We start from the raw sequence: 57,671 nt of genomic DNA, 5'->3' as shown, positions 1-57,671 counted from the left end.
GTGGGAGACATCTATACCCACACGAGCCTTGATTTCCTCAACGTGTCGGTCAAAGAGGGCCAACAAGGTCATTTGTGTCTCCTTGCTGCCTTGGAACACATCCTTAACTGCGGTTGCATCGAAGTCGGTCTTACGCTCCATGAGAGTATTGAAGGCAGAGTTTACTGCCAACAGTAGTTTCTCGATTTTCGCATTGACCTCCACCGCCTCCCTGCTTTTTCCATTCAACCGACTTTCGCGAGCATTCCACAGTTCGGGAGTGCAGGAAAGTTTGCAACTGAACTGCGCCATCGTGCGGTTCACGGTAATCCGGCCCATTATCGGGGCCTTGCCCGATTTGTCCAGTCCGCTCCTTTTAAGGTAGAGCAACACCTTGAATTTTTCTACTTTCATACGCTTATATTTTTAGATGCAAAGTTACTTGCCATATAAGCGTTCCTTGATATGCAAAATACTGTGGATGAACGCAAACAAAACGGTGAGGATTTCTTTTCATTGCTTCCCGTTACCTATCCTTGTTTGGTAACTGCCCGGCAAACGATGTGGTAACTGAACAACCTCAATATTCCGCTTTCATTTGCTTTTTCCACATTTGGCAAAACACTGAAACTATGCTCATTTCAAACGACTTACGTTTTATCTTCACCTGTTCGCTTTTCCTTGCTTAACCATTCACATCCCATACTTCTAGGCACACATTCGCAAGTACCGTTACTTTAGCTAATAACATATCTCTGGAAGTCGTTTCTAAGATGTTGGGACATACCAATACACGAATGACTGCCCACTATGCAAAGCTAATAGACAAGTGCATAGGTGAACAAATGGATAAACTTATGGATACGTTCACAGGAGATTCTGATTACTAAGGCATATCCTATCCACAAATTCCTCACTTGCAGCAAATGCAGGTGAGGATTATTTTTTAACTTTGCCTTAAACTAATGATTATGGAGAAGCTAAAGGAAGATTATATAAACATTGACACCCGTTTGGAATACATGGAAGCCATAGCCGTTAAATATGTTCCAGACGTAGATATAGACCCAGCCACAGGAGAAAGATACGTCTGTGGCACTACCGCCTTACCTCTATTCATAAGAAGATACAATCAGAATAAACTATATGGCAACTTCACATACGGAGATTATATAGCCAATGAGGACATACAAAATACTTTAAAAGGTTTGGGAGTTGATATAGACAAGTTCTGGTTTCTACTTCTGTTCATCTTTGATTATACATGTGGCACGTGCTTGGATGGAATGAAAGCTACAGGCATTGGAATAGAACAGCTCACCAAATTCACCAAAGCCATAGCTGACAACCATAAGGAGATTAACCAATTTGGAGTAAGTTTTAAGAAACCTATCACTATATCTGTAAAGGTAGAGGGTAAGCATCAGATAGTAATTGATAATGCCAATGCAATAGGTTACTTAGCTACTACCATCGCCAATAACCTAAAAGAGATAGAGGAACACCCTTGGATGCAGAGCCAACAAGTCAGCATAAGCACCCATGCAGAAGAAAAGGAGTCCGTTCAGATATGGCTGTTCTATAAGATGTTCAATGACTTCTTCAATCTATCTCCATATAACAAGCAGTTTAATGTCAGACAGAAGAAAGGAAGCACCATATCACTTAGTAAGACATTGCTCATATCAAAGCTTATCTACTTCACCAAACTATCCAAACATAGTAAATTCTCAGATGATGAAGATGTTTTAAAAGGCTACATCAAGCAATATAAAGACAAGAGAATTGATACTGCGAACAGCATATATTTCTAATAAACATCTGATAATTAATACAGTCCTGCTTCATACCATTAAGAGGGTACATGAAAGCAGGACTTTTTTTCTCTCTTTTAATCCTGCCATTATATCCCATCTTTGCACCGTCAAAACGATAGCGGACGAGCTACCAATTAAGAGGGAAAGTAAAACCACTCATTAATTTCTCTCTTTTAATCAGCCCAGAAGCAAGTAGTTTTGCAACGTAATCAGATAACCAAGTGTACATAGGTTTGAGGGTTACACTAAATGAATAACAACAACTTAAAAGATTAAAACTATGAACGAATTAGTAAATGTAAAAGCTGAGAAAATTAATAATGAAATTGAATCTTTAAATCAGAATGAAATCATGGAAGAAGTAAAAATGACAACCGCAGAGACTAAGTTACAAGCAGTAGAAGAAGCCCGTCAGAATTTGATGAAAGCCAAGAGCGTGCTTGAAGCCAATAAGGATGCAGAAGCCAATATTAAGAAATCTGCACTGGTTAATGTAGGCAAGGCTGAAACTGCATATCTTGAAGCACTTAAAAAGGTAGAACTACCAACTGCTAAAGTAGAATTGTGGAATGAAAGCAAGAACACAAACAAACAGGTAGTCTTTACTAAAGAGGAAAAGGAAATCATCATCGCTACATCTGTTTACAGCATGGCAGTAAGTAAGGTAAACCTTGAATGTGGTAAGGATTTGATAACCAATGAACATTTTGATAAAGTTCCTCTCTACATTACAGAAGCCGCCCTGTTTTACAATGCAGACATTGAGCTGAAAGACCTTAACGGAAACATTGTACCTAAAGGCACTCCCAATGTTTACGTACCTGTTGATACAGCAAACGGATATTGGCAATGGGCAAGCTACCATGAACACAACCTTAATGCCATAGTCAAGGACGACACCAAACTGACCATAGAGAATGTAAGAATTAAAAAGTTTGATTCTTTACAGGAGTTTGGCAAGTACAGAGGAGTGAACAATGTGTTGAGCAGAGGTTTCAATGGATTGGAGAAGGCTGGTAATGCAGCATTAGCCACTCAACAGGAGTTCTTTAACAGAGTGTTCCAAAAGGCATTGGAATTGAAAGCAAACATCAGCGTAATCACCAAATACTATAATTTTGGTAAGACACTAAGTTTGAAAGTCTGGAATAGTGCCATGCAGGGAGTTTGTGAAGCCAAACTTGAAGAATATGACTTGACAATAGGAGATACAATTATCAAGACTTTAAGCGACATGAAGATTTCTAAGGACACTATAAGACATCGCTACATGATTGATGCAATTACCCAGCTTGCCAATTACGCACCGAACGGTGAAAACAAGAAGATTGGGTTGGATGAAACTTTAAGTACCATAAAGACATTGAATGAGAGCAGCATTAAAATTATAAATGAAGTAAAGTCAGACCATGTGAATACCATTTATTCTGAGATGCTTACCCAATATCTAAAGAATCATGGAGTGATTAAAGAAGAACAGGCTGCATAAGCCACTAACAGCAAAGCCCATGTGACAGGTGGGCTTAATTCTTAACCAACTAAATAATAAAACAATGAATCCATATATCATACAATCCAGTTCATATTTAAGCACTATCTACGAAGCAATAATTGCTAAGCAAGAAATACTAAGAGCTAAAATGCAGCAATACAATGATGTCAAGCTCTACTTGTTCAGTTTCATTCTTCCAGAATATAGTTCTAATGAATATATTGCAAATAGCCTCAAACTTTATAATGCGAATGAACTGTTCCCCATTATTATAACTTCCATTACATATAAGGAAGTTGATAATCCAAGAATAGCTTTCAAGAATGAGAATGGAATTATACACTTAGTCCTATGTTTTGAACATAACAAGGGAGATTGACAAGAAGCAGGGAAATGTGAGAGGTTTCCCTGCCTACTCAATACTTCTGAATTGTGGTCTTATCATTAGTTTCCCACTCATGGAATTACTATCTTTACAGTACTACAAGCAGATAATCCCACCACACAGATTGACGGACTTACAAACTATTCAGAATATCTAAAATGGAAGAATTTACTTATGAGCAGATAAGGGCTAAGGCTCTTAAACAGGGAGTAAAAGATAACAAGGTTCACATTGGATTGTGGGCTAATCTTAATAACTATCTAAAGACAAGGAGAAAGAAGAATGGAAAGGTTGCTACCTATTATATCTCATTGCAGAAGTTGGCTTATTAATTCACTGATATTTAAACTGATATGATAATTCATCTGCCAACAGGAAAGAAGTTTCACAACAGAAAGGAAGCCAAGATATACTTTGGAACTGCCTACTATTACAGGATGGAACGAGAGAAGAAAGATTTAATGTTTACCAATAATATTCAATCAGCTACTAATGAATATGAAGATACAATTAAAACACCTGCAAAACAGGACAAGTAACATTAGGCAGAATTATGCTACCATTAACAAGTCTATTGTAGATAAACTCAATCCACCCAATTTGTACAGGTTCTTCTGTCTGTCCTTATATAGAAACGACTATTATAAGGTCAGATGGAGAATCAAAGACTTAGCCAAACGAACTGGAGAGAAAGAGGACGCATTAAAGAACTTCAATAAGGATATAGAGGCAGTGCTGATTAGAAAGAGATATAGGGAAGCTATCAACCATCCTCTTATAGAATTTGTAATGAGGAGCATTTACTGCATTCCACCCATTGAACATCCCAACTTCATAACACTGTCCTACCTCTTTATGACAGTGGATTTGAATATTAAAGTGAAAGGATATTATATCAAGCTCCTATTAATAGCAGAGAACAACAAGATACTGCTTACTCCTAATAAGTTGGCTGACAAATTGGGAATGGGTAAGAAGAATGTAGAGAGTTACAATCTGGAATTATATAGTGCAGGTCTGTTAAGATATATACCCAAAGGGATAGAGCTTACTCCCAATGAACTATTATTAGACAACAACATAGCCAAACAGCGCAAGGAGTGGAATCCAACCAACTCAAAAAACGTGGTTAAGATAGCTTTCAAGTCCAAATAACAGGCAAGTAGGATTTTTCGTACTGTTTATTAATATATTAAGAGATAGTACGAATAATCCCCACTCTGTCTTATTCTGACTTTAGAAGCATCTAAAGTTGAATTTCTACGATAAGGGTAAGCAGCCCTTATGAATGCTACTTCGTAATGACAATTTTAAACCATCAGAGTAATGCACAAGACACCCCTACCCACATAAACACCCCCTCATAGCTCTTAAATAAAAAGAATGCTTTAGAAATGCAGTCTGATAGTTGGTAGGAATAAGCATTCTTATTAATCCAAGAGCAGGCACGATGCACTATTGCCATAGCTAACCAATAATTTACTAATGCTCCTCATTTCCTTTGAAAGAATCTTTAGGGAAAGACATAGGACAGCCTAAGATACAAGCGAAGAAATTCACTTGTGTTTTAGGTTTGTTCCTATTAAATCCATTCAATCAATAACCATTTAATTCAATTTCATTATGAGAGATTTAGTAATTATGCCAGCTATGGCACAGCGTAGAGAATCATTAAACATGGGTGAGTTTGCAGAAGAAGCAATCATTGTGGAAGAAGTAACAGCACCCAAGAGAGTAAACCATTTCATTGAAGCCAACACGCAGGAAGTAACCTTACAGCACTTACAGCAAGACTGCATCATTCCAAGTTTTGCATCAATGGAGGAAACCATAAGCCACCAATCCTTTATAGGTGCAGTAGTGGATGCAGCTAAGGATTACTTTCATGGAGAACAGTTTGATATGCCAGAGATTAGAATCTCACACCCTATCAATGGCAGAATACCAAGTGCATTAGGTAAGAAAGCATCTGAACTGACAGATGAAGAGAAGACTTTGTTCTATCAGAGAATGTGTTTCTGTTTTGAAATTCCATCCATTGTACATGATGAATACGGTAATCGTTTAGCGTTATCCATTGGTGGAGTGAGAGCATATAACGAGATTAACCTATACAGTAAGAAATCTGTTGAGAAGTTTAAAATCTTCATAGGATTTCGTAATCGTGTGTGCTCAAATTTAATGCTTACTACTGACGGCTTGCAGGATAAGATAGAAGTCCTAAGCGTACAGGAACTATATGCAGCAGCATTGAATCTGTTCCATGCTTACAACCCATCCAAAGACCTGCATCTGTTAAGGACACTTGGGCAGATGTCAATCTCAACGAGTGAGTTCTGCCAGATAATAGGCAGGATGAGATTATATCAAGCTCTTACACCCAACCAACAGAAACGCTTACCTCGTCTATTGTTGGGAGACAGTCAAATTAATGCGGCTTGCAGAGCATTCGTTTCTGATGTGAATTTCAAGAGTACAGGGGACAGCATTACAGGCTGGCAGCTCTTAAACCTGCTCAATGGTTCTGTAAAGTCAAGTTACATAGATAACTTCTTGGAGAGGAATCTTAACTGCACAGAGTTCGTACAAGGCATCCAACGTGCCAAATTAGGAGATAGTGAATACGCTTGGTTCTTGGGCTGAGTGGATTGTTGATTGACAGAGGAAAGGGCAGCTATTCAGTTAGTTGTCCTTTCTTTATTTTATGAACTATTTAAAACTACATAAATTATGGAATTACAAAATTCTCGTGAATACAAAGCTGCACAAGAATTAGAACGTGCGCTTAATGATATGAGTTGGAATCCAAAAAGATTTGCTGAAGGTGTAAGTCACTATCACCGCACCCTACAACAAGAGTTGATGAGAACCATTGTTGCAATCATTAAAATGGTAGGCGATGATAATTATGGCACAGACCTCAGAAATCAAGCATCACATGAATTATGCAAAAATATTATTGACAGTGGTGCATTGGATGATACATATCTGCCTTTTATCTAAGAGGACAGACGGTAATATTCAAAAGGACAGCTATTTTGTTAGGTGTCCTTTTCTATTTATACACTTTACAAATTCTATGACATTATGGATAAATCTAAAATTGAAAATGCTATCAATCATATCACTTCTTTACAAGAGAAATTATGCTACTGTGAGAACAATCTGCAATACATCAAACACTTGCAAGCACTTAAATATTGGCTGCACAAGTTTGATTCATTTTTGGATAGGAACAGTAGGCAGCATGGAGAGTATGCAGCAGTTTATGAGAGCTATTTTCATACTTGCTGTGGATTCTCATTCTACGATAGAGTATGCAATTCAATTCTTGTTTATGAATATGGCGATAAACCATTTTAATACTTGATATTATGGATATAGATTATACTGTTGGAGAAGTGGAACTGTCCTACAAACCAAAATTCAAGAATATATATAAGGTAGGCAGTTCTGAGGACGCATATAAATATTTACTTCCTACATATAAGGAGGGAACTATCTGTTACAAAGAATACTTCAAAGTTCTGTTCCTAAACCAAGCCAGCCAAGTTTTAGGCTACACTCTCATATCAGAGGGAGGAATTACTGAAACTTGTGCTGATGTAAGAGTTATTCTGCAAGCCGCATTGCTCACCAATTCAGTAGCTATCATTCTTGCACATAATCACCCAAGCGGTAATCTGAAACCAAGCAGGCAGGATATGGAGATTACTAAGCAGGTCAAAGAAGCTGCAAGACTAATGAGAATTACAGTTTTAGACCACCTCATATTAACAGATACAGGATATTACAGTTTTGCTGACAAGGGAGAATTATAATAAGGTAGAGGGCACTCAATTTTTAAGTTGGGTGTCCTTATCATATTCACTTCTGCTATTAGTGAATGTTCCTTTAGTAATCAGTGAGTTAGTAAATCCAACTCAGAATTAATATTCACTTCTATTCGTTTTATTATAAAACAGAACATTATGTCACTTAAATATTCAAGCACAACGGCAGACTATCTTATATGGTCTGATGCTATGAACCTCATTAGAAAGTTAGCCAAAGACGAGAATTATAAAATCTCACTTCTTATAGCTTTGGGATGCTTCACAGGATTAAGAATATCTGATATTCTATCTCTAAGGTGGAAGCAGATATTAGGTACTGACGAGTTTACAGTAATTGAGCAAAAGACAGGCAAGGTAAGGACTATCAGACTAAACCCACAATTACAACATCATATTAAAGAGTGCTACGAGCATATAAATCCAGTTGGAATCAATGCGCCAATCCTTATCAGTCAGAAAGGCACTATCTTCACGATTCAGAGAATCAATATCATTCTTAAAGAGGTGAAGAAGAAGTACAGGCTAAAGATTAAGAACTTTAGCTGCCATTCTCTTAGAAAGACTTTTGGTAGACAGGTCTATAATATGAACAGCGATAATGCTGAACTTGCTTTAGTAAAGCTGATGGAACTGTTCAACCATAGTTCTGTTGCCATTACTAAAAGATACTTGGGGTTAAGGCAGGAAGAAATCTTACAGACTTATGACTGTTTGAGCTTCTAATAATTGGGACAGGATTATTAAGATACATCTTTATAGTGGTCTGAATGGTTCTGTCCCAAATCTATAAAATATTGAGCTTAGATACATTTAAAGTCCAATCTTGGCAGTTTGGCATTTCAGTCTTATAGAAGTAAGTCAATTCCATAAGTTTACAGAGTTTATAACTATCTCAACTCTTATTAAATATCCCATTCAGACTATGTTTGAGAGCATAGAATTTACTATTAATCCACACTTCATACCTATTAATTTAGAACCTTTCATTATCTTTGCACCAATTCCAATGAACTAATGAGATAGGGAGTTGGAAGGACATATTTAACGAAAGGTGTTATTGAAATTATCTTCTGTTTCTTAGATTCTCGCAAAATTTAAAAACGGTACGAAGATGATAGCAATAGCACCCACACATTTGATATATATTCATCGCTTAGGTGAACTATATACCTTTTGGTGTGGGGCTATTGTTTTATCCGTACCAAAAGGCAATGCGAGAAGCCCAAGAAACAGGATAAGACAAATATAGCTTCCACACCTTTTTTATTTATAATTCATCATAGGAAGCAGGTGAGCGTAAATATCCTAATTATGACTAAAATGCAATATAATGGGGAAGACCCTAAATTATCAGAGTTTTTTGTTATCCTTATAGTTCTGGTAGTAATTGGAATAGCTGCATGGCTATTCTCCTAACAATTAAAAGACATACTATGAATATGTTTACCAGATTATTCTGTTCCAAGAATCATTCAACAGATGATGAAGCATACAATGTTGTTGAGAGCATAGCTAAAGCAAAACAGCTATATAAAGAGCTTATCAAACAAGCTCACCCAGATAAGCATCCCAACAATAAAGATGTAGCAGAGGAGCTAACAGCTATGATTAACAACAACAGATTCAATTACAGAGAACTCTTAAAGATTAAGGATATAGTAAATGATAAATTAGCTTAATATGAACATTGTCGATTTCTTTAAAAACTTACTCAATTCTTTAGTAGGTACTTCATTGGAACGGATGAAGTTAATAAATACCATGAATCAGAATTTTAAAGATAGCTATTGTTGTGGTGAATTAGATAGATTCTGCAAGGTATCTGTAACAATTGGAGATGTAAACTATGCACATGAAATGAGTGCATTCTTTTTAAGAAGTGGATTTAGAATATCAATAGAGAACGATAATAATTTAAAAGATTCTGAAATTAGAGAAATTTCTCAATATATATTATCAAACAAGCCTTTTATTAGGCAGCTAATGACTTTGGGATTTGACACTCTTTTGGTAGGTGGGAAGCACTCTAAAAAAGAGACTCAATATAGTTTAAAGAGTTATACACAATTGGGAGGTTTTTCATTAGAATAATTTATCATGTGGGACATTATAGACATATACTCAATACATATCAGTAGATTGTTCAACAGTTTGCACAATAAAGAACTTATTCAAGGATTAATTGCACAGACATTTACTATTGGTAGAAAAGAAATTAGTAAATGGTACTCTTCTAATAAAGCAATGGAGGAAACAAGAACCATAAAGCTTGAGCATAAGCTTCTTCTTTCTAATGGGAGAATGATAAAGTGCGATACTATATCTTACTATGGGAACAACTTATCTAAACTATTAGTCAGAGAGTTCGATTCTACATATGCCCACATTAAAGAATACAGAAATCAAGTAGAGTTTAGCGGTTCTGCAACGAAGAATGTCGCTCCTTATATTGAACCAGAAGAAAATAAAGGGCAATTAGCTGGAAGAACGATAATTTCTAATTGGGAGGACGATAAGGGCATAAAGAAACAGACTATCATTAAATATAATGATTTAGAGCATATAGTCTTATGCGATGCTTGGTGGAACGGAAAGAGAATAAAGAAAGAGTTTGAATACCAATATGACAGTCATAACAATTGGATAGAATGTAAAGAATACCATGATGGTAACTATGTGAATTTACATTTGTGTCAATATAAGTACAAGTAAACCGCAAATAGATTAATTCAAATGATACGGATAAGCATATTATTAAGTTGCATGATTACAATGATAGCTTGTAACTCTACAAAGCAAAAGGACACTCAAACTTCTACCACCATAGACAGTACTTTACAAGTCAAAGCTACTTCTATCTTAGAAAATAAACTAACTGAACTTAATGCCTTATCTGGGCAAGTTATCATTATGAAAGTTCAGACAGGACATATAAAGGCTATGGTTGGACTTGAAAGGAAAGATGATGCTAACTACCTACCTTGTGAGAACTTCTCCCAAGCACACGAATCAGCACTGATGCACCCTATATCCATATTGGCAGCATTGGAAACAAGAAAGGTGAAACTATCTGATATGGTAGATGTAGGCAATGGAATCTATTCTATACAAGACAGAGAACTGAAAGACCATAATTGGCATAGAGGTGGATATGGTGAAATCTCTATCAAGCAAGGTTTAGCTTCAAGTTCAAACATTGCTGTTTATAAAACAATGGAGAAAGCATTTAGAGATGATGCACAAGCATACTTCAATCTGATAGATAGAATGAGTTATGGTAAACCAGACTGCATCGCAGGAATAGCTAATCTGAAACCTGCATACTTTGTTACTCCTAAAGATAGCGGTTGGAGTGATACAGCTTTTGCATGGTTCTGCATCGGATATAATCAGACTATTACCCCCATACAAACACTAACCTTTTATAATGCTATTGCTAATAGTGGAAAGATGGTACAACCTCAACTTTACAAAGACAGTACAACAGTTATCAATCCACAGATAGCAAGTCAAGCCAACATTGACAGTCTGAAACAGGCATTGGAATATGTGGTAACTGATGGATTGGGACAACCTGCCAAGTCTGATAAGGTACAAATTGCAGGTGAAACAGGGACAATACAGCTTGAAGATGGAAGTTATATTGTAGAGTTCTGTGGTTACTTTCCTGCCAATGCTCCTCAATATTCTATCATTGTTTCCATCCATAAAGAGAGACTACCTGCAAGTGGTGGATTGATGGCAGGTGATGTGTTTAGGCAAATTACAGAATATATTTCTACTTACAATAAATATTTTAATTCAAAATGAGAACATTTAGATTAATTGGAATGACCTTGTTAATGGTCATGTTGGCTGTAAACTTTACAGCTTGTAGTGATGATGAAGATGAACAGACAATCATTGAACAAGCCAACCTTATAGGTAAATGGCAGTCCACTTGGGAGAAGATTCACAAAGTGGAGAATGGCAAAGAAGTGGTTACCTCTGATGAAGCATATACCAATGCCCTATTAGAGTTCAAAGCTGATGGTACTTGCATAGAGAGCCGCGTTGAAGGTGGATATACAGAAACAAGTCGCTGGTCTTTGAAAGACAATAAACTAACCCTCTCTTACAGTGATGGCTATTCTGATGTCCTTACTATCAATGAACTTACAGCTACTAAGTTGGTACTTGCCTTTGAGGACTGGGACAATCTGGACGATGGTAGCTTGGAGTTGGACGACATTACAACAACCACTTACAAGAAAATTGACTAATTGCCAAACTAATTTAAGACAGAGCAGCATTTGAGGGAACTCTTATGCTGCTTCTCTTTTATAGAATGTTCCACAACACCCCATTCGCAAGAATATAACAACCAAAGCATTGCTATTAAAAGAGGAATGATTACCTTTGTCTTAAACTCATAATCAAACAAATTATGGAATACATCAACGAATTTCACAAAGAATGGATAGAACGCACTCGTCAATCAATAGCCTCTTGGAGCAAGCGACCTGCATCGCCAGAAGAAGTAAGGAAGCAGCAGGAGAAGCTGAATCAACAGAGGGCTATAAGAGAAGACAAACAGAAGAACTGATAAAGTTTGCCAATGACAATGGTCTATGGATTGACTTATCACACCTCAACATTACTTATATGGATAGAGGTGGTGAGAATGAAGTGTTCCATGATGGTAATGTGTCTGTTGTAAAATTAAACAACTTTGAGTACGCAGGGGATGATTTAGAGAACTTCTTCATCCGCATTGCTGCACACAACAAGTTCTTTGGCAATGTGCCTTATCAAATGATAGGCTTCGCTTATAACAGTCAGCAGGAATTTTGCGCAGTTCTCGTACAACCTTATATATTAGCAGAACGAGAAGCTACGGAAGACGAGATAGCTGCTTATATGCAAGCATTAGGCTTTGAAATGGACTATTACGACGAATACCATAATTCGGATTATGAAGTGTTTGATGCAGTTCCCAATAATGTGCTTTATGGCATAGACGGAGATTTATACTTCATTGACACGCAAATTAGATTACGGTCTTAACTCCATTAGGAGTACTCTCATCTAAAGGGTAACGCATAGGCATTTGCCCATGATGCAGCCCTTTTTGATAATTCGTTCTTTTATTTACTAACAAGGAGTTTACCCATTGCTATTATAGCATTGATTAATAACAGCTTGCAAAGACTTACAGGGATGCTGTGTCGCTGCTTCTTATGGTATGACTGACACTATGGGTCGTATGCACTCAGACGCCCAGTTCGCTGGTTCTTCATCAGTTCCCGCTCACGTGGAAATGATGGGATTCCTGGGTATCGGTAACAACCCGATGGTAGGATGTACAGTGGCTTGTGCGGTTGACGTGGCTCAGGCTTTGAGCAAGTAAGTAGCAAGTAAATAATTACATAGAAAAAGAGGATAGCCAGCCGGCTATCCTCTTTTTCTATCCTATCTACCCACAATCGCCACCTTTATCACCCCCTCCAGCCTATTCTCAAAAATACGGTAGGCTTCGTCAATTTCCTCCAACGAGAAACGATGTGTGATAAGCGGTGTGGTATCTATCTGTCCCGCCGCTATCAGGCACAGTATCTCGGCACAATCGCACCCATCCACCCCATCGGTCTTGAAGACAAGATTCTTGCCATACATCTCCGGCAAGGGCAATAACTGAGGCTGGTCATAAAGCGCCACAATGGTGACGATGGCATTGGGACGGGCACACTCCCATGCCAAGCGGAAAGTATCTTCCGTGCCGGCAACTTCAAGTACGACATCTGCCCCACCATGGTCGCTATGCTTCCTCACAAAGTCTTTGCAGTTTTCCGGCCCAATGACCAGCACCTCCGGATAATGCTCGCGGACAAAACGGATTCTTTCGGCCGACTGCTCGCAGACAATAATGCGACGGGGCTTCTTCAGCATGGAACAAAGCAGGGTACAAATACCCGTCGGCCCGGCACCGATGATGAGCACAGTGTCTTCCTCGGTTATTTCGGAGATACGGGCGGCCCAGAAGCCGGTGGCCAACACATCGCCTACCAAGAGCGCCTGCTCGTCACTTACCGTATCGGGAATGCGGTTCAGTCCCTGGTCGGCATAAGGCACACGTACATATTCCGCCTGGCCGCCATCGATACGGCAACCCAAAGCCCAACCGCCATTGGCGCCGGTACAGTTGTTCACATATCCGTGACGGCAAAAGAAACATTTACCACAAAAAGTCTCCACATTCACAGTCACACGGTCGCCGGGCTTTACCGACTCAACTTCGGCACCTACCTGCTCTACGATGCCCACCATTTCGTGTCCTACCGTAATTCCGGGTACGGCACGCGGTACGCTTCCATGCTTTATATGCAAGTCACTGGTGCATATGCTACCCAGTGTCACCCGCACAATAGCATCACGTGCATCTTCCAATACCGGTATCGGTTTCTCAAGCAATCCGAACTTTCCGTGTTCAATATAAGTATATGCCAACATAATATATGCTTTTTTGAGTTATCACTTTTCAACGCGAAGTTGCCAGAAAGCAACAGCCGCCGCAGCCGCCACGTTCAGCGAATCTACACCGTGCGCCATGGGGATACGAACCACATAGTCGGCTCCCGCAATCGCTTCGTGCGAAAGACCATCTCCCTCAGTACCCATCACAACAGCCAACCGGGGCTCGGCCTTCAAAACGGGATTGTCTATGGAAATGGAATTGTCCGTAAGCGCCATGGCCGCCGTGCGGAAGCCAAACTCGCCGAGCGTATCCAGAGGACCGTCCATCCACGTCCACGGCACAAGAAAAACCGTTCCCATTGAAACCCGGACTGCACGACGGTTCAAGGGGTCGCAGGAATTACGCGTCAACAGCACAGCATCCATGCCAAGAGCTGCCGCCGAACGGAAGATGGCTCCGATATTGGTAGTATCCACCACCCCGTCGATAACCACAATACGCCGGGCTCCCCGGCAGACGTCCTCCATACTCTTGGGAACCGGGCGGCGCATGGCACAAAGAACGCCACGCGTCAAGACGTAGCCGGTCAGCTCGGCAAGCAATTCCCTACCGCTTGTGTAAACGGGTATATCGCCACAACGCTCAATGATTTCAGCAGCATCCCCATAGATGTGCTTGTGCTCACACAAAAGGGCCAAAGGCTCGTAGCCGGCATCCAGAGCCACCTTGATAACCTTAGGACTCTCAGCTATAAACAGCCCTTTGTCCGGCTCAAGGCGGTTGCGCAACTGGGCTTCGGTAAGGGTACTGAAGATCTCCACACCGGATGGGTCAAAGATGATATTTCGATAACAGGCATCGGATGATTTACTATTTGACAATTACTATTTACAATTCATGACGGAAAGCCCTATAACCCCTTTATTGTCTTCATCAGTTGTTCTCCCAGTCCGATGGTATATCCTTGCGATACAAAGACCACCCGATTGAAAGTATCGGCTATGATAAATATCGGCAGGCTCTCTTTATGCTTCAACTTCATGCTTTCTGCAATCTGCGCAGCGATACCGTCCGTATCTATACCATAAATAATGGTAGAGGGCAAATCGGGGAATGACTCGCAGGCGAACTTGCCGGCTTTGGCCTCATCAGGGAACAGCAACACCATCTTACGCCCCCACTTCTCCAAATCGGCCTTGAATGAAGCGATGTCGCGCAACGCATGATTGGTAGGTTCTTGATTGACACCCAGAACACCTACGACAAAGTAACCGCGCCCACAAGCCTGCAGCAGACTCTGCCGGGCTGCGGAGCCGGCGTCCGGCAGCGGAGTGAAGAGAGACTCCGAATTAAAGTTCCCGATAACCTGCACCTCATCCTCGCTCTCGCGCATCACCAATTCAATTTCCGTTGTCTTCTCCGGCAGAATATTGAAAAAGGTGGTTTTAGAAAGTACCGCACCGCTGGCAAGGCGTGTACCGGTCACCAAAACATAATTTCCGGCCTCCAGAGCTGTTCCTTCCTTCAGCAGATTGCTCCATGTAGTACCGCCGCCCATATCTGCATCGCCTTCGTCATAGGAAAGCAATTGCAAACTGCCTGCGGGGTCTGTTTGGAAAGAGTGAAATGAGAATAGTATTTCGGGTTGTCCAACGAACGGATAGGCTTATAAGAAGCCACCAACTTTCCCTTCAAGGCAATGCCTTCCGCCATAAAGACCGGTTCTTCCGGATGATAGTTCAAGTCCACATCCATCGCACCATCATCCCCTATCAACTGTACCTTGCCGGTCACTCCGTTGATACGGGCAGGGATTGCCATGCTGCGTGCCATGGAGACGAAGAAAATGTCACGGCTATGGGCATCAGCCACACGGGCCTTCCAGACCCCTTCCGGAGAAATGGGAGCCCCTCCCAGATTACAGTCATTGTCTACCCGGATATTTTGGGCCACCCATGCTACCAGTTTCATCGGTTCTGCCTTGTATGCCTCAGCATCTTCCTTTGAGACGGCTTTCTTGAAAAAGCCTTTATAGGGGGTCAGCATCTCGTTGCTTACGCGTGGATTGCGCACATATCTGCGGAAATGGTCGGCATTCTTGCACATACGGGATTGCATGTGGTCCATCAGAACTTCCAGCGTAACGTCGCGGAGGTCTTTTGCCGAAATCCGTTGAAGCAGGTCCAGACCTCCTCTTTTGGACTTTTCAGAGCGCAACCGCGCCATGAAGTCGGCAATGACCCGGTGGTTTCCTCTGGAAGCGACCAGTATCCGTGAAACGGCATCTTCGTCGAGCTTGTACTGCCGGACAAAATAACGCGCTGTCTCATCCGTCATGAACATAGACACATAAGCGTTGCGGATGGAATCTTCATGGACCATGCGGCGGTCGTTCGCCGCACGCTGCTCGGGCGTAACCGCCGGCAACTCCGCATTTTCGGGGGGCGGCACAAGTTCTAAATCTACCGTATGGCCGTCGCCGGCAGTCTTATCCATCTTCACAACCAGTTCATGGTCCTTACCGAAAGACAGTTTGGCATAGCCGAATTTTCCGTCTTTGGAAGCCCATACCAGCATGTCACCCTTACCGGTCGTCAAAAAAGCCTTTCCCTCTGCATCGGTCTGCTTCCGGGCTACGGTATAGAACTCCGCATAATTATAGAGTTTGAACTCCACACAAGCATCAGGCACCGGATTTCCATGTCCGTCCATGACCGTAACTGTGGCCTTGGCCGTCGGTGCATAGTTACCGATTACATTGATTTCCGTATAAGTAGGAGTGACGGACATCACTTCCTCCGCTCCTTCATAACGTCCGAAGACCTTGGTATGCATCAGCATACCGCGACTGGCCGGAGCATTGAACCAACCAAGGTTGAGTACCGGTTCGGGTTCGCAGGCTCCAAGAAAATACCATTTCCCGTCCGCCCATGCTTCTACCCATGCATGATTGTCGTCGGTATGCGCCCACCGGGGTGTGTAGACCTGACGGGCAGGGATACCCACCGAACGCAAGGCGGCAACCAGCAAGGTAGATTCCTCACCACAACGCCCGTATGCCGTGCGTACCGTTGCCAAAGGCGAACTGGTACGGGCATCGGAGGGAGTATAGATAGCCTTCTCGTGGCACCAGTGGTTCACCTCCAGAATGGCATCATAGAGGGACAGAGACTTGACACGATTCTTCAGTTCTTCGTAAAACACTACCCGTGCACTGTCCAGATGCTCATTGTTCACCCGCACCGGAAGCACGAAATGACGGAACACCTCCTCGGGCACCGTTTCTCCCCAAGGCATTTCCTCGACCGCCTTCCGGGAGGCCCGCACATTCATCAGATGAAATTCGCCGGGGTAGTCGGTTATGTCTGCCAAAGGCATATAGGCATAGAGAAACTCCAGTGCCTCACGCTCGTACGGCGTCAGGTCCGCATCGAAAATAGCGAACAAATCGCCCTGCGGCAATCTTTCCTTTTTTTGATTGAAGTCCTGCTCCACACGTTGGCGGTAAGAAGCGTCTGTAATGAAAGAACGTCCACCACAAGAGGCCAGCAGACATACCAGTCCGAGAAATCCCAGAAGTCGTGCAACTCGTTTCATAATCTTTATTATTGAGGTTGAGCCACAAAAATAAGGATTATATTTCAATTTTTACTTCAGATGTATCACCAAAGTCGTGTCTCCGGAGAAAGTGAAGCTACATTTGGCGTAGGACGGAGGGCCCATCACGCCTTCGGCATCATTGCTGAAACCAAACTTCTCCGTAGGGATGCCAAAAGCTCCGCTATCCAGCTTCCCGTTTCCATTCTCATCCTGGAAAAGGGAAATGGCATACGTTCCCGCAGGAAGTCCCTGGCAAGGATGGAGAGCGACGTATCTTTTACATCTATCCGGAAAGCGGTCAAGGGTTTCTTCATAAACGTCTCTTCCGAGTTATAGAGGGCGACGTAGAGATGTCCCTCCACCTTTTCAATGTCACGCACTTCGATGGTCAGGTTCTGAGCAAAAAGCAGCTGTGCGGCACTTTGCAATACAAATACTAAAAAAACAATCACAGTTTTCATCTTTATTAATTTTTAAAGGGTTATTATTCAGAAAGTCATTGTTTAAAAATTGGATACATCGTAAGCGGCCTTCCTCCCCAAAGTGACGTACACTCCTACGTAGAAGAAATGGTCACTAGAAGCCATGACAGCCTTGTTGTCCACTTTGCCGAACTCATTCTTGCGACCAAGGATATTGCTGGCGGAAGCATGGATAATCACCTTCTTGCTCGCCAGGAAGGTCACCCCTACATCCAAGCTATTATAAGGCTTCACTTCATCGTTCATCAGCCCCGGCAACGACGGGTTGTGATAAGGGCGCCCCGTGCTGAAACGGTTCGTCAAGCTGATGATGGAGTGAAGACGGGACAAGGAATATTTCACAACCAATGCCGCGTTGTGCCGGGTGGCATACTGGGGAGTGGTCAGCTCGGAACAGCGCTGATATTTACGCTTGGAGATATTATACGTATAGGACAACTGATATTCCAGATTCTTTATCGAAACCCGGTCGCGGAAGAACAAGTCTATACCTCTGCTATATCCGTATCCACCGGAAGTCAGAAGCGCACTCCCCGTTTCGGTATCCGTTTCTTCCAGCACCAGGCGGTTATAGTCTTTATAATAAAGTTCCGCCTTATAGAAACGTCCTTCATAACCGTATTGCATCCCCAGATTATATTGCATGCACGCCTCGGACATCAACTTCCGGCTACGTACCAACCAGTCGTTTTCGGGCAGTTGCGTGTAACGGCCCACTATGCCGGAGAGCATCACATCCCCCCAATAGTAATTCACCGCCAGACGCGGAGAGAAATTTATCTTCCGGTTCGGGGAAGTGTACTCCGTGCGGAAGGACAACTCCGCCTTCAAACGCTCCACCGGATAGTAAGCAGCCGAAAAGAAACCGGCACTGATAGTGGGAGACATCTGGTTGGCATCGTCCATACTGGAGTATAGATAATGATTCCGATAATTGCGTATATAGCTCTCCACCCCCATATCCAGACGGAATACTGACGAGAAACGCTTAGACATCTTAGTTTTCAGATGCAACTCCTGCTGGCGTTCCAGCCAATTATCTCCCGAAACGGCAGCACCGCCGACCTCCCGATTATAATAGGAATAAGCAACTCCTGCAAACCAGTCCCATCTGCCTGCCGCACGATACCGGAAGGTAGCATTGACGTAGATGTTATCTTCGGTCAGAGCGAACAATCTGCGTTCATCCCCCTCATAGGCAGAAAAGTCTGTCCGGTCATATTGCGCGTAGACCTTAAAAACCGTCGCATCGCCGGGAGTATGGCGGAACTGGGTGGCACCGGAAAACATCCGGTAGGGCTGCTCAAAGTCTGTCCGTCCGGAATAAACCTTGTCATAGAGGCCCAGATTCTGGTAATTCAAATCGACGGACAAGGAGCCACGGTCCACAGTCTTGGTACCGCCACCGCCCACACCGACTACGGAAGCATTCACGCCCACCTTATCCACTTTACTATAATCCTTGGTTTCTAAAGGCAGAACAGCCGAAAGCGCCTCTCCGTACTCCTGCGGAGCCCCGCCGGAAGCAAGATTCACCCCACCGAACATGAAGGTGGAGTAACGGCTACGCGAAGGAGTATTTATTCCATTGGAGGTATAGGGATTCAAGACATGCATCCCGTCAATGAAAGTCTGTGTCTCATAGCTGCTCCCACCACGCACCAGTAATTCGCCGGTCTCCCCCTGCACCTGCGTACCGGGCAATGTCTGCAATGCCTTGTACAAATCACCGTTTGCACCGCCCACTGTGACCAGTTCCACCGGATGCATATCGCTCCACCGGCTATTGGCGGCAGGAGTCTTTTTCCCTCTTACCACCACTTCGTCCAGACCTACACTATCGATATTGAATGTCAGACGCACGGTATCCGTCACCGACTTCTGCGCTACGGAAGCTTGTACAAAGAGCAGTCCGCCCGTTATTAAAAAGATTATTTTCCACTTCATATCTTCATGTTCGTTATGTTTTCCTGCCACAAACATAAAGGAAGGACACGGGCAAAAAAAATATCCGGGACAGACGACCCGGATATGTGACGAACAACCAACGACTTGTGACGAATGGCGTATCTCTGTGACGAATAGCTACCGCTTTATCTTGTTTTCTATCAGTGCTTTCACCTCCTTGGCATAGGCACGTGAGACAGGAATCTCCTCTCCACCTCCCTCCAGCCTCAACCGGTATCCTTGAGAGTTTCCGTCCACTTTCACCACCTTGCGGGCATTCACCAGAAAGGCTCTATGACACCGGATAATGAAGGGGCAGGCAGCAACCGCCTCCTCTGCCTGCTTCATCGTGGCGCGCAACATCTTCCGGGTACTCTCTCCCTTCAGTCGATAATCCACCTTCACATAATTTCCTTCAGCCTCCGCATAAAGAAAATCTACGGCCTTCACTTCCAGCATATCTTTGGTACCACCGGAAAACACCAACACTTCCTCCGGAGAAAACTCTTTACTTTCCGCCCCAACCTCCTGAGATGCCCTCTTTGAAAGGTGGCAATTTATCTCCGTGGCCTCTTGCAGATTACGGGTCAGTTGCAAATTGCGGTTCCACAGCAAGAAAAACACGACTGGAAAAGGTGCCAGTACCATTACCCAAGACAAAGCCAGAAAAAACAACCGCTTGTCCAGCCACATACCCATCAACCATGAATGATAGACCCAAATTCCCACCGCTATCAGTAACAGCATCAGCATTGTGCTCAACACATGTTTACCCAACGTCCAGTTCTGCTCTTTATAATAGGTGGGAAACAATGCCGGAAGCAGGTAAGTGAAGATGCTCGAAGCACCCGCCGCTATAAGTGCCGAACCGGCAACCACCCCAAATACACCTTCCTTGATCTGGGAAATGCCGAAAGGTTGGAGTATATATAGTATCAGAAATATAATGACCGAAGGTATCACCACCGCTTTCCAACGTTGATAAAGCATGGGATAGGGGCTCCGCCAAAGTTCTGTCAATTTATTCATAAGTATTGCCTCTCTTCTTTATATAGTAGTACATGCAAAGATATGTAATATATTTGTTATATACGGATTACAAAATACAGTATTTCTAGAGAAAATGAAGAAAGAAATGCAAGTTTTTATGTTATAGAACATATTTTTCGCGAACATTTCGTATCTTTGCAACGTTATAAGATAAAAGAAAGATGTAAAACCCGCTTTCCGAAACGCGGAGAGCACAAAAAGATGAGAATTATGAAAAAGAATGCAAATGAAATTTTTATGTTACAGTACCAAATCAAACGCTATCAAGCAATGGGTAATGGAACAATGTGCCAAACACTGAACGGTAAACTACAAAAACTGCTTGCAAAGCAGCCCCTTGTAACCATGTAAAAAAACACCTTTAAATACAATGAATGAAGGGCGGAGAACTGAAAAGTTCCCCGCCCTTTTTCTTCTCTATCATACTCCAAGCAAACAAAAAATAACTCAAGCCGCAACAATATCCTTCCCGAAAGGAGTCAATGCCAGCCCTGCCAGCTTAAAGTGTTGGATACCGAAAGGAATGCCTATAATGGTGATGCACAGCAATAACCCAAATCCCAAGTGCGAAAGGCAAATCCAAATGCCGCCCAAGAATATCCAAAGAATATTCATCAGCACATAGAGGCAACCGTTGGAACGTTCCCCGCTACGAACCTCTTTGCCGAACGGCCACAAGGCAAGGCTTGCCATTTTCAAGGTCTGCATGCCGAAAGGGATGCCAATAATGGTGAACATCATCAATAAACTTGCAATAAGATACTCCACAGCAGTGATGATACCTCCAAACATCAACCACAAAATATTCATAAAACAGCCCATAGCTTTCCTTTTTTTTAATACTGAACACAAATATAGCATTATTTATTTGAATGTTCCGTCTCCCAGTCACTAAATTCAAAACTCAGCTGTTCCCAGACTCCCTTCTCCTCCCCCTCTTCACGGGGATTGGAAACGGAAAGTCCAATCAAACGGATAGGATGATGTTCATAATCCACTTCCTGCAGCAACTGCTTTGCCAAAGGCAGAATCACGTCAAGGGCAACCAGCTCCTTTGTTTGGGTCATACTGCGGGTAATCTGGCTAAAATCATGAAACTTGATTTTCAGCGTCAGCGTATTCCCGCGGAAATTGGTGTGCTCCAGTCGCCCCACCAGCTCCACTGCCACATGGTACAGCTCTATAATGACGGATGAACGCTTGCTGATGTCCTTCTCCAAAGTATGTTCGCAACCCACAGACTTGCGGATGCGGACAGCCTCTACCGGACGGGTATCGATGCCACGGGCAAAATCGTAATAGACTGTCCCCACTTTGCCAAACTCGCGGGTCAGCATCTCCAAAGACTGCATACGCAGCTGTTTCCCGTTGTGAATCCCCAAGGTGTGCATCTTCTTCGCCGTTACCGGTCCCACTCCCCAAAAACTCTCAATGGGCAGCCGGGCAACAAAGTCCAGTGCCTGGGCAGGATGTATGGTGCAAAGCCCGTCCGGCTTGCGGTAGTCCGAGGCTATCTTGGCAAGAAACTTATTATAGGATATGCCGGCAGAAGCCACCAGATTCAACCTCTCCCGCACCTTCCGCTTTATCTCCTTCGCGATGTCCACAGCCAACGGAATGCCCGGTTTATTCTCCGTCACATCCAAAAAAGCCTCGTCCAGCGAAATGGGCTCGATGACATCCGTATATTCATGAAAGATTTCGTGTATCTGGCGGGAAACGGATTTGTAGACTTCCATCCGTCCCGGGATAAAGATAAGTTGGGGGCACAGCCGCTTTGCCTTCAGTGACGACATGGCAGAACGCACCCCGAAACGCCGTGCCTCGTAACTGGCTGCCGCCACCACTCCCCGCTCCTCCGCATGGCCCACCGCAATGGGCTTGCCTCGCAATGCAGGATTATCACGCTGTTCTACGGAGGCGTAGAATGCGTCCATATCGATGTGTATAATTTTTCGTCCGGTCATTCTTCTTTCAACTCCCCGATACAAAGATACACTAATTTTTCTTCATCCGAAGTATCCGCCGATAGACATAAATAAAGGCTGGTATTAAAAAGGCATCTGCAAAAATCCATGCAGTAGGGTCACCAAAACACACGGCCAGATAGCCGAAAGCCGGAACAGCCAGCAGGCTGACCAGTATCCGGGCAATCATCTCCGAGACACCGGAGAGCATGGCAAGATTGGTATATCCCACCCCCTGGATAGTGTATCGCAGGATGCAGAGCAGTCCCAAAACCGGGAAAAAAGAAACGGAAATGTGCAGGAACAACTCCGTATTCTTTAAAATCTCCAACTCAGAGACATCTACAAAGAGCAGGGCAAAAGTCCTGGCACCGAGCATCAGTACACAGAAAGTGAACGCCCAATAAACAATCATCATCAGGGCGCTTGCCTTGACTCCCATCCAGATACGTTCCGGCTTGCCCGCACCGTAGTTTTGCCCGCTATAGGTGGCCATTGCCATGCCCAGACTCTCGAAAGGACACATGAAAAACATCTTGATACGCATGGCTGCCGTGAATGCAGCCACACAAGCCGTACCCAAAGCATTATTGGCGCTTTGCAGCATAATGCTGCCAATGGCAGTAATGGAAAATTGCAATCCCATGGGTACGCCGATGTACATCAGTGTGCGTGCCAAAGCACCGTCGAATTTCCGCTCGGCAGGCGTTGTCTTCAGAATGTCGAAACGACGCATCATATAGATGTAGCACAATATGGCCGAGACGCCTTGTGAAAATACGGTAGCGATGGCAGCTCCTGCCACTCCCCAGCCCAGTACCAGAATGCAGAACAAATCGAGCAGGATATTCAGTACCGTAGAGAGAAGTAGAAACCAAAACGGCGTCTTGCTGTCACCCAATGCACGGATAATACTGGACAGCAGATTATAGAAGAAAGTAAAGGGAACCCCGATAAACGTGACAAGCAGGTAATAATAGGCTCCCGTGAATATGTTCTCCGGCGTACTCATCATGTGCAGAATGTCTGCACAGTAAATGCTGGTAACCACGGCAATGACAACAGACATCACCGCAGCCAGCTGCAGGCTGACAGCCACATAACGGCGCATCGTGACATAATCCCGCGCACCGAACTTTTGCGCCACGGGAATGCCGAAACCTCCGCAACAGCCATTGCAGAATCCCAGAATAAGAAAAACGACCGAAGTGCTTGCCCCGACTGAAGCCAAGGCATTGATACCCAGAAAGCGCCCCACGATGGCTGCATCCACCAACGAATAGGTCTGTTGCAGCAGATTGCCGAGCAGTAAAGGCAAAGTAAAGTTGAAAATCAACGGAAGAGCCCGTCCTTCCGTCATTTCTCTGGATGTTGCCATAAATCTAATACCTCCGAAATTGGGTGCAAAAATACGAAAAGATAGCGTTTACAGACTTGACGAAGGTCAAATTTAGCAGAATCTCCACTTTGCAACCAAGTTGCATCCCCTTTCCGCTACCTTTGCAGTATAAAATAAAAACAACAAGAGGAAACAATATGAGTTGCAAATGCTGCTGCACACATGGACATACAGCGATACAAGAAAAAAGAAACAGTCTGCTGAAAGATTATTGGAGAATCATCCTCTCCGCCCTATTACTTTTCAGCGGCATCATCCTGAATGCCACCGGCGCCACCTTCTTCAAGGGAGAGTATGTACCTTTTATATGGTACTTGCTTGCCTACCTCCCCGTAGGCCTCCCTGTGATGAAGGAAGCTGGGAAAGCATCCTGCAAAAGGACGTGTTCAGCGAATTCACCCTTATGTCCATCGCCACCCTCGGCGCCTTCTATATAGGCGAATATCCCGAAGGCGTTGCCGTCATGCTCTTCTACTCCTTGGGAGAGCTCTTTCAAGACAAAGCCGTAGACAAAGCCAAGCGTAATATCAGCGCCCTGCTCGACGTACGTCCCGAAACGGCAACGGTCATCAGAAACGGCAGTACGCTTGTCGAAGCTCCCCAACGTGTGCAGGTAGGCGAAACCATCGAAGTAAAAGCCGGAGAGCGCGTCCCCCTGGACGGAACAATGCTGGACGAAGTTGCCGCCTTCAATACCTCCGCACTGACGGGAGAAAGTGTTCCCCGCAACATCCGCCAGGGCGGGGAAGTGCTTGCCGGAATGATTGCGACCGACAAAGTCGTACGCATCCAAGTCACCAAACCCTTCGAGAAAAGTGCTCTTTCCCGTATATTGGAACTGGTGCAGAATGCCTCCGAGCGCAAAGCGCCGGCAGAACTTTTCATCCGTAAGTTTGCCCGTATCTACACACCCGCCGTCACCGGACTGGCGGCATTGATTGTACTGCTCCCCTTCCTCTATTCGCTGGCAGATGCACAATTCTCGTTCATCTTCAATGACTGGCTATACAGGGCATTGGTCTTTCTGGTTATCTCCTGCCCGTGCGCCCTCGTCGTAAGTATTCCGTTAGGCTACTTCGGAGGCATCGGCGCTGCCTCCCGCCTGGGTGTCCTCTTCAAAGGTGGCAACTACCTCGATGCCATCACCCAAGTCAACACGGTGGTATTCGACAAGACGGGTACGCTGACCAAAGGCACCTTCGATGTACAATCCTGCCAGGCACAACCGGGAGTTCCGGAAGAGAAGTTGATACAGCTTGCCGCCTCGGCAGAGCGAAACAGTACGCACCCCATAGCCAAAGCCATCGTAAGCTATGCCAAACAAAAGGATATAGAGCTGATTGCCACAACGAACGTTACGGAGATTGCCGGCCACGGACTGCAAGCCACTATGGATGGAACGCGTGTCCTGGTGGGCAACACCCGCCTGCTGACTAAGTTCGGGATAGAATATCCCGATGAATTGTCATCAATTGTCGATACGATTGTGGTCTGCGCCATCGGAACAAGATATGCCGGTTATCTGTTATTATCAGACACATTAAAGGAAGACGCCGTCAATGCCGTCAAAGAATTAAAAGCTTTAAATATCAATAATATTCAGATATTATCGGGAGACAAACAAGCCATTGTTACTAACTTTGCAGAAAAGCTAGGCATCACCCAGGCATACGGAGACCTGCTGCCGGACGGAAAGGTGAAGCACATCGAGGCACTCCGCAGCAACCCTGCCAACCGGATAGCCTTTGTGGGCGACGGCATCAATGATGCCCCGGTTCTTGCCCTTAGCCATGTGGGCATCGCCATGGGCGGACTTGGCAGCGATGCCGCCATCGAAACCGCCGATGTAGTGATACAGACAGACCAGCCTTCAAGAGTGCCCACCGCCATTCATGCGGGCAGGCAAACCCGCCGGATTGTCTGGCAGAACATCTCGCTGGCCTTCGGAGTGAAGCTGCTTGTCCTCATCCTCGGTGCCGGTGGAATCGCCACACTTTGGGAAGCTGTCTTTGCCGACGTAGGCGTCGCCCTCATTGCGATAGTGAACGCCATACGCATACAGAAACTTATTAAATAGAAAAAATGGAAGAAAAGAAATATTTGGACCTATTGGCCAAAAGGGACATACAGCCCACTGCCATCCGCATCCTGGTATTGCGCACCATGATGCAGGCAGGCCGTTCCGTCTCATTGCTCGACCTTGAAACCATGCTGGATACGGTGGACAAATCCACCATCTTCCGTACCCTTACCCTATTCCTTTCCCATCATCTGATACACAGTATAGATGACGGGACGGGCTCCTTCAAGTATGCCGTGTGCAGCGACAGTTGCTCTTGCGACGTAAGCGACCTGCACACCCATTTCCATTGCGAGAAATGCAACAAAACCTTCTGCTTCACCAACATTCCCACTCCGGTGGTGAAGCTGCCTCAAGGATTTACGCTGAACAGCATCAACTATGTACTGAAAGGCATTTGTCCGGACTGTGCAGCAGAAGCCAACCGGGATGCTTAGTTAAAAAATAAAAATCCATGCAGTCATTCATGTTCTTCTCTATCCTTAAGAAATAACATTGAGACAAACACATGGATACAAAAGCTCTTGTCACTTTATGCCAGAAGGGAAACGGGCAGGCCTTGAGCCTGCTCTACGAGAACTATTCAGAGAAAATGCTGAAAGTATGCCTGCGCTATATTCCCGACCCAACGATAGCCCAAGATCTTCTTCACGACGGTTTTGTCATCATATTCACTTCCATTCATTCGCTACGCAACCCGGAGAAACTGGAATACTGGATGAAAAAGATTATGAAAAACCTGGCACTGCAATACCTCAACCATACCAATGCCACCCCTACCATCCCATTGACAGATATTCCGGAAGAGGAAGAGCCTGCTGAAAATCCTTTTTGTCCGGATTTCATTTCGTACGATAAGATGCTGGATATAGTAGAGAGCCTTCCGGAAGGCTACTGCAAGGTATTTAAACTGGCAGTACTGGAAGGATTGTCCCACAAAGAAATCGGAGATTTACTGGGTATAGCGCCACACTCCTCTTCCTCCCAATTGTTCCGGGCGAAAATTTTACTTAAAAAGATGCTGGCAGGATACCGTGTATTCATTGTTTTGACAGTATTGCTTCTCCTTCCAACGCTGTATGACTATCTGTACAGAGAGAAAAAGAGTATCAGGGAAAACCGCTTGTCCAAAGTTTCTTCCAGGCAAGCCGGGAGTACGCAACAAACAAAGAAAACCGATACTCCCCGAAACGACAAACAATGCCATACCAAAGAAAATCTGAACAAAAGGGAACGAATCATCCCTCCCGTTCCAGTTTCCACAGAATGGCCCCTTGCCATACCCACAATGAAAGATAGTATCCACAAATATCCCATACCTTCTCCATTCACCGGACAGACCATCACCAACCGGCAGATGCTTTCGCCTCCTCCCCTTCCCTGATGCCGCCAACCCGCAAGAAGAAATCCAGAAAATGGAAGTTGATGCTGGCAGGTTCACTCGGACCGCAACTGGCACAGAACTTATATAAGCTGATTGCCACTCCACATACCGACGGCATTTCAAGTGACTTCCCTCAACAAGTCAGCACGTGGGAAGAGTATTATTCTTATCTGCACACCCGCTATCAGCAGGGTACTCTGGGAAAAGATTCCATCGGACTCATGCAGATTGCCCAGAATAACAGCGGCAGGATTGTCGAGAACCAACAACATCATGCTCCCATCGTCGTGGGACTCTCTCTCAGCAAGAAATTGAATGAGCGTTGGAGTCTGGAAACCGGATTGCAATATACGCTTCTCAGGTCGGAGTTCACTACCGGCGAAGCATTCCGCATTCAAGACAACCAGAAGTTGCACTATATCGGCATCCCTCTCCGGCTTTCCTACCGTTTCTGGGATTACAAACGTTTCTCCGGTTATGCCACGGCAGGCATGCAGGTAGACATCCCCATAAAAGGGACACTCCAAAGCTTCCATGTCACGGACAGTATTCCACACAAGCTCGACAGCCAGCCGGTAAGCGCTCCCTGGCAGTGGTCGGTCAACACAAGTATAGGCATACAATATCGCCTCACCCCCCAGGCAGGCATCTATCTGGAGCCGACTATAAACTATTATATCCCCGACGGCAGCCAACTGCGCACCATCCGAAAGGAACACCCGTTCACATTCACCCTCCCGATAGGCCTCCGCATTTCCTGGTAAAAAAACGATGCGCCACGCAGTCTTTTGCCCGACTGATTATCTATGTATATGGATAATCAAACTCAAGAAGGAACAAAGAACATGCAGAAACGACATACCGACCGGGAAAGCTACTTTGATGAACAGTCACAGACCAGCAAGAACTATTATATCCCCTACATAAAGGAAGTCATCGGACATATCCCCGACAAAGTGCTGGAAGTGGGCTGTGGAGAGGGAGGCAATCTGCTCCCCTTTGCCAAAGCCGGTTGCCGGGTGATGGGCGTAGACATTGATGCCATGCGAATAGAGCAAGCCAGGACCTTCTTCGCCCAAAGGCATCAGCAGGGACAGTTCATTGCTACCGACATTTTCCAGTTTGAGGACAAGGCTACGAATTTTCCCCTGATTCTTCTACACGATGTGATAGAGCATATCAGAGACAAAGAACGGTTCCTCTCCGGCCTACAAAAACATTTGTCTGCCGACGGAGCTGTATTTGTAGGGTTTCCCGCCTGGCAAATGCCATTCGGAGGCCACCAGCAGATAGCACACAGCCGCATTGTTTCACATTTCCCTTTTCTCCATCTCCTTCCCCGCACTTTATACAAATGGATATTAAGACTATGCGGTGAGCAGGAACGCGCAATCACGGAGCTACTGGATATAAAGAGCACCGGATGCACCATCGAACAGTTCAATCGCATCGCCCGGCAAGCCAACTATCAAATCATTGACCGGAGACTGTACCTTATAAACCCACATTATAAAATCAAATTCGGCTTGTCTCCACGAAGGCTTAACGAAGTTATTGCTGCTATCCCGTATATAAGAAACTTCTTTTGTACAAGTTGCTTTTACATATTAAAGAAAGGGACTAAAACTGTTAATCACTACTGATTTCCCAGCTTTAGAATTGATTCCGAACCATCAATTTAAGATTATATATTCAGAAGAAACCATTAATTTTTTGAATAGCCCTGATGAAAGAGGGGGAGTAGAAAAGGTAGGGGGAGTAGAAAAAAAGAGAAAGCCCCTGAATTCCTGGAATTCAAGGACTTACAAACTTCTTTTTACTATTTCCGTGGAGCTGGAGGGAATCGAACCCTCGTCCAAACGAGGAAATCATAAGCTTTCTACATGCTTATCTTTGCCTAAATTTTCGTGCAGCGGCAGAACCAAAGCCATCAACCGTTGCCTTATCCTCTAAATTTTCACCCGTGCCACGAGGCTGACACGAACTATCCCCGATTTGACTGCACCACTTTATCGGAATGCTTCGGAGCAACAGCTTCCGAGTGATGTCACGTCCCAGCACCTGGTGCCGGGATTAAGCTTCAATCTACTATACTTCGATTAAGCAGCGAGAGCGTAACGAGTTTCGCCAGATAAAATTTTGAGGACTGAGATTAAAGTGCAAATCAACGACGCACTGCATGCTTACTTACCATTTCTGCCCGCTGTCAAATCCAGTCAACCCCATGACTTTGTAACGGTCTGAAATTTAAAAGATTGCCATACTTATTTCTAAGTCAAGGAATGAAAAAAAATAAATGATATATTGTTTTTCATACCCTATCGCTCTCTTTGGGTACAAAGATACATATTCTTTTGCTACCAACCATCATATATTTGCAAATATTAGCTAATACAAACACACAACATCAAAAAGCCTTTGTCAAATGAAAAGCAGTTTCCCTTCAATAGTATAGACCTTTGCATCGCCAAAGTAGACCTTTAGCAGTGTAAAGCTAAGGTTTATCCCCTTCATTTGTCAAGTACCAGAGTTTGACGGCTCAGAATCCGGAACCTGACAGCTCAGGAACCGGAACCTGACAACTCAGAGTCCTGTGTCTGACAATTCATAACTCATAATTCATAGCTTTCCTTCATCGTTTCATCGTCTTCTACCCTGTTGCAGAATCTGCTTATATGAAAGGAGGGCTGTAAGGCTAAATCTCTGTGTCAATTCATACGCGAATCCCCATCCGCAACCGTATTCGTGCAGATATGAAGGGATGAATCTGAAATGCAACATACAAATATATGTAGCTATTTTAAACCATGAAACAATCCCAAAGCAATGAACGAGCATACAGATTGAGACGCTTTCAGCGTTCCCTTCATACGACTGCACGCAGTATAATCTTACAGCTTCACGATTACTAATCTTACAGTTTATACATTACTAATTCACATTTCGCAAGCTCAATATGCAGCCGGTCCGGAAAATATACTCACCAATCATGGACTATTTTACCCCCTTTTCTGCCAAGAATAACCTACCTTTGCACCAAAAGGAAAATTAAATCACCATGAGAAAACTGATAGTAGCCACTTTATTAGCGGGAAGCGGCGCCTTCCCATCCGCATTGCCGGCACAAAAGCCGATGAAAATACCGACAACCTACAAGCCTGCGAAAAGCGAAATGTACCGCAAAGGTTGGATAGACTTCAACAAAAACGGAGTGAAAGACGTGTACGAAGACCCCTCTGCCCCGCTGGAAGCACGCATCGAAAACCTGCTGCAACAGATGACGCTGGACGAGAAGACCTGCCAAATGGTCACCCTCTACGGCTACAAACGCGTACTGAAAGACGACCTCCCCACCCCCGAATGGAAAGAGCTGCTCTGGAAAGACGGCATCGGCGCCATCGACGAACACCTGAACGGCTTCCAGCAATGGGGACTCCCTCCCTCGGACAACACCTACGTCTGGCCCGCCTCGCGCCACGCCTGGGCACTGAACGAGGTGCAGCGGTTCTTTGTGGAAGATACCCGTCTCGGCATCCCCGTAGACTTTACCAACGAAGGCATACGCGGCGTGGAAAGCTACCGCGCCACCAACTTCCCCACCCAACTGGGACTGGGACATACCTGGAACCGTGAATTGATTCGCCAAATAGGACTCATCACCGGACGCGAAGCCCGCATGCTGGGCTACACCAACGTCTACGCCCCCATCCTCGACGTAGGACGCGACCAACGCTGGGGACGCTACGAGGAGGTTTACGGCGAATCTCCCTACCTCGTAGCCGAACTGGGCATCGAAATGGTGCGCGGCTTGCAGCACAACCACCAAGTAGCTGCCACCGGCAAGCACTTTGCCGCCTACAGCAACAACAAAGGCGCCCGCGAAGGCATGGCACGCGTGGACCCGCAAATGTCGCCGCGCGAAGTGGAGAACATACACATCTACCCCTTCAAGCGCGTCATCCGGGAAGCCGGCATGCTGGGCGTAATGAGTTCGTACAACGATTACGACGGCATCCCCGTGCAGGGCAGCTACTACTGGCTCACCACCCGCCTGCGTGGCGAAATGGGATTCCGTGGCTACGTCGTATCCGACAGTGACGCCGTAGAATACCTCTACACCAAGCACGGCACCGCCAAAGACATGAAAGAAGCCGTCCGCCAAAGCGTGGAAGCCGGGCTGAACGTACGCTGCACCTTCCGCTCGCCCGACTCCTTCGTCCTTCCCCTCCGCGAACTGGTGAAAGAGGGTGGGCTGAGCGAAGACGTCATCAACGACCGTGTGCGCGACATCCTCCGGGTAAAGTTCCTCATCGGCCTGTTCGATGCCCCCTACCAGACAGACCTTGCCGGTGCCGACCATGAAGTGGAAAAAGAAGAGAACGAAGCCATCGCCTTGCAGGCATCCCGCGAGTCCGTCGTTCTGCTGAAGAATGCCGGTGAACTATTGCCCTTAGACATCAACTCCACCAAGAAGATTGCCGTCTGTGGTCCCAATGCCAACGAAGAAGGCTACGCGCTGACCCATTACGGCCCCCTTGCCGTAGAGGTGACCACTGTGCTGGAAGGCATTCAAGAAAAGACAAAAGGCAAGGCAGAGGTGCTCTACACCAAAGGTTGTGACCTGGTGGACGCCCACTGGCCCGAAAGTGAAATCATAGACTATCCGTTGACCGACGACGAACAAGCCGAGATAGACAAAGCCGTAGAAAATGCCCGCCAAGCTGATGTTGCCATCGTAGTATTGGGCGGAGGGCAACGCACCTGCGGCGAAAACAAATCGCGCACCAGCCTCGACCTGCCTGGCCGGCAGTTGCAACTGCTTCAAGCCATACAAGCCACGGGGAAGCCCGTCGTACTGATACTCATCAACGGACGCCCGCTCTCCATCAACTGGGCAGACAAGTTCGTCCCCGCCATCCTCGAAGCCTGGTATCCCGGCTCCAAAGGCGGAACGGCCCTGGCCGACATCCTCTTCGGCGACTACAATCCCGGTGGAAAGCTGACGGTGACCTTCCCCAAGACCGTAGGACAAATCCCCTTCAACTTCCCCTGCAAGCCTTCTTCACAGATAGACGGCGGTAAGAATCCGGGGCCCACGGGCAACATGTCACGTATCAACGGAGCACTCTACCCCTTCGGTTACGGCTTAAGCTACACTACCTTCGAATACTCTGACCTCGACATCACCCCCCGAGTCATCACCCCGAACGAGTCTGCCACCGTCCACCTGAAGGTGACAAACACCGGTAAACGCGCCGGAGATGAAGTAGTGCAGCTCTATATCCGCGACGTACTGAGCAGCATCACCACCTACGAAAAGAACCTTGCAGGCTTCCAGCGCATCCACCTCCAACCGGGCGAAACCCAGGAACTGTCCTTCACCATCGACCGCAAGCACCTGGAGCTTCTGGACGCCGACATGAAATGGATGGTGGAACCCGGCGACTTCGTGCTCATGGCAGGCGCCTCTTCCGAAGACATCCGCCTAAACGGAACGCTGACCGTAGAAGCCTACCAGACCCGTGCCAAAGCCATTGAAGCCCAAAAACCAGCAAAGCGCGTGAGTGCCAGCACCAACCCAGAGGATGCCGAAAACGTGCTCGACGAAAAAATCAATACCGTATGGCAAGGAAATAAGGGAGATATATTACCTTTGCCTTAAAGAACGGAGCCAAGGTAGATAAAGTTGCCATCGCCTTTACACGCGACAACAACCTGCCGGCAACCTTCGAAATCCAGCTCTCGGGCGGTGGTGGACAGTTCCTCACCGTATATTCGGGCACCGTCAGCGAATATGGCAAGCTGATTTCCTATCCGTTCAAAGGTACTACCGCCAGCGACCTCCGCATCGTGCTGAACGATGACCGCGTCGGTATTGCCGAAGTTAAATTTTAATGTGCCAATGAAAACACTTCTTTTCTGTATGCTCGGATTAGGTCTGACAGCCTGCGGCTCTTCTCCAAAGGGCACTAACGGTGGCCAGGACGAACTCGCCATGCTGGTGGGTACTTACACGAATGGTTCAAGCAAGGGTATCTATACCTTCCGCTTTAATCAGGAGACGGGAACAGCCGTTCCGCTCAGTTCGGCGGCATTGCCCAATCCCTCCTACCTCGTCCCCTCGGAAGATGGCGAATTTGTCTATGCCGTCAGTGAAATGAACGACAGCACAGCAGCCCTCAGCTCCCTTGCCTTCGACCGGGAAACGGGAGAACTGCGCCTGCTGAACACCGTTCCCACCTTCGGCGCCGACCCCTGCTACGTGGCCACCAATGGCCGGGAAGTGTTGACTGCCAACTACAGCGGTGGAACCATGTCCGTCTTTCCTTTGCAGAAAGACGGCACTTTGGCTCCTGCAGACACGCTCTTTCAAGGCTCTGCCACCGGTCCCGACGCCATACGGCAAGCCACTCCCCACATCCATTGCACGGTCTTTTCACCGGACGGAAAGTATATCTTCGCCACCGACTTCAGTGCCGACCGCATCCTGCGCTTTGTGATGCACCCCGACGACCCTACCCCTCATGCTTCTCTGGAAGCCGTTGACATTGAGGCGGATTCCGGCCCGCGCCATCTGACATTCAGCCCCAACGGGAAGTTTGCCTATCTCATCACCGAACTGTCCGGCAAAGTCATTGCCTTCAGTTACGACGACGGTCGCCTGGAACAGATACAGACTATCACAGCCGACACCGTAGCTGCCCGTGGAAGTGCAGACATCCACCTCAGTCCGGATGGGAAATACCTCTACGCCAGCAACCGTCTGAAAGAAGACGGCATCGCCATCTTTGCCGTGAATCCTGAAAATGGGACCTTGGCAAAGGTAGGTTATCAGCCCACCGGCATCCATCCCCGCAACTTCAACATCACGCCCAACGGCAAATACTTGCTTGCCGCCTGCCGCGACAGCAATGTCATTCAGGTATACAAACGAAACGAAGTTACCGGACTCTTGGAAGATACTCATCAGGACATTGCAGTCGACATGCCGGTTTGCGTACAGTTTGTCGGCTCTGTTAATAATTTATAAAGCAATATTTAGCAAAGATAACTTCATTAACTTTGTCCCTTAGCTAAATCAGTCTAAACGAATGTACATTATGAAGAAGAATATATTGATGCTCTCAGCTCTGTTCTTGTCTACCACTGCCCTGGCGCAAACAGACGTAACCACCGGCGTGATGCGTGGCAAAGACTACGGGATAACCTATATGTTGCCCAAAACAGAAATAGAAATCGTATTGCAAACCACCAAGCATACCTACACTCCCGGAGAATTCTGTAAATATGCCGACCGTTATCTGCGTCTCAACAACATATCTGCCGAACCGGAAGAGTTCTGGACATTGGACAGGATAGAAACCCGTATAGCCGGTGTGCCGGATAAGGACAACGTCTATTTCGTGAAGATGAAAGACAAGACCGTGGCACCCCTTATGGAGCTTACCGAAGACGGAATTGTCCGCTCCATCAACATTCCGTTCAGCGGCAAACCGGCTGCCAAGATAACCGGAGCCCAAACAAGCGAAAGCGACATCGACCCGCGTAGTTTCTTGACGGAAGAAATACTAATGTCAAGTTCCAATGCCAAGATGGCCGAGCTGGTAGCCAAAGAAATCTACAGCATACGCGATAGTAAAAATGCCCTCCTGCGCGGTGAAGCGGACAATATGCCCAAAGACGGTGCCCAACTCAAGTTGATGCTTGACAACCTGAATCAACAGGAACATGCCATGACAGAAATGTTCTCAGGTAGAATAAAGAAAGAAGCCAAAACGTTTACCATTCGACTGACTCCCAGAGAAATGAAAAATGAAGTCGCTTTCCGTTTCTCTAAAAAATTAGGAGTAGTAGCCCAAAACAATCTTGCGGGTGAGCCCTATTATATCAGTGTCACTGACCTGAAGACTCCGGACTTGCCTACAGCCGAGGAAGGTAAAAAGAAAGTGGAAGGTGTTGCCTACAATCTCCCGGGTAAAGCGCAGGTGACACTGGTGCATAACAACAAGAAGCTGTTTGACGACCAGCTTTCCATTACCCAATTCGGCACCGTAGAATATCTCGCACCAGTACTGTTCAACAAGAATTCAACTATCAAGGTGCTCTTTGATACGGCAACAGGAGGACTGATAAAAGTAGACAGGGAATAACAGAATACTTCTCAATTTCTAATTTTCAATCGGACAAAACCGTCCTTACGCAACTGCATTATGTACATCGTGACACGCGAAGGATATTCCTTCGCGTCTTGGAAGTGTGTGCCAAGAGCATCTATTATCTCTTGCACCGTACGCCGACCGTCTATCATTCGCCACACGGCGGTGCCATGCTCTTCCAGGCTTACATGAATATGGGACGACATCCCCTTGGGCAACAGGAAACGGCGCATCCACGCATGCCTAAAGCGAGGAAAGGAGAGCACTGCGCCCTCCTCTCTCCATTCAGTTGTGACATGCGGGCTGCATACGGGAACCGCATCCAGAATACTTATCTTTCCCTCTACTTCCGTCATCTCTCTTATTCCTTTATATTGGCTTCTTCCAGTCCAAGCCCCTTCTTCTTGTCTACAGCCTTCAACACAAAGCCCAATATCAAGGCTGCCACTCCTAAGCAGGCAAGCATCACAAGCGGTGCAGTATAGTCGTAAGACACGGCTGCCGCTTCGGGAGTAATAACCCCGTTCTTCACATCAGCCACTAATTGAGAGTTGGTCTTGTCAAGCACCTTGCCGATAAGCAGCGGGAACAGCCAAAGACCAATATTCTGAATCCAGAAGATAAGCGCGTATGCACTGCCGATAATCTTAGCATCGACCAACTTAGGCACACTGGGCCACAAAGCGGCAGGTACCAGCGAGAAACTCGCACCAAGCACCAAGATAGTGAGGTAGGCCACAATCACACCGCCCACAGCATTTCCCTTGAATTCCGGCAGAATGAAAGCAAAAGTCAGATGACAAAAGATAAGCAGGATAGAACCTAACACCAGCATGGAAGCGGCCTTACCCTTATGGTCTACATAATTACCCAATATCGGGGTGATACCTACAGCCAACAAAGGGAACACAGCAAACACAGTCTCTGCACTTTGACGCATATATCCCATGTAACAGAACACCACCAATGCGACACCTGCCAATGTGAACAAACCAATCTTCATATTTGCTTTCTTAGAGAAGTTGCTGACAAAAGCGGCAACAGCTACTACCAGCATAATGCAATATTGTATTACAGTCACCGTATTGGTAGCCCAAAACGATTCGGCAGGCACTTCGGTAAACGTCAAGTTGCACTGGAGCATATTCACCGCATACTTCTGGAACGGGAAAATTGCCGAATAGTAGAGCACGCAGAGCAGAGCCACCAACCAAAAACCGCTACTGGAAAGGATGGTCCCCAAATCGCTCAACTTGAAGGGGTCGTCTTTCTCTTCCGCCTCTCCGGTCTGTTCATCCAACCTCTTGTCCATAAAGAAGTAAACAATGAACATGATAAGCGCAATCATCAGCAACACCACACCGAACGCCACCGAACGGGACACGTCAATATCCCCTCCCCATTTGGCAAACATCGGGAGAATATCATACAAGTAGCCACGCCAAGACGTGCCAATGCCATCTCCGAGCCCATGGCAAGTGCCATCTCACGTCCCTTGAACCATTTCACGATACCGCGTGAAACAGTGATGCCTGCCATTTCTACCCCACAGCCGAAAATCATGAAACCCACAGCAGCAAACTTGGCCGAAGCAGGCATACCCAGATAGAAGGGGGAGATGCCTAATTCATCGAAACCGGGAATATAATTCAAGTTGTTGTTGAACCAATTCTCCAATCCACTGCCTTGAAAACTTTCCGTTACCGCATACCAGTTGATAGTTGCTCCCACCAACATCACCGCACCTGAAAGCAGGGCCGTAAAGCGGACTCCCATCTTGTCGAGGATGATACCCGCAAAAATAAGAAAAAACACAAATACGTTGAGGAAAGTTTCAGAACCCTGCATGGTACCGAAAGCAGTAGAATCCCACCCCCGGGTAGACTGCATCAAGTCTTTAATGGGTGAAAGTATGTCCATAAAAATATATGAACAGAACATGGCAAAGGCCAGAAACAATAATACCATCCAGCGTACGCCCGCAGAATCGCGCAGCGTCAAATTAGTTTTGTCTGTAATCATCATTATTATATTAAGAATTAAACATTTCGTCTGTACAGCTTACAAAAATAGACAATTAATCATTTAATCCCGCTTGTTTCAAGAAAAAACAAGCGGGACTGTATACTATTTCAGTATACAATCCCGCTTATCACGGAATATAAATCTTCCCTAACATTAATTTGCCGGAGTTTCCTGAGCAGCCGGAGCAGCTTCAGCCGGAACTTCCGCAGGGGCTTCCGATTGCGGAGCTTCTGTACCTACGGGCATGTTATAAGGATTAGTTTTTTCTTCTTGTTGCGCCTGTTCCAGAATCACATCACCGCCCTTACTTGAAGAAGAAGGAATAGTGTAAGCAGAAACAATACTGAAGACTACCATACAGCTGCCAGAGTCCAGGTTGCTTTTTCCAGAAAATCCGTAGTCTTGCGCACACCCATAATTTGGTTGGATGATGAAAAGCCTGATGCCAGACCGCCTCCTTTAGAATTTTGAATCAATACAATGAAGCACATCAGCACAGATGCAATCAGCATTAAGATAACTAATAATAAATACATTTTGTTATTTTGATTTAGCGTTAATAATCAATTTCTCCAAAAATCTGATTTGGTCTGCAAAGTAAGCATTTTTTTTTGGATAATTCAAACTTAATTTTTTAATAATTTCAAGTGCCTTGTCATATCGGTGCTGTTTTATATAGATTTTGGCTAAAGTTTCCGTAAAACAGCTATCGTCCAACTCTTCCGTTACCGGCGATACGGAGGGCTCTTCCTCTTCTTCAGTCTCTTCCTCCTTCTCTACAAGAAACTCCCTTCTCGTATCCGGGGCATCCGGAGACTCACTCTTTTGAATAAAGTCATCTATCAATTCATGCCCGCGCAGTTTAGGCACTTCCGGCTCGTCTATTGCATCCACACCGGGTTCTTCCTGCATTAAATAGGCCGTATAATCCACCGCATAATCCAGCTCCGTATGTTGTGAATGCTCTTCGGGAACAGTAGCCAGAAATGCGTCAATCAAGGAAAGGGTACGGTCCACACTCGGCTCTTTCTCCAAATCGCCGGAAAAAAGCGACGAAGCCTTCCGGGATTTCAAGGCATAGCGGTCACCCTCTATAAAGTAAAACAGCACACGACGATCTGCCACATACAACACAGCCTTGCGCAACTCCGCGCCAAAGTTGATGTCGTGCAGCAGATAGAGGTTTTTCAGATAGAGCAAACGGAGCGACTGGAAATAAGGATAGCGTGCCACCAATGTGCGAAGCTCGTACAAAGTATCCCTATTCAGCGTCTCGGGATGCTGAATCCATTGTTGCAAATGGGCAGGCGTCATGAGTTTACCAGTTAGCTACAGTTGCATTGAAAATCTGTTCGGCAATGTCCTTCACCATCAAGGTTATCAGCTGGTCCTGCACTTCGGTCAGCAATTTTGAGGAATCATAGGTCTGGAAAGCCGAGAACTGCTGTTCAAAGTCCTCCTCATGGTTCGTGTTGTTGGTGTAGCGCACGTTGACAGTCAGCGTCACCTTCACCTTCGAAGAGTAACCGCTGGCATCCACCGATTCATTATATTGGTTGTAACCGGTTATTTCTCCGTCGATGTCCAGGTCTCCTCCGGAGTTCACCAGTTGCAGGCGAGTCTGCTGAATGAACATATCCTTCATTTTCTGGTTAAACTCTGTTGCCAGCGGTGCATATACATACTCTGCCCGGTTCTGGAAATCGGCAATGGAAATCGTTTTTACCTTTGTATAGTCAATAGAACTTATCGGAGCAAGTCCCAACTTCATACTACATGAATTCACCAGAAATAACAAGCTTACCAACAAGGAAGCAAATGCCGCTTTTTTAATCCAATCCATATTCTTTTATCTTTCTGTATAACGTACGCTCAGAGATATTCAAGTCCTGAGCCGCACTCTTACGCTTGCCGTGATGTTTTTCAAGCGCCTTACGTATCATTTCTTTCTCCACTTCATCCAGGGAGAGTGACTCCTCCACATATTCTTCCGTATCCTGGAAGTCATCGTCCACCGGAGTAACCGGCTTCACCGAAGGATGTATAATAGTGGGGACACTGGATGTTACCGGAGGTACCACCGCCGGAGTAGCCGGCGTATAGTAGGCCGATGTGGCAACCGCCGGATTGGCTACCGTTCCCCTTTCAGCCATAATCTCATGCACCAGCTTTTTCAAGTCCGTTACATCCTGGCGCATATCAAACAGAACCTGGTAGAGAATTTCCCGTTCACTCCCGAAGCTCTTGTCCTCCCTCACTCCAAACAAGGCAGGCAGGCGCTGCATGTTGTTCTGCTCAGGCAGATAGCCCTTTAAGATGGATGCATTGATTTCACGATTGGTCTCAATGATGGATATCTGCTCGGTGATATTCTTCAACTGGCGCACATTACCCGGCCATGAGTAGCCCAGCAACACTTGCTTGCCGTCTTCCGTCAGCTGAATGGCAGGCATACGGTACTTCTCCGCAAAGTCTGAAGCAAACTTGCGGAACAGCAACACCACGTCTTCACCGCGTTCGCGCAATGGAGGGACCTGAATAGGTACTGTGTTCAAACGATAATACAAGTCTTCACGAAAACGTCCGTCGGCGATGGCTTGTGTCAAGTTTACATTGGTAGCGGCAACAATACGCACATCGGTCTTTTCCACCTTAGAAGAACCTACTTTGATGAATTCACCGCTCTCGAGCACACGCAACAAGCGTGCCTGGGTAGGCAAAGGCAATTCGCCGACTTCATCAAGGAAGATTGTTCCGCCATTGGCTTCACCGAAATACCCCTTCCGTTCGCCGATAGCCCCGGTAAACGCGCCCTTCTCATGACCGAACAGTTCCGAGTCAATCGTCCCTTCGGGAATGGCTCCACAGTTCACGGCAATGTACTGTCCATGCTTGCGCCGGCTGTACTGGTGTATTATCTGCGGAAAGCTCTCCTTCCCCACACCACTCTCTCCGGTAATCAGTACAGACAAGTCGGTAGGCGCTACCTGGATAGCGATATCAATGGCACGCATCAGCGCTTCGTTGTTTCCGATGATGCCGAAACGTAATTTTACTTGTTGTATTTCCGCTTTTGTCATTCTACAAATCTTCTTCTACACTATCGAGTTTCAGTTTGTCGCTATCGTCACGTTTCTCGTAATATTGCTTGCGCAGCGGATTTGCATGTGCTTCTTTCTCACGCTGGCGGTTACGGAACACATCTATAGCCACATAGATAGCCTGCCGGAACGAATCTTCAGAGGCAATTCCTTTCCCGGCAATATCGTAGGCCGTGCCATGAGCAGGCGAAGTGCGTATCACCGGCAAGCCGGCAGTATAGTTCACGCCCTCGTCCATAGCCAATGCCTTGAACGGTGCCAGCCCTGGTCGTGATACATGGCCAGGATACCATCAAAATGGGTAAAGTTATCTGAGCCCATAAACCCGTCTGCCGGATAAGGACCATAGCAAAGCATACCCTTAGCAGCCATTTCGTTGATGGCCGGAATGATAATTTCCTGCTCTTCAGTTCCCAGCAATCCACCGTCTCCTGCATGCGGATTCAGCGAAAGCACTGCAATACGCGGTGCGCCGATAGCAAAATCCTGCTTCAAGGAGCGGTTGAATATCTTCAGTTTTTCCTGTATCAGTTCTTTGGTGATGCTTCCGGCTATCTCTTTAACGGGAATATGTCCGGTCACCAATGCTACCCGGAAGTCATCTTTCATCAGAATCATAAGGGCCTTCCCGCCATCTCCCAGTTTCTGCTCTATATACTCCGTATGTCCGGGGAAGGCGAACTCCTCCGACTGGATGGTATGCTTGTTGATGGGAGCTGTGACAATCACGTCTATCATTCCCTCCTTATATTCCTCAATGGCTTTTTCCAGTGCACCAAGTGCAGCTTTACCAGCTTCAACGTCAGGTTTAGAGAACTCAACCTTTACTTCATCATCCGTGCAATTCACTACACTCAAGCGATTGGGAGCCGCTTCGGAGGCGGAGTTGACGATACTGAAATTGGTAGGCAAGTCCAATGATTTACGATGATAAGCTGCCACTTTAGGCGAACCGTAGATAATCGGCGTGCACAATTCCAGCATCACCGGGTCTGCAAACGTCTTTAAAATCACTTCATACCCTACACCATTAATGTCGCCTTGTGTAATGCCGACTCTTATTTTATTGTCTTCCATTTTTCGTTACTTATTATTAGTAGTATCTTTTGCGGTTACGCCTACCGGAATTTCCGCACCTTCCTGCTTGCTGCCAGGCAGTTTCAAGGTATAGAGCGAAGCCTCCATCTGACGTACCAGATTACGTTTCATTTTATCAGGTGAATAAATAAATATTTCAGATACGATAATACGCTGATTGGCTTTGTCCAAACGTACATGCGATACGAACGGACCGCCCATGAAGTCACCCTTTATGCGCCACAAGCCGCGGGCCTCCAGTGCATAGTCTCCCTGCACACTGATGGGGCGGACATCGGTCATCAGAGAATCCGTCGACATATACATGCCTTCACGGGCACCAGGGATGTTAGCCTTCATCACGGAATCGCGTTTATGGACAAAATATTCTTTAGTAAACGTATCCTTATCCGTATAAGGATAAGAGTAGATTACAAAGTTCTGGTCGCCGGTAGCTGCATTCGTACCTGCCAGAAGAAGTTCTCACCCTCCTTGGTAGATGTCAGTTCGCCCGGCACCCATACATCGCAATCGAACTGGCTTTTCACCTTCGTTGCTATATAGTCGCTATGCTTGTCCTTCAATACTGAAATCTGACGATTCATTTCCGCATGGGTAAAGAAATCGATGATTACCTGCCTGTTCTCCTCCACAAATTTCTCGAACGAAGCCTCGTCCGGCGCCTGAATAGTGAGAATAGACTGAGGAGCAGCATATACATTCCTTGCATACTTGAATTTAGGCTGGGTATAGAGGTCCTTGTTCACATCGACAATAATGATATTGCGAATCAGTTTTAAAGTGGCATCATAATTGGAAGGGGCGGTATACATGATTCGGAATGAACGTTCTGACTGGGGAAGTCCCGGAACATCAGAATCAAGCACATCGAAAAGCGCCCTACCGGCGGGACGTTCCCACAAGCCGGGCTCCACCACTACCAGAACTTCATACGCACGACCACTGGAGGTCGGAGTAAACACACTCTTTTTGCCACCACCACAAGCGGAAAAAAGCGTCAGTACGAGAACCATACTTAAATAAAACAAGTGCTTTCTCATATCTCTATCATTTTAGTTTTTCACAAAGCTACGAAGAATGCGTAATATCCTCCCTACCTAAGTTAATAATTTATATTAATTCTTCTTTATTCTCCTCTTGCTTGGCAGTGGACAACATGCCGCAAGCGGCAAATATATCCTCTCCACGCGATGACCGTATGGTGGTAAACAGGCCATGCGAAGTCAGATAATCACGGAACGCAGTCATGGTTTCCATATCAGCCCCTTCAAGATTCACTCCAGGTATGGCATGAAAACGAATCAAGTTAATCCGGCAGTCCAGCCCGCGTAGCAGCTTCAGAAGTTCCTTTGCATACGGTAACGAGTCATTCACTCCTTTGAAAACAATATATTCAAAAGATAGTCTGCGCTGTTTGCTAAAATCATAGTTTCTTAACAATTCTACAATCTCCGTGATGGAGAACGCCTTCTCTGCCGGCATCAGCTCGCGGCGTTGCAAAGGTATCGGCGAATGAAGGCTGATAGCCAGATGGCAGTCCGATTCCTCAATAAAACGCTGCAAACCCTTCTTCAATCCCACAGAAGAAAGTGTAACACGCTTGGGACTCCACGCATACCCATACGAGGCGGTCATTATTTCCAGCGCTTTCAATACCTCGTCCAGATTATCAAGTGGTTCACCCATGCCCATCATTACCACATTGGTAAGCTTGTCCCTTTCGGGCAACGAATTGATTTGATTAATAATCTGGTGGGATGTCAGATTGGCAGTGAAACCTTGCTTGCCGGTCATACAGAACTTGCAATTCATCTTACAGCCCACCTGGGAGGAGACACAAAGCGTAGCCCGGTCTTCGTCGGGTATATAGACAGCTTCCACGAAATGTCCCTCGCCTGCCCGGTACAAGTATTTCACCGTGCCGTCTACAGAGCGCATGGCATCTACCGGCGCTTCGGCACCTACCTCATAGATTTCTTTCAGCAATTCCCGATGCTTCAACGAAAGATTGCTCATTTCGTCTATAGAAGTCACCTTCTTGTCATACAGCCAGGAAGCTATCTGCTTGGCAGAGAAACCGGGCATTCCCAGATTCTTCACCACATTCTGCAATTCAGAGAGCGTCAAGCCCAATAGAGGTCGTTTCTGCATATCGTTTTTCATTAAAACAAAACTCTTTCAAGAATGCAAAGGTAGGAATAAAGTTGCACAAAGACAACGGAGAGTATAGAAAATGAAATGTACAGACAATGAAAAGACGATGTATCCCAAGTACATGAGTACTTTTATAAGGTTATAATATCAGGCGCGGATTACGCGGAATGACACGGATTCAGTAAAATAAATCCGTGAATTCCGCGTAATCCGCGCCTAAAAGGAAGTGTAAAGGGGAGTTTTGCACACCCTCTTTCACTATGGGGGTTCTCCGTTCTTAGAAGAATAAATAACGTTGGTCTTTTACGTTGGCTTTCAGATACAAGTCACTGATGAACTGGCTTGCCATGCGTGCGTGCATGTTGGCCAAGTTAGCCTCTTCAGTTTCCTTGTTGAATGTTTCGTTCAGTTTCTCTTTTGCATAAGGTTGCAGAACGAATACACCACCGTTACCCTTGATAGGAGCACTCAGCTTGTTCACTTCGGCAATAGAAGCGTACGCGCCTACCAGAGGTTCGCTGCTACGCAATGCCGGGATATAGGCAGGAGCAGAGAAAGTAACGTGCTTTACAGAATCACTGACAGCATTTGCCATATTCTTGTACTGCTCGAACGAAGTTGCATTGGCAGCCTTCATATCAGCCATAATCTTCTCAGCTTTCTTGTCACGGAGAATTTCAGCTCTCAACTGGTCCTTTACCAAAGCCAGTGGGCGATAGCCTTCAGGAACAATACTTGCCACACCTACTACCAGCATACGGTCGCTCTCGCCACATTCGTACAAACCGGAAACTTCACCGGCTTTTGCCTCAAACGCCCATTTCAAAGCATCTTTGGTACCTCTGATACCACCGATACCATGTTCAGAGCTGTACAAATCGGCTCTATCCAGCAACTTATAACCGGCATCTTCCGCATTGGCAATCATTTTCTCTAAAGTATTGTTTGCAGCGATAAACTGGCTGAACTCATTGTATGCCTTGCTGTAAGTTTCCTTACTGAATTCTACCGGACGCTTGATAACGGCTACCTTATATTTATCCTTGACAGCCTTTTTGTTGGTTACCTGCAAAATGACATTTGCTTGTCCCAACGCCAGATTGGTCAGTTCGTTCTGCCCCAAAGTAGTGACAGCAGTAATATATTTCAAGTTGTCACCGTCAATCTGTGCGCCTTCGTAGTTAGCAGAAGAGATCCAGGTAGGCTCACCGGTCTGACCGTACTTCTTCGCAACTTCAGCAAAGCTGGCACCACCCTTAATAGCATTGTAGATGCTGTCGGCCAAAGTCTTCGTCTTTTCAGCATCTTCGGCAACCACCTGAATCTGACGGAACTCGATAGAGTCCGGCATGGCAGCAACAGCCAATTTCTTGAAAGAGTTGAGGGTATTGTCCGATACGTTATAATAAGGTCCGAATACACCACCCACCGCAACAGAATCCAAACGGGCTGTCACATCAGCAGGCAGAGACTTGGCAGTGTAGAACAAGTCTGTATAAGGAGCATCGGAACCCGTAGAACGGATGAAGGTAGTATAGTCGGAAGGATTGGCAGTAAGTTGTTCAGTGTATTCTTCCATTTCCTTCTGGAGGGCAGCTTTGTCTTCTGCACTTGCAGTAACTTGTACATCAATGAACTTGATATTGCGAGTTTCCACATATTGCTTGAACTGTTCTTTTTTCTTGTCGTATGCAGCCTTCAAATCGGAATCCTTGATAACGATGGTAGAGTCAACGATAGAAGAATAGGGAACTGCTGCAAGCAGCAGGTCTGACTGATCCACTCTTGCATCAAAAGCGTCCTGAGCTTCTACCGGGTTGGAGAAAAGAGACTTCGTAATCAAAGCCTGGTACTTTTCCTGAAGACGTGCTGGATAAGAGACTTTTCGAGGAAAGACCAGAACTTGTACATGGATTCATAGTATTCTGCATATTGTGAAGGCATCTGCGCCTTATTCATTTTTGAATAGTCCACCAGGAACTTCTTCAACATATCCTTATCAAATGCACCGGTCTGAGGGTTGCGGAACGGAGTCTGTTGCAGCATCGGATGCACACCGGCATCAATAATAGCCTGAATCTCAGCCTTCGATACAACCAGACCAAGCTTCTTTGCTTCTTTTTCAATCAGCTTATTATTGACGTATGTTCTCCACACTTCATCTTTGATTTGGTTTGTCTGTTCATCGCTCAATGCACTGTTGCCACTGGAGAACTTGATGACTTCTGTATATTCTTCTACCAATGCCTGAAAATCTTGAGCGGAAATTGATTCCCCGTTCACTTCTCCTACGTCTTGTGACTGGTGTGGCTGAAGCACTTTCCACGCGTCACCTGCGATGAAAGCAAACAGCGCCAAACCAATAACAATCACCAATAAAGGTCCTTTAGACCGAATGTTTTGTAATGTTGCCATTTTAGTTAATATGATTTATTTGTTTATTATTATTTTCCTAACAAGTTCATTTTAGCGCACGAAGATACAAAAAATGCTAATACGCATCCATTTATTCTTTAAAAAATTACGCTTAAATGAAATTATTCGATGACTTTCAGTCTCACCAACTCAATTTTAGTGGCTGTCACCTTGATTATTTTAAACTGATAGTTATCAACTTCAATCACTTCATGCAGTTTCGGGAAACTTTGATAACGGTTCAAAATCAGACCGCCCACTGTCAGATAATCATCCGATTCGGGCAGGTCGAGCCCGAAGGTTTCATTTACCTTTTCTATTTCCAGACGGGCCGAAAGCACATATTCACGTTCACCCAGCTGCTTACATACATAGGATGTATTATCATGTTCATCCTCAATATCGCCGAAAATTTCTTCCACCAAATCCTCCAAAGAGACGATACCCGCCGTACCACCGAATTCGTCCACCACTACAGCAATCGTCTTTTTCTGCTGCATGAACAGTTTCATCAGCTTATGGGCCGACATCGTTTCGGGTACAATGGGAACTTCCTTCACGTTGTTCTTCCAGTCTACCGGATTCCTGAACATCTCAGACGAGTGAATATATCCCACCACATTATCTATATTCCCGTCATATACTATGATTTTGGAAATACCCGACTCCACAAAAAGACACTTCAATTCTTCCAATGTGGTGGTCAGGTCTACAGCTACCACCTCTGTACGCGGTACAATGCAGTCGCGTATCTTTATATTCGAAAAATCAAGCGCATTCTGGAATATCTTTACCTCTGCATCCAGCTCCTCTTCACTTTCCGCATTCTCTATGCTCGACTGGATGAAATAATCCAAATCCACTTTGCCAAAAGCCTTGGCTGAAGCTTCCTTGTTTACCTTCATTCCAAATATCCGAAGGAACAGATACGACAATCCCGATGCAAACTTTGAGATGGGGAACAGAATGACATAACATATAAATAGAGGAATGGCACATACCCTCAGCATCAGATTGGGATTGATTTTAAACAAAGTCTTCGGCAAGAACTCACCGGTTACCAAAATAATAAGAGTGGAAATTACAGTCTGCACCAGCACCATTACGAAATGGTTGGAAATAATTCCGGCAAGAAGATTCACCTCTATGAGCTGCGCCATCAAGATACCGTAAATGACAAGTGCAATGTTATTACCCACCAGCATGGTCGAGATGAAGTTATTCGGGTTGCGAAGGAAATAAGCAATGATACCGGAAGTGACGCCCGGCTTCCTTTCCATCTCAAAGCGCAGTTTATCTACGGAAACAAAAGCAATCTCCATCCCCGAAAAGAAAGCGGAGAAAGCCATGGTTATCAATAAAAAAATAACGGTGTCCATTTTATCTATTTATGGTATCAGTCTGCAAGCTATCCGGTGCGGCAGTCTCCTCATCAACATAGAAGATGCCCTCCGGCTTGCGAATCGTGTAAACAGTCATTTGCTGGTTGGATTCAAAGCCATGTCCCGTAATGATACGGTCAGGCTGCTCGATACGGATAAACTCATCCGAATAAATTCTTTGTGCCCGCTGGTCCCAATACAGCAGCTCCGTATCAAATTGTTCACCTTTCAAATTCTGTATATGCACATTCCCCATCAGTTTCCATAATTCCTCCTTATTAAAAAAGTAGGCTGTATCGGCCTTGATACTTGCCTCCACTTGGAAGACAGAGTCGAACTTTTCCAGATAAACCCCCTTTTCAAAAGCCCAGTAAGGAGGATTTTTCCGGTCAAAGACCAGCCACTCTTCCGTATTGATGCGATAACGTGTTACACCGGAATCAGACACCAGCGTAGTCACCCCGCGAGTGTCCATCACTGCCATAGAGTCACGCTCGGTAATGGCATCCCCCAGCTCCTTCTTCTTCCCGGAACATGAAGAAAATAAAAGAAGCATAACCATTGCCCCAAGGACAATGGTTATGCTCGCATTTTTATGATAAACAACGTTGATGGGTTGTAGCAACATGGTTTTATCTGATAGTTGTAGATTCACCTATCCATCCACCGATAGTGATACGGTCACCGGCTTTGTAACCCAACATAAAGAGGTCTTTAGCCTGGGGAGTGTGGCGTGAATAAGTACCAATCAATTCGTTAGCACGTTCTGTAACCGAAGGATCCACCGCTTTAGCTCTCTGCAACTTGTCAATTACCACAAAGTAAGTACACTTGTTCAGAGCGGGCTCATCGGTCCAATTAGGATTGGAGCCGTAAAGCTGTGCCAGCAGGATATATGGGTCACCATAGTTTTCCTTGAAACCGATAGCCTTCAGACAATACGCTCTTGCCTGGGACAGTTTCTTAGCCTGCATCAAGGCAGCAGCAGTGGCGTAGGCCATTTCAGCTTTCTTGTCATTATCGGTTTCCTTAGCCAATGCTTCGTCAAAATACTTCACTGCATTGTCATAGTCGCCTTTCTTATAGTACATATATGCTACACCTACAGCAGCATCAGCAGTCGGGTCAATTTGATACATGTATTCAGAAGCCTTGAAATAAACTTCGCTTTCGTTACACTTCATCAACTTCAGGATATTCAATGCTTTCTTCAAGAAAGTAGAGTCAGTCTTATTTTCTTCTACCTTAGGACCATAGATATTCTGCAGTGATTCGCAGTCAGCCACACCACTCTGGATGAACATAGCTACCAGATTGTCCTTGATAGCTTGCAGATTTGCCTTCTTTGCCTCTTTAGTCTCAGCTGCGATAGCATCGTCCGCATACTTGGAAGCATCAATATAGTCTTGGAAGAACTGGTCAGTATGATTGTCATCGGCCTTCACTTTCTGCATAGAGACATCCAGGAAGTAGTGCAACACCGCACCTTTGGAGCCGCCCTTTTCAGCTTGAACAGATTCTTTCAGCCAATTGTAAGCAGTATTAAGGTCGGGAGCAGGAGCGAACTGAAGATAATCCACAGCTTTGGCACCCAAGGCATCAGCCACACTCGGCACGTTCTTCATGCCCTTACTAATAAATTCAGGAATGTACTTCATTCTCAAATCATATACATCCATCAACTCATCAAAATACTTCTTGTAATCAGCAGAATTCCTGTCCTTAATCTGACTCAAGAAACCTACTAAAATCTTCTGAGCATCTGTAAATGTGTAATACCGCAGTGTAGGGCAATCCTTCAATACAGCCATACAGGGAGCGTATGCATCCTTAAAGTTGCCTGCTCTCACTGCTTCATGAGAGATACTACTGTTCGAATTACAATTTTCAGTCTGTGCGAAAGTGCTGGTCACTCCACCCGAAAGGAGCAAGACAGCTACAAGCGTCTTAATTTTCATTGTATTTAAATTTTAGTTGTTATATTTTTTGTCTATTCAATTTCCATTAATCCACTTTACGCTTGAAGAACCAACGTTCGTTAAAGGTCACTCCGACGCAAATGCGCAACGTATTTTCGTTCAAGAACGCCGCTTGGGTTCCTTTGGTTCGCACGTATTGTGCAGAAAGACTCAATACAGAACGGGTTCTCGGTATGGGTAATCCAAAACCTGCAGTAACGCCATATTCATCAGCGGCACGTACACCGTCTATCTTATAATAAGGTTTGGAATAATAAGCTCCCAAACGATACTTCACATGAGACAAATAGCTTCGTCCCATAGGATTCGGCAGATACTCTGCACCCACGGATATTCTTCCACGGTCGCAAAACGCCTCGTCATTGTTCATATAGCTCACTTTACTCCAATTTTGAAACATTACATCCGCTCCTACCGTCAGACGATTGTCGTACACGTACGTCACACCCGCGCCAAATGTCGTCGGGATGCCGCAAGTAGCAACAGTATCCCTCGTTGTCGAGGTAGCTCCCGTATTGCTATTACCAATCTGCCTAACTTCGTACGCATCATTGCTCAAATCATGCCCCGGAGAAAAGACTACTCCCAACGTTGCAGCATGCTTTTTCCCAAACTGGTGGGTGTACTGCGCTCCAAAATCCAACTTATAACTCTTTACAGCCACATTAGACTGTATTGTAATAGGGAATACACCTGAACTGGACGGAAAGGTTTCCGCGGCGGTTCTTGTTATATCTCCCCAAAGATACGAAAAATTCGCACCGACAGAAAGATTTTTAATTATTTTAAATCCTGCGCCTAAATAAAGCTGATGCAGGCCTCCTTCTCCCGAATAGCTTACCGTTGTAGATTTGTCCGGAAACTCCGTATCTTCCCGATACTCTCCCATGCTGTATCCCACATTCGAATAAGGCAACAATCCCAAACTTATGGCAGCCCATTTACTTGCACGAAACTGCATCGTGATGTAATCAAAACTGGAATTCTTGGCATTTCGCTTCAGAGTACCGTTACTGAGGTTTGTATTCTGCAGGGAGACTGCTCCATCAAAGATAAAGGTCAACGAATCTACCGCCGTATAGGATGCCGGATTAGCAAAGTTAGTCTGGTACTTGTCCCGTAAACCATAGGCAATACCACCCATCGCCCTGCTGTTACTTGAGCCTTGTTCAGACAACTGTCCATATCCATATCGTGTATAGGGAGAATTTGTATTATTTTGAGCGACTGCCGCTCCTGATAATATCGTGAGCAAGAGCACTAACAGTGTTTGTCTATAGCCTGTCATTATTATAGTTTAAAATTCTATTTAATCCTTTCAACACTAAAAATCTGTCTGCAAAGATGATACTTTTTAAGTTTGTATCAAAAGAAAAATCATCCCCGCCCGTTAAAAAAACCAAAAGTTCAGGATATTTATGCTTCATAGCCGTAATGTAACCTGAAATTTCATATTCAATACCCTTCACTACTCCGGCACGGATAGCCGTATCGGTATCCTTCCCCATGGGCACCATCCGCCCCCCGGGAGCCACCAACGGAAGCCGTCCGGTAAACTGGTGGAGCGCCTTGAAGCGCATCTGCAGGCCGGGAGAGATATTCCCGCCATGATAGCGGGCGGCGGCATCGATAAACTCGTATGTGATGCAGGTACCGGCATCCACCACCAATATGTCCCTGCCGGGGAACCGTTCATTGGCTCCTACCACCGCCGCCATGCGGTCATAGCCCAGCGTCTGCGGGGTCTCGTAGAGGTTCTCCACCGGGAGAGGGATCTTTTCATCAAGCCACAGGATGGGGACATCCATACCTTCCAGTTGCGACAGCACCTCCCTGCCCAAATCAATGACAGTAGCCACTATCGCTTTTTCAATCGTATATGTACGGCATACTTCAGGCAACCGTTCCAACGTCAGATTGGAGTCATACACTACCTCCACGATACGTCCATCATCAAACACTGCCATCTTGGCGATTGTATTTCCTATGTCAATAATGAGATTCACTGCGTTTCTTTTAAATCGGGTGGCAAAGATACAACCATTGCCGGTAAGAATGCCGTTATCCAAGATTTTTTTTTGCTTAACAACCCTAAAAAAGCAGAGTACTTTCCCCGCCCCGACACATCCGGGCGGGGAAAGTACTCCGGTTTTTCCATTCAGTTCACAGCTCCTGTGCTACATCGAAGCACGGGCACATTTTCACCCATTCCACAGGCTCCACCACACCGTTGCCGTTCAAGTCAGGACTAAGGTCGCGGTGTCCGCAAAGACGGGCATTGGGGAAACGACGCAAAAGTTTTGCCACAAGTAAGCGCAACGCCGCACGCTGCTCCAGAGTACGGGTATCTTTCGGGCTCCCGTCTACAGCCAACCCGCCTTCATAACAAAGGCCGATAGAATACTTGTTATAACCCCGGACATGCGCTCCAATCTGTGCAATGGGGCGAGTAGAGACAACCTTACCGTCACGACGGATATAATAATGGTAACCTATGCCGACAAATCCGCGACGGAGATGTTCGCGTTTAAGCGCCTCCACCGTCAGACTACAATCTTCGCGAGTAGCACTGCAATGCACTACAATATAATTGATTTTTCTCATTTTACTTCTTTAAAAAAATGTTTTTTGATTTTTTTCAAGTTTGCCCGGCACTCCCGGGCTTAGAGCCGGTTTGTCTTGGAACAAGCCCCTATGGACATTACCCCAGCGGGTTCTCCCCTTGGTCTCCGTCAGCGCCGGAAGAATCACCGCCGCCGTTGCCTCCATCCGCACCGGGAACATTCCCTTCTTCTTCATAATCGTCATTCCGCAAACAGATGCTGTTAGTCGCACGGACACCATTTCCAGAAGAAAAAGCAAAGTAAACCGCCAAAGCGTCATCTCCCCAGTTTTCAGGCAAAGCAAGTTCCGTCTTTCCATCTCCACGGGTAGCTCCGGAGAACAGATAAACCGCCTCACCACGCACCTTGTTATAAGCCAGCGGCATCGCCAGGTCGGTAGCCAAGGCATCGCCCATCCCGCTGTTATCATCCCAGCTGAAAGATAGCTTGCCCGCCTCTTTTGTTACCACAGCATTGAAGACGGGCGTCAACGTGCCGCGGGCCACCAGAACGCGCGCATAGTCCACCTTCAGTTCCGTCCCGCTATCGGTGACGGCATTATGGAGTACGTAGCTCATGGCCGCATTAAAAGCTGTGCAGTCTTTTGTCGACTGCTTATAGCCGATACGCACATAAGGTACGACAGCGCACAAAAAACGCATGCACTTGCGGAACTTTCCACGTTGCGCCTGCTGCTTCAGCGTGCGGGGGTTCTTGACACTGATGGCCAATGCACGCATATAGTTCACATTTTTCCAGGAACTGCCCACCACAGTTCCTACTTTTCCGCTGAATCCCCCAAGGATTTCTTGTTTAATCTGTCCCATAATGATGAGTGTTTTTAGGGAGCCGAAGACAAGCAATATGCCTGCCTCCACGAAGCCGCCACCTGCCGGTCGTGGACTTCTTCCACCCACGGCTTTCAGCTATCGGGCACTGCAAATATAAGCCAGACAACAAAAGGACTCCCAATATGCGTATGCATTGCCTCCGCTTGCACCGCTTTGCACTGCGAAGGAAGCTGTCCGCCTCCGTAACTGCCTTCTCTTTGATTATTCTTTATTCAAATCTTTCGTCAGATTGCCGTTGGCATCGTAAGCGTACTCGTTTGCCTGCCTGGCGGCATCCTTGAAGTCGAGACCGTTGTTGTAGGCGGAGGCCGCAACAGTACTCCTAATGTGAAATGGCACAGAAATTCCCTGCCTGCATTACCAAAGATGCCGACAGGGATTTTTTGTTGAATAAGAAAATTTTAATATTCAAAAGTAACAGATGAAAACATCCCAGTTACATCGAACAGACCAGCTACTCTTCTATCAAATCATTTGAATAACATCTTGTATAAATAACCTTAAAATAGCATGTTATTGCCACTGCGATATCCGATGCAGGTACACAAAAATACCAATTCTCATAAGGATTTTTTTCTTTTATGTCAGCTTCGAATATACTGTCACAGAAAACTCTTACTATATAGTTGTTTTCAAAATAGAGTGTCAAATCATAATGAGAAGATAACTCATAAGACAACAATTTGTTATTTAACAAATACTGAACACTTTCATTCATACGTCCTACATGAGGCGTAGCATCATCGCCGCAAGTTGTCAAAACAACTCCATTATGCTCTACTCGCCACGCACAATTAATCATGTAGTGAACTCCTTCTTCAAACTCTATATTCCAAATAGAACCCACACAACCGCCTGTCAAGGAATGAACACCTTTTTGCCAATAGCAGTTTTTAATAACTCATGTATATCCATTTCACTTTCTAAAATATTCTTTTATTAACTGTTCTATTTCATGATAGCCAAGCCCTTCCCCTCCTACTAAACGATGCAGGGTTTGTCGTTGGACTCTATCAAGATTATGTTTATTACACAAACTTCTTATTTGTTCATCCTGTACAGCCCGGTTTCCCGACATATTACCTTTCGCCCGTCCCATTTTTCCCTATTTCCTCCACTGTGGATAATTCCACTTCTGCTTGCATCAAAAGTATTGGTGGTAGAGAAAGAACGGAACATGGAAGTGAAAACATTTTTCAATATGTTCCAGCCACTCTTGGTACTTGCAAAAAACAAATCAAATTCCGGATAAGTATTATCCAGTTTTCCCGAAGCCCGTTTATACCATTTACTTCCTCCGCCTTCCAGCCAAGCGTTCTCTCCATCATTGCTCAAAGCGGGAAAAGAAACTCCGATACTTGTTACTATGCCATTTTCAATTGTCCCGTAATTGGAATAGAACATATTGGTCTGGTCATTGAAAGTCAAATTACCGAGAAATTCCACGTCGGTACTATGGTTCCAGGACGAGAAGTTTACTTCATTAAGAAAATTGCCACTTCCATACGGGTATTCTTTCGCAGCTTCCAGGAATTGCCTGATTGCCTCAGGATCGTTTGTACTCCAATAATCCATCCCGTCAGGGTCAATCCGATTAACAGGATTATTCCCGCAATAAGCATAGAGGCTTGTATAGAAATAATTTTCAGCAGAAGGATCCACCGTCGTAAACCTTCCCAGTGCAGCATCATACATGCGTGCCCCGTAATCATACCAATTCAACCCTTTCTTCGCATCAAACTCCTTACCATTATACTTGTAAGGCTGAACACCATTAATACTTGCAAAGACTCCGCCAAAAGGATAATAATGGCTCGTTTCCTCTACATTACCGCTTGAATTGCTAACCATCCGGTGATTCCCTTGATGGTCCTTCAAGTAGTAATGATACTTGCTATCACTCAACGTCACATAACCCTCTTCAGTAAGCAGCAGCTTCTGGACTCCGTTTTCATAGACCACATTTCCGCAGTAATCAGTCGTGGTAGCAGTATTGCCTATCTTATGAACTGTTTTCAGCTTTGTGCCGTCGGCACCATAAGTGTAGGTAATCGTACTACCGTCACTGAAAGTTACCACTTTTGGCAAATTTAAGCAATTATATGATATACCTGTTTAAATCTTTAGTTAAGTATGAGTACGTGTCACACTGGCAAGTTGGTCCGTGAAAGTATAGACTGTAGAGGTTACATCTCAGCAACCCCCTGCCGTAGCTCGAAGTGTCACGAGTAAACTACCCGCTAGGGAAGCCCACACCGCCCACAAAGCCATAGTTGCCGTAGTAGTTCTGTATGGTATATGTACCACCGTATTGGAAGAGGCATTCTTTCCGGTGCATTTCTCCCGAAAACGTCATATAGGCAGTAGTCCACTTGGGGGATCGCTGGTCACCGTCCTGCGAGAAGACCAGGTGGGCGTTGTCTTCATATTCACATCGCCCATTAAAAAACATAGCTGAATATAAAAAACTATCCCAACATATAAGATATACAATTTCTGGTGTTGGGATAGTTTTTATATTCAGTTTGAAATAGTCGGATTATGCTAAGATAGTATATTTATTTTTTAAGATATGCATAAAGAAACCACGATCATCATATACATCCAAAAGGAAACAAAGATATTTTGTATTAATACATATTTGCACTCTCACACTGAGTGAAGGGGCTTTTGCAAGTTCAAAATTAAAATGATTAGCCAGCAACACTCTTAAAAAAGGAATCATGTCTTTTGATGCATGTACAAAGCATATTCCTGGTGTCATTCTATTATTATAATGCTTATATACTACATATTCATTACCAGGTATATGCTTTTGGAGAAAAGATTCAATTTTCTCATTCTTTTCCCAAAAAAGAATTCTACAAATTATAGATTCCGCCTCTAATGATTTTATAATATTACAAATGAAATCAGCTTTTCTAATTAAAGCAATAGGCTCTATGTCACATCTTGTACAAACAGATTTCTTATTTTTCTTTCTTAATGCTTTGCAAAAAAAAATCATTAACAGTATTGTAATCTTCTTTTAAAATCTTCATAATTCTATTTTTTGAATATATTAAGCTCTTTATCAGCAGTTCCTATTCTTACCAATTTGCCATTTATTTCTTTAAAAACTTTCCAAGCCCCACCATTATGACTATCCACATCCTTAGAATAATATTTCCCTTTATATTCATATACTTTTTCCCCATGGGAGTAACCGAATTTTTTTGTCTCTTTAAATCCTTTTACTGCAATATCTTTAACAGCATTGGCATTTATAGTGTTTATGGGAGAAAATGTAGGATTTAGGGAGTTCCAAATCCATCTCAATGTTCCCCACCCAGCCTTTGTTACACTTGTTGATAACATAAATTCCGGATAAGTATTATCCAGTTTTCCCGAAGCCCGTTTATACCATTTACTTCCTCCGCCTTCCAGCCAAGCGTTCTCTCCATCATTGCTCAAAGCGGGAAAAGAAACTCCGATACTTGTTACTATGCCATTTTCAATTGTCCCGTAATTGGAATAGAACATATTGGTTTGGTCATTGAAAGTCAAATTACTGAGAAATTCTGCGTCAGTACTATGGTTCCAAGATGAAAAGTTTACTTCATTAAGAAGATTGCCACTTGCATTCGAATGTTCTTTCGCAGCTTCCAGGAATTGCCTGATTACCTCAGGATTATTTGTACTCCAATAATCCATCCCGTCAGTCAATCCGATTAATAGGATTATTCCCGCAATAAGCATAGAGACTTGTATTGAAGTAATTTTCAGCAGAAGGGTCCACCGTCGTAAACCTTCCCAGCGCCGCATCATACATGCGTGCCCCATAATCATACCAATTCAATCCCTTCTTGCCATCATACTCCTTACCGTTGTATTTGTAAGGCTGCACATTGCCTGAACTTGCAAATACCCCACCGAAGGGATAATAATGGCTCGCTTCTTCAACAGCACCCGTAGAACTGAGGACTACGCGGTTGTTCCCCTGATGGTCCTGCAGGTAATAGTGATACTTCTTGTCCGAAAGCGTAACATACCCCT

The 57,671-nt window shown here is 45.3% G+C and carries 45 protein-coding genes, 1 other RNA gene and 14 pseudogenes (1 of these 60 running past the window's edge); 25 read left to right on the top strand and 35 right to left on the bottom strand.

Features of this window, described 5'->3' with window-relative positions; translation table 11 throughout:
• A pseudogene (locus JCM16496_RS07925) lies at positions 1–393 on the bottom strand (tyrosine-type recombinase/integrase); it reaches 836 nt to the left of the window's first position.
• A 287-nt stretch (positions 394–680) separates the two neighbouring features.
• On the opposite strand from JCM16496_RS07925, the pseudogene JCM16496_RS21610 reads away from it, so the two are divergent.
• From JCM16496_RS21610 to JCM16496_RS21595, 17 genes and pseudogenes are all read left to right on the top strand, one after another.
• Positions 681–869 (top strand): annotated as a pseudogene (locus tag JCM16496_RS21610) (tyrosine-type recombinase/integrase); the annotation flags it as partial.
• Between the two features lie 81 nt (positions 870–950).
• Complete coding sequence (locus tag JCM16496_RS07920) at positions 951–1,793, top strand: hypothetical protein (RefSeq protein ID WP_025833439.1); 843 nt, start codon at positions 951–953, stop codon at positions 1,791–1,793.
• A gap of 283 nt (positions 1,794–2,076) precedes the next feature.
• On the top strand, positions 2,077–3,285 hold the full coding sequence (locus JCM16496_RS07915) for a hypothetical protein (RefSeq protein WP_025833437.1): 1,209 nt from the start codon (positions 2,077–2,079) through the stop codon (positions 3,283–3,285).
• 741 nt (positions 3,286–4,026) lie between these two features.
• Positions 4,027–4,212, top strand: coding sequence for a hypothetical protein (locus JCM16496_RS07900; protein WP_025833433.1), 186 nt, complete (start codon positions 4,027–4,029; stop codon positions 4,210–4,212).
• Complete coding sequence (locus tag JCM16496_RS07895; protein ID WP_025833431.1) at positions 4,172–4,828, top strand: hypothetical protein; 657 nt, start codon at positions 4,172–4,174, stop codon at positions 4,826–4,828. Before JCM16496_RS07900 ends, JCM16496_RS07895 begins: the two co-directional genes overlap by 41 nt.
• Before the next feature lie 468 nt (positions 4,829–5,296).
• A complete protein-coding gene (locus JCM16496_RS07890) occupies positions 5,297–6,316 on the top strand; it encodes a DUF3871 family protein (RefSeq protein WP_025833430.1) in 1,020 nt (339 codons plus the stop codon).
• Between the two features lie 87 nt (positions 6,317–6,403).
• Complete coding sequence (locus JCM16496_RS07885) at positions 6,404–6,676, top strand: hypothetical protein (RefSeq protein ID WP_009129184.1); 273 nt, start codon at positions 6,404–6,406, stop codon at positions 6,674–6,676.
• A gap of 84 nt (positions 6,677–6,760) precedes the next feature.
• A complete protein-coding gene (locus JCM16496_RS23580) occupies positions 6,761–7,036 on the top strand; it encodes a hypothetical protein (RefSeq protein WP_009129185.1) in 276 nt (91 codons plus the stop codon).
• 11 nt (positions 7,037–7,047) lie between these two features.
• On the top strand, positions 7,048–7,494 hold the full coding sequence (locus tag JCM16496_RS07875; protein WP_025833425.1) for a JAB domain-containing protein: 447 nt from the start codon (positions 7,048–7,050) through the stop codon (positions 7,492–7,494).
• Between the two features lie 150 nt (positions 7,495–7,644).
• Positions 7,645–8,232 carry a tyrosine-type recombinase/integrase gene (locus tag JCM16496_RS07870; protein ID WP_009129186.1) on the top strand — a complete coding sequence of 196 codons (588 nt, stop codon included), beginning with the start codon at positions 7,645–7,647 and terminating at the stop codon, positions 8,230–8,232.
• A gap of 716 nt (positions 8,233–8,948) precedes the next feature.
• Positions 8,949–9,188, top strand: a complete 240-nt coding sequence (locus JCM16496_RS07860; protein ID WP_009129187.1) for a hypothetical protein — start codon at positions 8,949–8,951, stop codon at positions 9,186–9,188.
• A gap of 1 nt (position 9,189) precedes the next feature.
• A complete protein-coding gene (locus JCM16496_RS07855) occupies positions 9,190–9,600 on the top strand; it encodes a hypothetical protein (protein WP_009129188.1) in 411 nt (136 codons plus the stop codon).
• Positions 9,601–9,606: 6 nt separating this feature from the next.
• Positions 9,607–10,221, top strand: a complete 615-nt coding sequence (locus JCM16496_RS07850) for a hypothetical protein (RefSeq protein WP_025833417.1) — start codon at positions 9,607–9,609, stop codon at positions 10,219–10,221.
• A gap of 60 nt (positions 10,222–10,281) precedes the next feature.
• Positions 10,282–11,319, top strand: a complete 1,038-nt coding sequence (locus JCM16496_RS07845) for a penicillin-binding transpeptidase domain-containing protein (protein ID WP_370528742.1) — start codon at positions 10,282–10,284, stop codon at positions 11,317–11,319.
• The gene (locus JCM16496_RS07840; protein ID WP_025833413.1) at positions 11,316–11,771 is read left to right on the top strand and encodes a lipocalin-like domain-containing protein; all 456 of its coding nucleotides are present in this window, start codon (positions 11,316–11,318) and stop codon (positions 11,769–11,771) included. The genes JCM16496_RS07845 and JCM16496_RS07840 overlap by 4 nt, the downstream gene beginning before the upstream one ends.
• Positions 11,772–11,964: 193 nt before the next feature.
• Positions 11,965–12,555, top strand: coding sequence for a putative polyvalent protein kinase domain-containing protein (locus JCM16496_RS07835; RefSeq protein ID WP_025833411.1), 591 nt, complete (start codon positions 11,965–11,967; stop codon positions 12,553–12,555).
• Positions 12,556–12,721: 166 nt separating this feature from the next.
• Positions 12,722–12,898 (top strand): annotated as a pseudogene (locus JCM16496_RS21595) (GGGtGRT protein); the annotation flags it as partial.
• Positions 12,899–12,960: 62 nt separating this feature from the next.
• On the opposite strand, the gene JCM16496_RS07830 reads toward JCM16496_RS21595, so the two are convergent.
• The 6 genes and pseudogenes from JCM16496_RS07830 to JCM16496_RS07805 all read right to left on the bottom strand — a co-directional run bounded on the left by JCM16496_RS07830 (position 12,961) and on the right by JCM16496_RS07805 (position 21,021).
• Positions 12,961–13,998 (bottom strand): alcohol dehydrogenase, encoded by a 1,038-nt coding sequence (locus JCM16496_RS07830; RefSeq protein ID WP_025833409.1) that lies wholly within the window; start codon positions 13,996–13,998, stop codon positions 12,961–12,963.
• Between the two features lie 21 nt (positions 13,999–14,019).
• Positions 14,020–14,822: pseudogene (locus JCM16496_RS07825) on the bottom strand (TrmH family RNA methyltransferase).
• A gap of 51 nt (positions 14,823–14,873) precedes the next feature.
• Positions 14,874–17,560: pseudogene (locus JCM16496_RS07820) on the bottom strand (transglutaminase domain-containing protein).
• Positions 17,561–17,611: 51 nt separating this feature from the next.
• A pseudogene (locus JCM16496_RS07815) lies at positions 17,612–18,024 on the bottom strand (DUF2141 domain-containing protein).
• Positions 18,025–18,066: 42 nt separating this feature from the next.
• Positions 18,067–19,992 carry a TonB-dependent receptor plug domain-containing protein gene (locus JCM16496_RS07810; protein ID WP_025833406.1) on the bottom strand — a complete coding sequence of 642 codons (1,926 nt, stop codon included), beginning with the start codon at positions 19,990–19,992 and terminating at the stop codon, positions 18,067–18,069.
• 138 nt (positions 19,993–20,130) lie between these two features.
• On the bottom strand, positions 20,131–21,021 hold the full coding sequence (locus tag JCM16496_RS07805; protein WP_025833405.1) for a LytR/AlgR family response regulator transcription factor: 891 nt from the start codon (positions 21,019–21,021) through the stop codon (positions 20,131–20,133).
• A gap of 231 nt (positions 21,022–21,252) precedes the next feature.
• Here JCM16496_RS07805 and JCM16496_RS22925 point away from each other — a divergent pair, with 231 nt between their 5' ends.
• Entirely contained in the window at positions 21,253–21,393 is a 141-nt protein-coding gene (locus JCM16496_RS22925) for a hypothetical protein (protein WP_165491341.1), read from the top strand.
• Between the two features lie 96 nt (positions 21,394–21,489).
• On the opposite strand, the gene JCM16496_RS07795 is transcribed toward JCM16496_RS22925, so the two are convergent.
• The 3 genes from JCM16496_RS07795 to JCM16496_RS07785 are packed head-to-tail and all read right to left on the bottom strand — an operon-like array spanning position 21,490 to position 24,387.
• Positions 21,490–21,864, bottom strand: a complete 375-nt coding sequence (locus JCM16496_RS07795) for a YccF domain-containing protein (protein ID WP_005832831.1) — start codon at positions 21,862–21,864, stop codon at positions 21,490–21,492.
• 38 nt (positions 21,865–21,902) lie between these two features.
• The gene (gene dinB / locus JCM16496_RS07790) at positions 21,903–23,009 is read right to left on the bottom strand and encodes a DNA polymerase IV (RefSeq protein ID WP_025833403.1); all 1,107 of its coding nucleotides are present in this window, start codon (positions 23,007–23,009) and stop codon (positions 21,903–21,905) included.
• A 31-nt stretch (positions 23,010–23,040) separates the two neighbouring features.
• A complete protein-coding gene (locus JCM16496_RS07785; protein WP_025833401.1) occupies positions 23,041–24,387 on the bottom strand; it encodes an MATE family efflux transporter in 1,347 nt (448 codons plus the stop codon).
• A 158-nt stretch (positions 24,388–24,545) separates the two neighbouring features.
• Between JCM16496_RS07785 and JCM16496_RS07780 the strand changes: the two are divergent.
• From JCM16496_RS07780 to JCM16496_RS07765, 4 genes and pseudogenes are all read left to right on the top strand, one after another.
• A pseudogene (locus JCM16496_RS07780) lies at positions 24,546–26,485 on the top strand (heavy metal translocating P-type ATPase).
• Positions 26,486–26,490: 5 nt separating this feature from the next.
• Positions 26,491–26,925 carry a Fur family transcriptional regulator gene (locus tag JCM16496_RS07775; RefSeq protein WP_025833399.1) on the top strand — a complete coding sequence of 145 codons (435 nt, stop codon included), beginning with the start codon at positions 26,491–26,493 and terminating at the stop codon, positions 26,923–26,925.
• Positions 26,926–26,996: 71 nt separating this feature from the next.
• A pseudogene (locus JCM16496_RS25240) lies at positions 26,997–28,636 on the top strand (sigma-70 family RNA polymerase sigma factor).
• An 81-nt stretch (positions 28,637–28,717) separates the two neighbouring features.
• Positions 28,718–29,515 carry a class I SAM-dependent methyltransferase gene (locus JCM16496_RS07765; RefSeq protein ID WP_025833396.1) on the top strand — a complete coding sequence of 266 codons (798 nt, stop codon included), beginning with the start codon at positions 28,718–28,720 and terminating at the stop codon, positions 29,513–29,515.
• A gap of 182 nt (positions 29,516–29,697) precedes the next feature.
• Here JCM16496_RS07765 and ssrA read toward each other — a convergent pair.
• Positions 29,698–30,096: a transfer-messenger RNA gene (gene ssrA, locus JCM16496_RS21580) on the bottom strand.
• 834 nt (positions 30,097–30,930) lie between these two features.
• Between ssrA and JCM16496_RS07760 the strand changes: the two are divergent.
• From JCM16496_RS07760 to JCM16496_RS07750, 3 genes and pseudogenes are all read left to right on the top strand, one after another.
• Positions 30,931–33,767, top strand: a pseudogene (locus JCM16496_RS07760) (glycoside hydrolase family 3 N-terminal domain-containing protein).
• 7 nt (positions 33,768–33,774) lie between these two features.
• On the top strand, positions 33,775–34,902 hold the full coding sequence (locus tag JCM16496_RS07755; RefSeq protein ID WP_025833394.1) for a lactonase family protein: 1,128 nt from the start codon (positions 33,775–33,777) through the stop codon (positions 34,900–34,902).
• 70 nt (positions 34,903–34,972) lie between these two features.
• Positions 34,973–36,022, top strand: a complete 1,050-nt coding sequence (locus JCM16496_RS07750; protein ID WP_025833392.1) for a DUF4831 family protein — start codon at positions 34,973–34,975, stop codon at positions 36,020–36,022.
• A gap of 11 nt (positions 36,023–36,033) precedes the next feature.
• On the opposite strand, the gene JCM16496_RS07745 is transcribed toward JCM16496_RS07750, so the two are convergent.
• From JCM16496_RS07745 to JCM16496_RS07630, 24 genes and pseudogenes are all read right to left on the bottom strand, one after another.
• Positions 36,034–36,384 carry a PqqD family protein gene (locus JCM16496_RS07745; protein WP_025833389.1) on the bottom strand — a complete coding sequence of 117 codons (351 nt, stop codon included), beginning with the start codon at positions 36,382–36,384 and terminating at the stop codon, positions 36,034–36,036.
• A 5-nt stretch (positions 36,385–36,389) separates the two neighbouring features.
• A pseudogene (locus tag JCM16496_RS07740) lies at positions 36,390–38,053 on the bottom strand (MFS transporter).
• Positions 38,054–38,206: 153 nt separating this feature from the next.
• Positions 38,207–38,589 (bottom strand): annotated as a pseudogene (secG, locus tag JCM16496_RS07735) (preprotein translocase subunit SecG).
• A 4-nt stretch (positions 38,590–38,593) separates the two neighbouring features.
• Positions 38,594–39,367: a DUF8458 domain-containing protein gene (locus JCM16496_RS07730; RefSeq protein ID WP_025833387.1), complete on the bottom strand. Its 774-nt coding sequence runs from the start codon at positions 39,365–39,367 to the stop codon at positions 38,594–38,596.
• 4 nt (positions 39,368–39,371) lie between these two features.
• Positions 39,372–39,896: an LptE family protein gene (locus JCM16496_RS07725; RefSeq protein WP_025833385.1), complete on the bottom strand. Its 525-nt coding sequence runs from the start codon at positions 39,894–39,896 to the stop codon at positions 39,372–39,374.
• Entirely contained in the window at positions 39,883–41,133 is a 1,251-nt protein-coding gene (locus JCM16496_RS07720; protein WP_025833383.1) for a sigma-54 interaction domain-containing protein, read from the bottom strand. The genes JCM16496_RS07725 and JCM16496_RS07720 overlap by 14 nt, the downstream gene beginning before the upstream one ends.
• Before the next feature lies 1 nt (position 41,134).
• Positions 41,135–42,231: pseudogene (gene pdxA / locus JCM16496_RS07715) on the bottom strand (4-hydroxythreonine-4-phosphate dehydrogenase PdxA).
• A 6-nt stretch (positions 42,232–42,237) separates the two neighbouring features.
• Positions 42,238–43,292 (bottom strand): annotated as a pseudogene (locus JCM16496_RS07710) (DUF4837 family protein).
• Positions 43,293–43,362: 70 nt separating this feature from the next.
• Positions 43,363–44,403, bottom strand: a complete 1,041-nt coding sequence (gene rlmN, locus JCM16496_RS07705) for a dual-specificity RNA methyltransferase RlmN (RefSeq protein WP_025833382.1) — start codon at positions 44,401–44,403, stop codon at positions 43,363–43,365.
• A gap of 280 nt (positions 44,404–44,683) precedes the next feature.
• Positions 44,684–46,821: pseudogene (locus tag JCM16496_RS07700) on the bottom strand (SurA N-terminal domain-containing protein).
• Between the two features lie 122 nt (positions 46,822–46,943).
• Positions 46,944–48,200, bottom strand: coding sequence for a hemolysin family protein (locus JCM16496_RS07695; protein ID WP_025833380.1), 1,257 nt, complete (start codon positions 48,198–48,200; stop codon positions 46,944–46,946).
• 1 nt (position 48,201) lies between these two features.
• Positions 48,202–48,831 carry an LPS export ABC transporter periplasmic protein LptC gene (gene lptC / locus JCM16496_RS07690; RefSeq protein WP_025833378.1) on the bottom strand — a complete coding sequence of 210 codons (630 nt, stop codon included), beginning with the start codon at positions 48,829–48,831 and terminating at the stop codon, positions 48,202–48,204.
• 4 nt (positions 48,832–48,835) lie between these two features.
• Positions 48,836–50,161 carry a tetratricopeptide repeat protein gene (locus JCM16496_RS07685; protein ID WP_025833376.1) on the bottom strand — a complete coding sequence of 442 codons (1,326 nt, stop codon included), beginning with the start codon at positions 50,159–50,161 and terminating at the stop codon, positions 48,836–48,838.
• A 46-nt stretch (positions 50,162–50,207) separates the two neighbouring features.
• Positions 50,208–51,470, bottom strand: coding sequence for a BamG family beta-barrel-assembly machinery protein (gene bamG, locus JCM16496_RS07680; RefSeq protein ID WP_025833374.1), 1,263 nt, complete (start codon positions 51,468–51,470; stop codon positions 50,208–50,210).
• Positions 51,457–52,188 carry a type III pantothenate kinase gene (locus tag JCM16496_RS07675; RefSeq protein WP_025833372.1) on the bottom strand — a complete coding sequence of 244 codons (732 nt, stop codon included), beginning with the start codon at positions 52,186–52,188 and terminating at the stop codon, positions 51,457–51,459. Before JCM16496_RS07675 ends, bamG begins: the two co-directional genes overlap by 14 nt.
• A 157-nt stretch (positions 52,189–52,345) precedes the next feature.
• Entirely contained in the window at positions 52,346–52,786 is a 441-nt protein-coding gene (locus JCM16496_RS07670) for an N-acetylmuramoyl-L-alanine amidase (protein WP_025833370.1), read from the bottom strand.
• A gap of 97 nt (positions 52,787–52,883) precedes the next feature.
• Positions 52,884–53,702: a DUF6266 family protein gene (locus tag JCM16496_RS07665; RefSeq protein WP_244440278.1), complete on the bottom strand. Its 819-nt coding sequence runs from the start codon at positions 53,700–53,702 to the stop codon at positions 52,884–52,886.
• A 135-nt stretch (positions 53,703–53,837) separates the two neighbouring features.
• On the bottom strand, positions 53,838–53,975 hold the full coding sequence (locus JCM16496_RS22650; RefSeq protein WP_159102439.1) for a hypothetical protein: 138 nt from the start codon (positions 53,973–53,975) through the stop codon (positions 53,838–53,840).
• Between the two features lie 115 nt (positions 53,976–54,090).
• On the bottom strand, positions 54,091–54,498 hold the full coding sequence (locus tag JCM16496_RS07655; protein ID WP_128809497.1) for a hypothetical protein: 408 nt from the start codon (positions 54,496–54,498) through the stop codon (positions 54,091–54,093).
• 179 nt (positions 54,499–54,677) lie between these two features.
• A complete protein-coding gene (locus tag JCM16496_RS25235; protein ID WP_439644523.1) occupies positions 54,678–55,715 on the bottom strand; it encodes an RHS repeat-associated core domain-containing protein in 1,038 nt (345 codons plus the stop codon).
• Between the two features lie 154 nt (positions 55,716–55,869).
• Positions 55,870–56,088, bottom strand: coding sequence for a hypothetical protein (locus JCM16496_RS07645; RefSeq protein ID WP_025833363.1), 219 nt, complete (start codon positions 56,086–56,088; stop codon positions 55,870–55,872).
• Between the two features lie 87 nt (positions 56,089–56,175).
• On the bottom strand, positions 56,176–56,643 hold the full coding sequence (locus JCM16496_RS07640) for a hypothetical protein (protein WP_025833361.1): 468 nt from the start codon (positions 56,641–56,643) through the stop codon (positions 56,176–56,178).
• A 38-nt stretch (positions 56,644–56,681) separates the two neighbouring features.
• The gene (locus JCM16496_RS07635; RefSeq protein ID WP_209441609.1) at positions 56,682–57,374 is read right to left on the bottom strand and encodes a toxin C-terminal domain-containing protein; all 693 of its coding nucleotides are present in this window, start codon (positions 57,372–57,374) and stop codon (positions 56,682–56,684) included.
• Positions 57,334–57,671 (bottom strand): RHS repeat-associated core domain-containing protein (locus JCM16496_RS07630; RefSeq protein WP_025833357.1); only part of this gene is annotated, 338 nt, incomplete at its 5' end. The genes JCM16496_RS07635 and JCM16496_RS07630, both read right to left, overlap by 41 nt.

The sequence above is a fragment of the Bacteroides rodentium JCM 16496 genome, assembly GCF_000614125.1.
Lineage (GTDB): Bacteria > Bacteroidota > Bacteroidia > Bacteroidales > Bacteroidaceae > Bacteroides > Bacteroides rodentium.
Note: the sequence above shows the minus strand (reverse complement) of the source record. Positions and strands in the feature narration are given on the sequence as shown.

Coding starts and splice junctions, on each gene's coding strand:
- JCM16496_RS07920 (WP_025833439.1), top strand. CDS start 951: ATGGAGAAGCTAAAGGAAGATTATATAAACATTGACACCCGTTTGGAA.
- JCM16496_RS07915 (WP_025833437.1), top strand. CDS start 2,077: ATGAACGAATTAGTAAATGTAAAAGCTGAGAAAATTAATAATGAAATT.
- JCM16496_RS07900 (WP_025833433.1), top strand. CDS start 4,027: ATGATAATTCATCTGCCAACAGGAAAGAAGTTTCACAACAGAAAGGAA.
- JCM16496_RS07895 (WP_025833431.1), top strand. CDS start 4,172: ATGAAGATACAATTAAAACACCTGCAAAACAGGACAAGTAACATTAGG.
- JCM16496_RS07890 (WP_025833430.1), top strand. CDS start 5,297: ATGAGAGATTTAGTAATTATGCCAGCTATGGCACAGCGTAGAGAATCA.
- JCM16496_RS07885 (WP_009129184.1), top strand. CDS start 6,404: ATGGAATTACAAAATTCTCGTGAATACAAAGCTGCACAAGAATTAGAA.
- JCM16496_RS23580 (WP_009129185.1), top strand. CDS start 6,761: ATGGATAAATCTAAAATTGAAAATGCTATCAATCATATCACTTCTTTA.
- JCM16496_RS07875 (WP_025833425.1), top strand. CDS start 7,048: ATGGATATAGATTATACTGTTGGAGAAGTGGAACTGTCCTACAAACCA.
- JCM16496_RS07870 (WP_009129186.1), top strand. CDS start 7,645: ATGTCACTTAAATATTCAAGCACAACGGCAGACTATCTTATATGGTCT.
- JCM16496_RS07860 (WP_009129187.1), top strand. CDS start 8,949: ATGTTTACCAGATTATTCTGTTCCAAGAATCATTCAACAGATGATGAA.
- JCM16496_RS07855 (WP_009129188.1), top strand. CDS start 9,190: ATGAACATTGTCGATTTCTTTAAAAACTTACTCAATTCTTTAGTAGGT.
- JCM16496_RS07850 (WP_025833417.1), top strand. CDS start 9,607: ATGTGGGACATTATAGACATATACTCAATACATATCAGTAGATTGTTC.
- JCM16496_RS07845 (WP_370528742.1), top strand. CDS start 10,282: ATGATAGCTTGTAACTCTACAAAGCAAAAGGACACTCAAACTTCTACC.
- JCM16496_RS07840 (WP_025833413.1), top strand. CDS start 11,316: ATGAGAACATTTAGATTAATTGGAATGACCTTGTTAATGGTCATGTTG.
- JCM16496_RS07835 (WP_025833411.1), top strand. CDS start 11,965: ATGGATAGAACGCACTCGTCAATCAATAGCCTCTTGGAGCAAGCGACC.
- JCM16496_RS07830 (WP_025833409.1), bottom strand. CDS start 13,998: ATGTTGGCATATACTTATATTGAACACGGAAAGTTCGGATTGCTTGAG.
- JCM16496_RS07810 (WP_025833406.1), bottom strand. CDS start 19,992: ATGAAGTGGAAAATAATCTTTTTAATAACGGGCGGACTGCTCTTTGTA.
- JCM16496_RS07805 (WP_025833405.1), bottom strand. CDS start 21,021: ATGAATAAATTGACAGAACTTTGGCGGAGCCCCTATCCCATGCTTTAT.
- JCM16496_RS22925 (WP_165491341.1), top strand. CDS start 21,253: ATGAAAAAGAATGCAAATGAAATTTTTATGTTACAGTACCAAATCAAA.
- JCM16496_RS07795 (WP_005832831.1), bottom strand. CDS start 21,864: ATGGGCTGTTTTATGAATATTTTGTGGTTGATGTTTGGAGGTATCATC.
- dinB (WP_025833403.1), bottom strand. CDS start 23,009: ATGACCGGACGAAAAATTATACACATCGATATGGACGCATTCTACGCC.
- JCM16496_RS07785 (WP_025833401.1), bottom strand. CDS start 24,387: ATGGCAACATCCAGAGAAATGACGGAAGGACGGGCTCTTCCGTTGATT.
- JCM16496_RS07775 (WP_025833399.1), top strand. CDS start 26,491: ATGGAAGAAAAGAAATATTTGGACCTATTGGCCAAAAGGGACATACAG.
- JCM16496_RS07765 (WP_025833396.1), top strand. CDS start 28,718: ATGCAGAAACGACATACCGACCGGGAAAGCTACTTTGATGAACAGTCA.
- JCM16496_RS07755 (WP_025833394.1), top strand. CDS start 33,775: ATGAAAACACTTCTTTTCTGTATGCTCGGATTAGGTCTGACAGCCTGC.
- JCM16496_RS07750 (WP_025833392.1), top strand. CDS start 34,973: ATGAAGAAGAATATATTGATGCTCTCAGCTCTGTTCTTGTCTACCACT.
- JCM16496_RS07745 (WP_025833389.1), bottom strand. CDS start 36,384: ATGACGGAAGTAGAGGGAAAGATAAGTATTCTGGATGCGGTTCCCGTA.
- JCM16496_RS07730 (WP_025833387.1), bottom strand. CDS start 39,367: ATGACGCCTGCCCATTTGCAACAATGGATTCAGCATCCCGAGACGCTG.
- JCM16496_RS07725 (WP_025833385.1), bottom strand. CDS start 39,896: ATGGATTGGATTAAAAAAGCGGCATTTGCTTCCTTGTTGGTAAGCTTG.
- JCM16496_RS07720 (WP_025833383.1), bottom strand. CDS start 41,133: ATGACAAAAGCGGAAATACAACAAGTAAAATTACGTTTCGGCATCATC.
- rlmN (WP_025833382.1), bottom strand. CDS start 44,403: ATGCAGAAACGACCTCTATTGGGCTTGACGCTCTCTGAATTGCAGAAT.
- JCM16496_RS07695 (WP_025833380.1), bottom strand. CDS start 48,200: ATGGACACCGTTATTTTTTTATTGATAACCATGGCTTTCTCCGCTTTC.
- lptC (WP_025833378.1), bottom strand. CDS start 48,831: ATGTTGCTACAACCCATCAACGTTGTTTATCATAAAAATGCGAGCATA.
- JCM16496_RS07685 (WP_025833376.1), bottom strand. CDS start 50,161: ATGAAAATTAAGACGCTTGTAGCTGTCTTGCTCCTTTCGGGTGGAGTG.
- bamG (WP_025833374.1), bottom strand. CDS start 51,470: ATGACAGGCTATAGACAAACACTGTTAGTGCTCTTGCTCACGATATTA.
- JCM16496_RS07670 (WP_025833370.1), bottom strand. CDS start 52,786: ATGAGAAAAATCAATTATATTGTAGTGCATTGCAGTGCTACTCGCGAA.
- JCM16496_RS07645 (WP_025833363.1), bottom strand. CDS start 56,088: ATGTTTTTTAATGGGCGATGTGAATATGAAGACAACGCCCACCTGGTC.
- JCM16496_RS07640 (WP_025833361.1), bottom strand. CDS start 56,643: ATGATTTTTTTTTGCAAAGCATTAAGAAAGAAAAATAAGAAATCTGTT.
- JCM16496_RS07635 (WP_209441609.1), bottom strand. CDS start 57,374: ATGCTTATTGCGGGAATAATCCTATTAATCGGATTGACTGACGGGATG.